Genomic DNA, 57,516 nt, shown 5'->3' with positions numbered 1-57,516 from the left:
GTAAACAAATTTTGGAAGAAGGAAAACCAGCTGTTGAACGCTATATTGAATTCCTTAAAGCAGGAAGCTCTGATTACCCAATTGAGGTACTAAAGAAAGCAGGCGTAGACATGACAAGCTCAAAGCCAATTGTGGATGCATGTAAAGTGTTTGAGGAAAAATTAAATGAAATGGAAAATCTTCTTGGTTAATTGGAGTTTAGGAGAACGGATATGCTCCCGTTCTCCTATTTTTTTCTCTTGCTGCGGGTTCCTAGACTTTCTTGGCTTATGCTTGTGTCGCCTCCGCTTGTAGATTTCTAAAAACCTTTGAATTTTTTTCGATCATTAATAAAAGTAATAAATATAAATACAGATAAAAAAAGAATGGGTGAGCTAATATAAATTGGAAATAATTTCATGAGGCCAAGAATATTTAGTACAAAGGAGAAAAGGATAAAAAGAATCATCATGGCAATCGTGAGTTTTTTTATTTTCACTTGCATTCTTCCTCCCAATGCTTAAGTGTCCTGTTTAATGACATTGTATGCGCTTGTCCTTGGTTTATGCGCTGGATATGACAATCTTGTGAAGAAACACACAAACTTATTGTCGATGAAATAGTAAGATGATATAGTAATGACATGAAGTTGATCACAAACAAACATTAACCCCTTTGTTTGGGCCGTGAAAAATTTCTCCCATCCCCTTTGTTCGATAAAAACAAGAAAAAGACCATGCTGACGAAGGCATGGTCTTTTTTCTGAAATGAATAATATATGTTAGATTTATAAGTCAGGATTGATTTAATTCATTATACTTCCAAAACATTCCGTATTTTACTGGAATTTGTTCAACTACTTGCTTTAATTGCAGCTTCTTCATTTCTTTTTCCACTTCATTCACTGTTAGATTATAGACAACAGCAATTTCTTGTGATGCGACAAACTTAAAATACTGTAAAAACATCTCTAATGGCGGAAGAACAGATCGTTCGGGCTTCTTCATTAACATTTCCTCTAGAATTTGTTCATACACTTCATATGGGTAATTTCCAGTAATCTTTATTCCTTCTTCCTCTATATGTTCATTAAAGAAGACAAGCGTAGGAATTTCTTGAACCTCCATTTCTGAGGTGATTTTTAAATCACATTGGAGGGCTCTTGCTGCACTTTCAGAATGAATATCAGAAATAAACTCATCGACATCAAGACCAACTGTTTTTGCACACTTTGTTAAAATGTCTAGGTTAGAAACATTTTGCTTTTCTAAAAACAAAACCTCTTGCAGCTTTCGTAAAAAACGAATGCCAGCTCTTCTTCCTTGAAGCTCCGCAGCCTTTATTGCAATGGATGCAAGATGTGGAGAGGATATTGGATTCTCAAGCCAAAGATTGCCATCACAAGACATTCCTGAACGGCTCGCAGTTTTTTCCCAAAGCTCAGCCATGCTTTCAAAATTTTGCTTCCTTGCGATATTTAACGTTGCTAACCTGCCGCTTAATACATGTTTAATGGAAAAGTAACGACCATATTCAATCATTAGTTTTTTAATAATTGGTTCAAGTGCCCAGCACTCTGGACAAAGAGGATCGATGAACATGTACAATTCAAGCGGTTTCTTCTCACTGCCATGGCAATGAGGAGATGACGACTTTGATTTGAATGATTCTTGATTGTTCACAAGTTCTCACCTTTCATCTTATCGTTTTCAGATGTATTAACCATATGCTGTGCAGTTAAAAAGAGTCGTGCGTAAAAGTCTTCTCTAATAGGTCCAAAGAGTTCAACTTCGTCCATCGCTTCGTTCATGCATGAAAGCCAAGCCTTCGCTCGCGTTTCTGTTATTTCAAAAGGCATATGCCTGGCACGAAGCATGGGATGTCCATGTTCCGATGTATATAATGGGGGACCGCCCAAATATTGAGTTAAAAATTGCTTTTGTTTTCTAGCTGTTTCTGTAAGATCATTTGGGAAAATGGGAATAAGATCTGGATGTTGCCCAACGCGTTTATAAAAAGCCTCAACAAGCTGGTGAAGCTTATCCGCACCGATTAAATCGAAAGGTGTATTCATTTTCTCGACCATACTAATACTCCTTTTTATGGAATGGAAGCCATCCCATACATCTGTTGAATTACCTTTATTCTATCAATGAGTGCTTTATATCTCAAATAAATAGCTTACAATGGCTATTTAAACATTTTTAATAAGCGTTTATGTTGTTGACGACATTTTTTACATACAAAAACCGTCCATTCTTTAGACGGTTTTTGGAATTTGACTATGCGAGAAAGCTAGATTTGATTTTTTGCACATAATTTAGGGTTTCTTTAAATGGAGGGATGCCTCCATATTTGTCCACATTACCTGGACCGGCATTGTAGGCGGCTAAGGCTAATTCAATATTCTCATCATACTTGTTTAACATCTGGCGCAAGTACTTGGCACCGCCAAATATATTTTGCTGTGGATCAAATACGTTTTTGACGCCAAGCCCTCTCGCCGTTTCTGGCATTAATTGCATTAGACCAGATGCACCTGCATAACTAACAGCATTCGGATTGAAGTTTGATTCTTGCTTAATGACTGAATGGAGCAGTTTTTCTGGGATATTATAATGCGCTGCTGCCTTTTCAATAATTTCATTAAAGTTCTTATTAGATCCGGAAATCTTAGTTAGACTGACAGGAGGTAATGCTGTACCTGCTACTGGAGATACAGGCGTATTCAAATATGATTGCAAAGAAGCAACTGATCCTTGCTGTCTGTTAGCTGAATCAGATGAAGATAGGTTAGCATCCGATAATAATTCAGTAAGAAAATCTTGAAACATTGTATTAGTGTCAGCAGTTCCTGATTGGGAACTATTAAAACCTTTTAAAGCTTGTAATTCAAGCATGACTTTCAATTGCTGGACGTTCATAAAATACTTTCTCCTTTTTCAATCGTTGTTCTGCATATACTTTACGTTATAAAAACGTTTAATTTTGTTTTCTGTTTTTCGCATAGGGATTTTTAATTGTTCAAGCAAGGCAGAGAACTTCTTCTGACCGTCTATTCTGTTGCTTACTTCATATTCTAACTCAAAATCTTCTTTATTTAAATAGAAACTATTGTCTATTACAACTAGACCCCCTTCATATTCCACTTCAGCTCTTTTTGTAGTTAATGAACCAAAATATTGAATCCTGTCTGAATCAATATTCATCTCTTCAATTAGCCTTTTAATGGTCTCATTCTCAATTTTTCCAGTTTTGACCATAAGCTCAGCAGTTATTGGCTCAAGTATTTCATTTGTTTCTAAGAGAGCATCCTGGTATGGCTGTTTTAATGTAAGTTCATAATTCCCCTCTTTTTTTCGGATACGGAGGGCTGATGCTCGTTCTTTTAAAGCAAAATCAGGTGTATCAAAATAATGATTTTCCTGTGTGAAAAAGTCAGTTTCATTCAATCTAAAATGGGAGACAAGTTTTTCAAATTCTTGTCTCGTAAGTAAGTTTTTAAATTCTATTTCAATATTTTGAAACAAAAAACATTCATCCTTTCAATCAGTCATCATCTTATTATCGCTTTCTTCTCTTTTATCAGCAATTTTTTTTAGATTATTTCTCGCTGTGTGATAGAATAATAAAAGAGTTTGGAGGTAGAAAAAATGAAAAAGAAAATTAAGATTGTGAATGCTGAATGGAATAAAAATGAGGAATTGGTATTGCAAGTTGAAGAAGGGGTTTCGATTTTGGAAATGAAGCCGGTGGGGCAAATGCTTGTTGATTCTGATCATTTCTCTTTTATTTATGTTGTTGATATGCACGATGACTATACATACATCTCCATCCCTGAGTCAACATGGCCTGAGCTTAAGAAGGCGCACGATCAGCGTATAACTGTATACATAAGTGACCAAAAAGAACATTTGCTATTAAAAGATTTTCACGAGGAATTAAGCTACTTAATCGAGAATATAAAAGGGAACAGCAATTACGGTGAAGAAATGGTTGAAAAGGTAGAAGCGCTTCTTTTATAAAATTTTTAGATCATCCACCCAAGTCTGATTATTCAGGCTATCTTACATAAATATAAAAGGATAAGGTGGTGTGTTTTACATATGAAGAATTGGGATCAATTTTTAAGTCCATACAAGCAAGCAGTTGAAGAATTGAAGGTAAAGCTTAAAGGAATGAGAAAACAGTATGAACAAGCATCTTCTCATTCGCCGATTGAATTCGTTACTGGCAGGGTGAAACCAATCGCTAGTATTTTAGATAAGGCAAATCAAAAAGGAATTCCTTTGGATAAGCTGGAAACAGAAATGCAGGATATTGCAGGCTTGCGAATGATGTGTCAGTTTGTTGATGATATTAAGCGGGTCGTTGAACTGCTGAGAAATAGAAATGATTTTGAGATTGTCGAAGAAAGAGATTATATATCCCATAAAAAGGTGAGCGGCTATCGGTCTTATCATGTGGTAATACGTTATCCAGTTCAGACGATTCATGGGGAAAAGAAGATTCTAGCTGAAATTCAAATTCGGACACTAGCAATGAATTTCTGGGCAACCATCGAGCATTCCTTAAATTACAAATATAAAGGGCAGTTCCCAGAGGATATTAAAATGAGACTGCAGCGTGCAGCGGAGGCGGCTTTCAGGCTTGATGAGGAAATGTCTCTAATTCGAGGCGAAATTCAAGATGCTCAGGCTTTTTTTACAAAGAAAAAAGAGCAGCAGGAAAATACATAATTTTAGAAAGGTCACCCGCATATCTAATTAAGAGGAGCATGATACGAATGAAATTTGCTATTACGTCAAAAGGTGATACAAAATCGAATACGCTCATGCATAAAATGAAAACGTATTTATTAGATTTTGATCTGATATATGATGAAGAGCAGCCAGATATCGTAATCTCAGTAGGCGGGGATGGCACACTGCTTTATGCATTCCACCGCTATACCGGACGTCTTGACAAAACCGCATTTGTAGGAGTACATACAGGACATTTAGGATTTTATGCGGATTGGGTTCCAGAGGAAATTGAAAAACTTGTGATTGCTATCGCCAAGACGCCTTTTCAGGTGATTGAATATCCATTGGTTGAGGTAATTATCCGCTATCAGAATGGAGGCAGGGAAACACGTTTCCTTGGATTGAATGAAGCCACGGTAAAAGCTGTTGATGCGACGCTCGTAATGGATGTTGACATTCGAGGTCAGCACTTTGAACGGTTTAGAGGGGATGGATTGTGTATTTCAACACCTTCAGGGAGTACTGCCTATAATAAGGCATTGGGCGGTGCAATTCTTCATCCTTCCATATCGGCAATTCAGCTGGCTGAAATGGCCTCAATTAATAATAAGGTTTTCCGGACTGTCGGATCCCCGCTCGTCCTTCCGGCGCATCATACATGTACGTTGAAACCAGTGAATGCACCAGACTTTTTAATTGCTGTCGACCATTTAACGATGCTTCATAAAGATGTGAAGTCCATCCAATTTCGAGTGGCAGATGAGCAAATACGCTTCGCCCGCTTCCGTCCATTCCCGTTCTGGAAAAGAGTCCATGACTCCTTTGTAGCGGACTAAAAGAAAAGCGGAGCGGCTTGCTCAGGGGCGACAAGCATAAGACGAGCAGTTAAGAGGTATGTTATGACTAGATTTCAATTACAGTGGCAAGTAACTGAACCCGATGCCAATAAAAACATTAAGGATTTTTTAAAAGAAAAGAAAATTTCAAAAGCTGCTTTAACTGATATAAAGTTTAAAGGCGGTTATATAACAGTAAATGGATCGGAACAAACAGTCAGATATTCGCTCAAGCAGGATGATTGTCTCACTATCGGCTTTCCGGAAGAATTCCCCAGTGAAGGAATGAAAGGTGAGAGGATTCCGTTACAAATCTTATATGAGGATGATTTTTTACTCGTTGTGAATAAACCATCAGGTATGAGTACGATTCCCTCAAGAGAACATCCTGCTGGAAGCTTAGCCAACGCTTTAATTGGGCATTACGAACAAAAAGATTTAAAGGCAACAGCCCATATCGTTACCAGACTTGATCGTGATACATCTGGAATTGTGCTCATTGCAAAACACCGGCATGTCCATCATTTATTAAGTGAGCAGCAAAAGGCTAAAGGTGTAAAAAGGGTATATGAAGCATTTGCAGAAGGGGCTTTAAGGAATCATAGTGGAGTAATTGAACAGCCAATTGCACGTAAGAAGGACAGTATTATTGAAAGAGAAGTCAATCTGAATGGACAATATGCTCGTACACGTTATGAAGTAATTAACTTTTACCAGTCATATACCCATCTAAAATTGCAATTAGATACAGGGCGAACACATCAAATACGTGTACATCTATCATATTTAGGTCATCCTTTATTAGGGGATGATTTATATGGTGGAACCGCGGGCTTAATGAATAGACAAGCACTTCATTGCTGTGAGCTAAGCTTTTATCACCCGTTTTTGGAAGAACATTTATCCTTTCAGCAGGAGCTGCCTGAGGATATGAAGCAATTAATTTGAAAAAGCCGGAGGTTCCGGCTTTTTTTGTGTTGCATGTAACAACAGTTTTAGGAAGAGTCCTAATGATTAAAAAGCAGATTGAGCGACCAGGTAAAATATCTTAGATCCTAAAAAAAGAAAAACCAGACATGTAATTATTATTAGACCCAAAATCGAAAAACCATTACGAAAGCTCGCTTACAATATTACAAAAAAGCAGTTAAATTTTTCGAAATTTCTCTTCTATAAACGGCATCATTGATGGCACTGAAACGATTTCCATTTCGGGGTATTTTAGAGCCGTTAATTTGTTGCCAAAGACCGCACCTGTATCAATATTGTATGTATTGTTAATGGTGCGAACTTCTTTAACTGGCGTATGTCCATAAACGATGACTGCATCGCCTTTATATTCCTTTGCCCAGTCACGCCTTACAGGAGAGCCGTCAGGATGCTTTTCACCAGTTATATCCCCATACAAAACAAAGGTTTTGACTTTATTTGAATGCTTCCCAATTAAATCTTCGCGGATGCCTGCGTGGGCAATGACAAGCTTCCCGTAATCAAGGATCAAATGTAATGGAGCATTTTCATAAAGTTGAATAAATTTTTCGCGAATCAACTTTTTTTCTATTTGATCGAGCGCTTCATATTCAGCAACGGTCGTTTCAAGACCATGTGTGTGCTGCACTTTGTTGCCTAAAAAAAATCGATAAAGCTTATTGCAATGATTTCCTGGAACATAGTATCCTAACCCTTTATTGACAAGAACCGAGACCGTTTCTGCAACCTGCAGCGAATTTGGTCCACGATCGGTTAAATCACCGACAAAGGCTAATTTCCTTCCATTTACATGGATTGGAATCCCTTCAGTATCCCAAACATATCCAAGCTTCTTTGTGAGCTCCTGAAATTCTTGAAAGCACCCATGTATATCTCCGATAATATCTAATTCCATCGCATCTGCCTACCTCCCTTGATCATTCTTATGTAGTCCATTTTATCATTTCATAACTGGATTTGTTCTATCCAAACGTCACACAAGACCCGAATTCGCCGATGATTTAAATGCCTATTTCAGGGGAAAGTAAATAAAAAATAAGGAATTTAATTAATAGTAAGCGACAAAAAAGTGAAGATTTGCTAGTATTATGAGGTATTGAAGACGAAAGAAAGGAGGGAATGCAGATGGAAGAAGTAAAGGAAGAGCATGCGGTCCATCATATGAATAAGGAGTTATTAGTCGATTCTTTAAAAAATGAAGATATTGAAGGATTTCGTGCAGAGTTTTTGGAATTGCATCCTTATGACCAGGCTTCATTTTTTAAGGAATTGGAAGAGGAGCATCGTGAGAAAATATATCATTACCTCTCTCCAGAGGAAATGGCGACATTATTTGAAAACTTAGAAATAGATGATGATGAATATAAAGATGTCCTCGCAGAAATGAATCCAAATTACGCTGCAGACATGATTTCAAAGATGTATGTCGATGATGCAGTTGATGTTTTAAATGAGCTTGAAAAGGACCAGGTAGTCAGTTACTTAACCATTATGGATGAGGAAGCAGCACAGGAAATTAAAGATCTTCTTCATTACGAAGAGTATACAGCTGGAAGTATCATGACAACTGATTTTGTTTCGATATCAGCCAATCAAACGGTTCGGTCAGCTATGTATATTTTAAAAAATGAGGCTCCAAAAGCGGAAACGATATACTATATCTATGTATTAGATGAGCAAAAACGATTATTAGGGGTTATTTCTTTAAGAGATTTAATTGTTAATGATGATGACACAATGATTGCTGATATAACAAATGACCGGATTGTTTCAGTTTCGGTTGGAGATGATCAGGAAGAAGTTGCCCGAAAAATAAAAGATTATAATTTTTTAGCCTTGCCTGTTGTTGATTTCCAAAACCATTTATTGGGGATCATTACGGTTGATGATGTAATGGATGTCATGGAAGAAGAAGCATCTGATGACTACTCCAAGCTTGCTGCTGTATCTGATATGGATACGATCGACCGGAATCCTCTATCAGCGGCTCGAAAACGGCTGCCTTGGCTAATTATCTTGTTGTTTCTCGGAATGATGACAGCAAGCTTAATTGGGCGATTTGAGGAAACCTTAAATAAAGTGGCTATATTAGCTGTTTTTATCCCGTTGATTGCTGGTATGGCAGGTAATACTGGAACACAGGCCCTTGCAGTCGCTGTCCGGGGGATTGCGACCGGAGATTTAGAAAAAGAAAATAAATGGAAGCTGATAGTAAGGGAAGCAGGTACCGGGCTGATAACTGGTGCGATTTGCGGTATCCTTGTATCGATTATCATTTTTATATGGAAAGGGAATATTTTTCTTGGCATACTGGTTGGTATTTCTATTTTATGTACATTAATTGTAGCTACCTTAGCTGGCGCTCTAATTCCATTGATCATGCATAAGTTTAAGATTGATCCTGCTGTTGCCTCAGGTCCATTCATAACAACCATAAATGATTTAATCAGCATATTAATTTATTTTGGCATGGCTACATTATTCATGAGTTATCTAATTTAGGTTTTAAATATAGGGTGCCTGGAACCCTTCAGAGGGAAAACTTTTTATTGGAAAGGGGAAATTCGATGGAAGAACATGGCGCATCGGTTGCATCCTTAGTAATTGTAATAGTAGTTGCTTTTTTAACTCCCATACTTCTGCACCGGCTGAAGATGAATTTTCTGCCTGTTGTTGTAGCAGAAATTTTAATGGGCTTAGTTATTGGGAAAAGCGGATTTAATCTTGTTCATCCTGATATGTGGCTTGAAACATTATCTACGCTTGGATTTATATTTCTCATGTTTCTCAGTGGGTTAGAAATAGATTTTACTGCATTTACGGGGAAAAAAAAGAGAGAAAAGCTGCCGAGCGGAAAATTAGAACCGAATGCTTTTCTAGTATCAACCATTATATTTACAGGTATTTTTGCTGTTTCATTAGGATTATCCTATCTATTCGTCCTGATGGGCTTTATCGATAATGTATTCTTAATGACCTTAATTATTTCAACGATTTCATTAGGTGTTGTCGTTCCGACATTAAAGGAAGCACATCTGATGAAAACAACAATTGGTCAGATTATCTTATTAATAGCAGTCATTGCTGATCTGGCAACGATGATCTTACTGGCGGTATTTGTTTCTTTATATGATGGCGGTAGTGGGAATACATGGTTATTACTAATTCTCTTTGCAGCAGGAGTATTATTGTATTTTATAGGAAGAAAATTCAAAAATCGCAAATTTGTTGAGGCGATGGCAACTGGCACTGTGCAAATTGGAACAAGGGCTGTATTTGCACTCATTATTTTTCTCGTTGCCCTCTCAGAAACTGTAGGGGCAGAAAATATCCTTGGAGCGTTTCTTGCGGGTGTTCTTGTATCCTTATTGGCACCCAACCAAGAGCTCGTTCATAAGCTGGATTCATTTGGTTATGGATTTTTAATTCCGATATTCTTCGTGATGGTTGGAGTGGATTTAAATATATGGTCCTTATTAAGTGATAAGAAAATGCTGATGCTAATTCCATTATTGCTTATTGGACTGCTAGTATCAAAAATTCTTCCAGTCTATTTATTAAAACGGTGGTATGACAAAAATACAGTCGTTGCTTCTGCATTTTTATTAACGTCTACCTTATCGTTAGTTATTGCAGCTGCAACGATTGGTGAAAGGATTGGAGTTATTACCTCTGAAATGAGCGGAACATTAATCCTTGTAGCCGTCATTACGAGTATTTTCACACCAATTGTTTTTAAGAAGCTATTCCCTAAGGAGAATAGTATTGAGAAGAAATTGAAAGTGGCATTTATTGGGGCAAATCAGTTAACCCTGCCAGTCTATAGTGAACTGAAATCTGGTCTATATGAACCAATTTTGTATCATAAAAAATTAGAAAAAGCAGATAAGGGTATCTCGGATTCCTTATTTGATATCATCGAATTGGAGGATTATTCCCTTCAAACACTCGAGCAAACAGAGGCGATTCATTCTGATATTGTAGTTATTTCTACTGGGGAAGAAGAGGCAAATGCGACTCTTGCTATTGCTTTTAAAGAATATGGGGTTGAACGTGTTATTTGCCGTCTCGAAAGTCCTGACCTTCAGGAAAGCTTATGGGAACATGATATTGAAGTATTTTCAGTATTAATGTCGCAAAAAACATTGTTAAGAGCCTTAATTGAATCACCAAGTGTGATGAACATTTTAACAAATCAGGAAACCGCACTTTATGAAATTAAACTGTTAAATAACCAGTTTGAAGGGATGTCTCTAAGAGCATTTCCGTTCACTGGGGATGTTATTTTCGTACGGATATTCCGGGGGCATGACTCCATTGTTCCGCATGGGGATACTGAACTTCAATTAAATGACCGATTAATTGTTACAGGAACGAAGGAATATGTTGATGAGCTCAAACGTGAGCTGGAGTTTTGTGAGCGGTGTTAATGTTAATAGGAGCTAGTCTGTCAGATAAACAGCAGACTAGCTTTTTTACAGCCTTTTTTCAGTAAGATTCCTTTTCTTTTTATTAAATGTATAGTAAAATTAGCACTAGGTACTAATAACTTGTAATAATTCAGGAGGTTTAACATGACATTTTCATTAAATGGAAAAACATTTGTTGTTATGGGTGTTGCTAATAAACGCAGTATTGCTTGGGGAATTGCTAGATCTCTTCATACAGCTGGAGCTCGCTTGATTTTCACATATGCAGGTGAAAGAATGGAAAAAGGCGTTCGTGAGTTAGCGGAATCACTAGGGGATGGGCAATCTTTAGTCCTTCCTTGTGATGTAACAGTCGATGAAGAAATTGCAAAATGTTTTGGGGAAATTAAAGAGAAGGCTGGTACAATCCATGGAGTGGCACATTGTATCGCATTTGCAAATAAAGAAGAACTTCAAGGCGATTACATGAATACAACAAGAGATGGCTTTTTGCTTGCACATAATATTAGCTCTTATTCATTAACTGCTGTTGCGAAAGAAGCGAAAAAGCTGATGACTGAAGGCGGTAGTATCGTGACGTTAACGTATCTTGGCGGTGAGCGTGCGATCAAAAACTATAATGTCATGGGTGTTGCGAAAGCGTCTCTTGATGCAAGTGTGAAATATTTAGCAGCAGACTTAGGAAAAGATGGAATCAGAGTGAATTCAATTTCTGCTGGACCTATCCGTACATTATCTGCAAAAGGCGTAAGTGATTTCAATTCAATCTTGAAAGAAATTGAAGAGCGTTCACCACTTCGCAGAACAACTACCCCTGAAGAAGTTGGCGATACAGCTGTATTCTTGTTTAGTGAATTATCGCGAGGAATTACAGGAGAAAATATTCACGTTGATTCTGGTTTCCATATCGTCTAAATATAATAAGGCAATAATACGACCTGCTCACATCATAGTGAAGCAGGTTTTTTTCATTCCATAAGCAACGTCATCAGCCATTTTGCATACATATAGGGTGAACACATATGTCGTGGAGGTGGATAATAATGACAAAAAGGAAAGAGAAGGAACCATTGTTTTACATTCAACAGCCTACCTTTCAATTTCCTTCCATAAAAATGCAGGAAACATACTCCAGCAAAAGAGCTGAATTACTAAAAAGGGCTCAAATGAACGAAACGATAGAGACGAACACAAAACAAGAAACAGAGGAAGAAAAGTTATCTGGAACGTCTCAAAAAGAAGCTCATGAAGAATTAAACAAAACTGACTTATTCCAACAGGAAAAGCTCCAGGATACTCTGGAAGAATTTGAAACAGATCGGAGAAAACAAGAGGAGAATACAGCTTTTCCATTTCGTACAGAACGAAAGCATTCATTTCAAAGAGTAAAAAGCTTTAAAGAAATGAGTATTATGGAGAGGCTGCAATATTTAATGGAGTTTCCAAAACAGCTGCCTCCAGTTCCATGTTTATTTATTGCAAATGGAAATACGATTAAGGGATTTCTAAACAATCAATTAAATGAGTTTGTTGAAATAAAACTGCTCAATGGGGAGACTATGAAGATTTCGTTAAAAGAGTTAGAGGACATTAAAATGATCGGTTTACGAAGATGATGCAGTAAAAAAAAGCCAGTCGAGTATTTACGACTGGCTGCATTTTGATTGGAATTTAATCTTCGCAAATGCCAAGAAAAACGTCATCGATACATTGAACTGCGCAGAAGCAGCTTAGATCCACTGTTACACAGCTGTCTGTCGCTCTAAAATAGTCGACTTGACAGACCTTTTCAAGATCAATGCAGCAATTTTTTGTTAGGTCAACAGTCTTATCTGGTCCATTTATTCTGTTGACTGGTTCAAGCACACGAAGTACTGCACAGCAATTATCAAAGATATCTTCTACTCTGAAGAAGATGGAAACACATGCACATTCATTTCCAGTGAAGAATGCATGAAACGGTGATCCGTCAGCAGTTTTTAAAACAAAAACCCGAGTGTCTGGATGTCTATGTTTCTTATTTCCAGGTGAGATATGCCCTAACGGCTCTAAAAAACAGTTGGAAGGACATTCACATACATCTTCTGCATTATCTTGAATATCTTTTATTGCACGAACTACTTCGCACACACAGCTGTTGCCTTTAAAGTCGCCTTTTTTTCCACAACCCATTTTAGTTCCTCCTTGTTTGATTCTTGTGATACTACACTAATAACATATTGCCGAACTACCCAATGGGTAACGGACAAACGCCTTGTTTTATGAAAAAATAGGCGTTTTTTCGAAATAAAAAAGTGCTGGAGGAATGGATTATGTCTATTTCATTTATGGAATTACTTATATTAGCATTGGCTAGCTTTCGCCTTACAAGGCTGCTCGTCTATGATAAAATAACCGAATTTATTAGAAGGCCATTTTTTGAAGAATTAGAAGAGACAAATAAGGACGGAGAAATTGAAATATATTTGGTTCCTAAAAAAGGGAGGATCCGCGGATTCTTTGGTAATCTGCTCAGCTGTTACTGGTGTACAGGTGTGTGGGTATCCATCTTTTTATGTTTATTGTATATATTCAATACGCCTCTTGCTTTGCCAATTCTTCTTGTTTTAGCTGTTGCTGGCTTAGCAGCATTGATTGAAACAGCCGTACAGAAATGGATGGAAAATTAGGTCTGCTACCTAATAATACTAGTTTCCATAGGCATCTGTGTTATACAAGAAAAATCAATCTTCATACATTAATATAAATTCATAATTAATCTAGATAGACCGCAGCAAATAAATTGATAAATAATAATAAGGGGAGGCAAAAGTTTTGTTAAATAAATATGTTCAACCAGACAAAATTAAGCCAAAGCCAGTAAAAAAGACGAAAAAAGAGTGTGGATGCGGAAAAAAGAAAATGGGCTAAAAAACAGCGTGCATGAAACTGCACCTCAATTGTTAGGAAACACTAACAATTGGGGTGCAGTTTTTTTATGAATTGGAAATAAGAGCCTATGGGAATTCATTCATAATTTCACATTTTTTTGTGGACAATAATCATAAATGAATTCTGAATAGGAAGGGTTAATTATGAGAATAACATCTGTGTATATCGTGCTTTTTATCGTGCTTGGATTAGCTGGCTGCAGTCAAAATGAATCAAAAGACAGCGAACTGGCCCTAATCAAAAAGACGGATCCTAATCCCGTTTTAATTGATGAAAATACAAAAGGCAAATTAGATTTAGTTGCAGACATTAAAGAGGAAATCGCATCGTATAAGGATATTTATGATGTCGCTGTTGTCAAAGGAAAAGAGGATACACTTGTCGTCTACAAAGTAAAGCATCTAAAGCGTTTCCATATGAAGAAAATTGAAAAGGAAATAAAGGAGATACTTGATAAGAAATTTCCTGATGAAAATTTTACTGTATCAAGTGATTATAAAATTTTTCTAGAAGCGGTTAAGTTAAATGAAAACATGCAAAAACGAAATTTTTCCGAGAAGAAAGCAAAAAAAAGATTAGAGGAAATTATTAAATTGAAAAAGGAAATGGCATAGAAGGGAGAATTGGCAATGGCAGATAAAAAAAAGAAAAATATGACTCCTGCTCAGCAAAAATATCAAGGTCTTCAGCAAAAGCATGAATTAAAAAGACCAATCTTAAAAAATTGCCTGCGGGCGTTTTGGGTCGGCGGATTAATTTGTACAATTGGCCAAGCAGTTACATACTTCTATATCTATTTCTTTAACTTTACAGAACAAACAGCTGGGAACCCAACAGTGGCGACAATGGTGTTTTTCTCTATGCTCCTGACTGGGTTTGGCGTGTATGATCATCTCGGACAATATGCAGGAGCAGGAAGTGCTGTACCGGTTACAGGCTTTGGAAATGCCGTCATTTCAGCTGCCATTGAGCATCGGACAGAAGGGTTTGTGCTTGGTGTGGGAGGGAATATGTTTAAACTTGCTGGTTCCGTTATTCTATTTGGTGTTTTTTCAGCATTTGTCGTTGCACTTGTTAAAACAATTTTAATCCAATGGGGGGTTTTATAATGCTGAAAGGGAAACAATCCTGGATCTTTAAAAATCGCCCAATGATCACAGCAACGGGAGTTTCTGGCGGTCCATTTGAAGCGAATGGGAAGCTTGCCAGTGATTTTGATATTCTCCATGATGATTTATGGATGGGGCAGGATTCTTATGAAAAAGCTCACCGTGTTTTAATTGAGGAAGCTAGTCAAATAGCGCTTCAAAGAGCAAACTTGCAAGAAGAAGATATCCATTTCTTTATTGCAGGAGACTTAATTAATCAAATTACGCCGTCAAGTATGAGTGCACGAACAAATCAAATCCCATATTTCGGTATATTCGGTGCCTGTTCAACATCAATGGAAGGACTTGCTTTAGGTTCGTTTATGATTAATTATCAAGGTGCTAAACATATTTTAACTGGTGCTTCAAGCCATAATGCGGCTGTTGAAAAACAATTCAGATATCCAACTGAATATGGCGGGCAAAAGCCGCCGACAGCACAATGGACCATAACTGGTGCAGGTATGGCAATATTATCAGAAAATGATGGGGCAAAAAAATTGCCTGTTACAACAACAGCGACAATTGGAAAAGTTGTAGATATGGGTTTGACTGATCCGTTTAATATGGGGGGCGCCATGGCTCCAGCGGCTGCTGATACGATAACGGCTCATTTTAAGGATTTGCAGATCGATCCTTCTTATTATGATCTTATTGTTACTGGGGATTTAGGAGAAATTGGGCAAAATACTACCTATGAATTATTAACAAATGCCGGTTTGAAAATTGAAAGGGATAGATTTCAGGATTGTGGACTGCTGATTTATCAAGAAGATCAGCCTGTCAATGCGGGAGGAAGCGGTGCAGGATGTTCAGCAACTGTTCTTTATGGTCATTTACTAAATCAAATGAGGCAGGGGATATATAAAAAAATACTTGTTGTTGCAACAGGTGCACTTCTATCCCCATTAACTTTTCAGCAAAACGAAACCATCCCTTGCATCGCACATGCGGTTTCAATTGAGATGGAATAAGAAGGAGAGAGATTCATGATTGCAATGTTCTTTTGGGCATTCGTTGTCGGCGGGCTTTTTTGTGTTATTGGTCAATTATTATTTGATGTGGCAAAGCTAACTCCAGGGCATACTTTAAGTTTACTTGTTGTGATTGGTGCAGTTTTAGATGGAGTTGGATTATATGAGCCGCTGATTGATTTTGCAGGTGCTGGGGCAACGATTCCAATAACAAGTTTTGGTAACTCTCTTGTTCATGGAGCGATGTCTGAAGCAGAAAAGCATGGGCTAGTTGGCGTCTTATCTGGAATGTTTGAAGTGACAAGCTCAGGTATATCGGCTGCGATTGTTTTCGGATTTATTGGGGCACTCATCTTTAAGCCAAAGGGATAAAGTATATGATATTTAGGGGCTTGCCTATACACCTTTTCGTTATTTTACATATGTTGTAAAGAATTGAAAAAGTGAGGTGATAGGTAATATGGGCTTTGGCTTTGGAGGATGCGGAGGCTACGGCGGTTACGGCTACGGCGGCGGTGGTTACGCAGGATCTACATTTGTGCTTGTTGTTGTATTGTTTATTCTACTAATTATAGTTGGTGCGAGCTTCTATAATTAATAGGACGTAAAAGAACTGGCATCTGAATGCATTAATCGAAAGTTGCCTCTCACATTTTTCACGCTCCTTCATACTATATAAAGTAGCTTACGAAAAGGGGCGTGATCTTTACATGGATAATAACTTCTTTAAAAACCTGGAAAAGAAAACAGGCGTCAATATGAATGATGTATTTGAATTAGCCAATTCACTGCAAAGTGCTAATTTTAAGGATGAAAAAACGGTAAGAGGCGTAATTAGAAGAGTTTCACAAATTGCCAATAAACCAGTTTCTAAAGAAACAGAAGATAAAATTGTAAAATCAATTGTAACTGAGGGTAAGCAGCTTGATTTCAGTACAATTTCAAAAATGATTAATAAAAAGTAACTGTAAGGACCTGGAGAAAATACCAGGTCCATTTTTATTATATACCTTTTGTTGTTTTTTCACGTATTAAAGGTGCCAGGAATCTAGATGGATAGGCTTTCCTTCCACGGCTTTTTTCTGGAACTGAAATGTACAGGTGAGCCATTGCTCGTGTGATGGCAACATACATCAGACGGCGTTCTTCCTCAATCGGGGCAAAATCTCCATTTCTATAAGCTTCTAAGGCATGGTCATGCGGCAGGCTGCCATCAACAGCACCGACAATATAAATGACTTTATATTCCAGCCCTTTTGCACGATGTATCGTACTTAATGTAATTGCGTTTTGATTTTTCTTGCTTAACTGTTTAATTTCCTTGTTCATGGCTCTCATATGCTCTGTATGTTCTAAAAAATCTCGAAGGCCTGTAAAGCTTTTCGCTGCTACCTTCAAATCTTTAACGTCATCAGAGCCCTTTTCTATTTTATTTCCTTCATTGCCGCGTTTTTTGACGAAATCTTGAAAGCCAAGTTCTTTCTCGATTTTCTCAATCGCTTGAACAGGGGCAAGATGTGCAATTGAACGAATAACAGGGATCACTTTTTTTAATTTACTTTCTTGAAAAGCAAAGCCTGTTTTTACATGTTTTAAACATTCAAGAAGAGTGCAATCATTTAAAATGCTTTCAGCCATCAAATCTTTAATAACTGTTTGCTTCATAAATAGAGCCGGAAGAATATTTTTCATTGCTCCTTTATCATCTTCATTTAATGCCAATTGCAAAAAGGAAAGCATGCTTCTCACAATAAAACGGTCATAGAAGGATTCTGCATCCTGATCAATTCGGAAAGGGAGGCTGGAGTTGGCAAGCCGTTCAAATACCGCACGGCTGCCAGTGTTTGTCCGAAACAAGACAGCAAAATCTTTTGGTTCAAAGCCTTCCTCAATTTTCTCCTGAATATCAGTTACTATGGATGTTGCTTCTTCTTCCTCATCAAAGGGATAGAACAAATAAGGTGCATTCTCTCCAGTATATTGAGCTTTCATTTTTTTTGACCGTCTTTTCTTATTTTGTACAATCACTTGATTAGCTGTGGAAACAATTTCGTGAGTGGACCGATAATTTTGTTTTAAAGCAACAACTTCTGCCCCAGGAAAATCTTTTTCAAAATCTAGCAGGTATTCGGGGTCACTGCCTCGAAATGCATAGATAGATTGATCATCATCTCCTACAGCACAAACATTTTTTGACTTAGCCGATAACATCTTTATCAGCTCATACTGAACCTTGTTAATATCTTGAAACTCATCAATTAAGAAGTACTGAAAACGATTTTGATAGTTTTCGAGAATAGCAGGGTTGTGTGAAAAAAGGTCATAACACCCGATCAGCATATCATCGAAATCGAATAAACCTTCTTCTTCCTTTGCTTGTTCATACTTCTTATACAGATTAGCAACACTTTCGTCCCAGGATGATACTGGTCTAACCTTTTCAGGAGATACAAGCGTATTCTTCCAAAAGCCAATTTGCTGAAGAGCAAGGTCATAAGCAAATTCCTTTTCATCTAAATTTAATTCTCTTCCAGCTTGCTTAATCATTTGCTCACGCTGCCAGCCTTTGCTTAATAATTTATTAAAGGACCACTTCTCTGGAGCGTGAAAGGATAGGATCCGATAAAAAAGACTATGAAAAGTCCCGGAAACGATTTGCCGGATTTGCATGTTCTCCATATTTGGATAACTGGAAAGCCTATCTTTCATTTCTGCAGCAGCCTTTGCTGTAAAAGTAACGAGCATAATGGATTTTGGATCAATATTTTTTTCTTGAATCATGAAAGCTGTCCGCGTTGTTAAAACCCTTGTTTTTCCACTTCCAGCACCAGCTAGAACGAGAAGAGGGCCTTCTGTACGGGACACAGCATCAGCTTGCTCGCTATCAAGAATGACCCCGGATCTAGCTAATGTATCTAAATATTGGAAGGAGTAATTGTACTTACTCATACTTTCTGGGATAAAGGGAGGAATCTTTTTCACAGGCTGAGCTTTTTTAATGATATTTTCTGGCTCTAGAGTGGATACAATGGTGCGGGATACAGGAATTCTAAATCCATTCCGCTCCTCGTACTCTACTCTTTCTTGGGGCATAGCAGGAGAATCATCTACATCTTCGCACGAATAATTAAGGTGATGAATATGATAGAAATGAGGCTCCTGATTAATGCCTATATAAAATCGAACTTTTTCTTTGCAAACCGGGCATTGCAAGTGTCCCTTTTTTCCCTCATCATACAGGGACTGAAACATGCCTCTGCTTACTCTATTAATATTTATTAAATTATTATTTAACATGGCTGTTTTCATTTTATTTCCTCTTTTTCAACCGTTTTAGCTCAATAAAGACAATCCTTATCATAACAAAATTAAAGTCATTCGTAAAAGGGAACATAAAATCAACGATTGATTCGTATGTCTATATAATGGGAGGGATATTTAATGGGTTACATCGCACCTGTTACAAACTATCAATATAGTCAGTATGCTGAGAGAGTAATTAGTAAAGGATATGATCCTTATCGTTTTGTACCTATCAATAGAATAAAACCCTCAACAAATCCTCGAGAAAATGATCACCCGACATTAAATGAAGAGATTTTTCCTATAAAAAGGTCAAAAATGGTTCCTGATCAGATTCCTTCAAAAAGTTTGCTCATGAAAGAACGAATAGAAAAACTGCAAAGTCAGCTTACTGGAAAGGGTATTTTTTATAATGAGTCTGTTTAAAATACTTTCTTAAATGAAAAAACTTCTGTCCATTGGACAGAAGTTTTTTAAATTTGTTTACTCATTGTACGATGTGGAATTCCGGCATCTAAAAATTCTTCAGAGATAATTTCATAGCCAAGTTTGCTATAAAAGGGAATGGCATGAGTTTGTGCATTTAGCTTCAATTTATTAAAGCCCTCCCTTTTCCCGTATTCCTCTATTTTATCCATGATAGCTTTTCCTGATCCTGTTTTACGATGATTTTCCAAAACGCAAATTCTTTCTACCTTTCCAATTCCATCCACTGACCGAAATCTGCCAGCACCGATTGGAAGGTCTTGATCATATAGAAGAAAATGTACTGCCTCATCTTCATATTGATCGATTTCTTCTTCTACCGGTACATGCTGTTCTTCAACAAAGACCTTTTTCCGAATAGAAAATGCCTCTTGCAATTGATTGTCATTTGATACTATTTTTACTTCCACAATTCATTATTCCTTTCCAAGCCGAAATGTTTCATAAACTGTCCATGAGCCATTTTCAAGCTGATACAACAGGTGGAAACGATCGACAGTTTCTTCATAATTAAATTGGTTCATTCGTAATGAGCCGTAAACATCTGAATGCTCATCATTGGATAATTGCTGCCCAATTGTAATATGAGGGACAAAGGCATACTCAGGCATATCCGCAGTTATTTTCTCATTGATTACTTTTTGCAGTTCTTCTAGCTCCTCTGATGCCTCAATTTTAAAATAAATAACATTATTCACAGGTTTGAAGGAACTAAACTTAGTGGTTTTAATTTGAAAAGGCTCAAAACGATTAGAAATCTCATCTAAAATGACGGTTAACTGCTCAATTTGATCCTCGGAAGCGTGAAAACTTGGTTTGAGAGTTAAATGAGGAGGAATTAAAGAATAATTTGGGTCATACCGCTTACGGAATGAATTGGCTTGGTCTTGCAATTTTTTTGAGGGGAATATAACAATACCTACTTTCATAACATAACCTCCTGAATAGATTAATAAACTTCATATGATTGGGCACCAAAAACCAATAAGAAAAGATTGTATATGCCTATTATAACAAATTTTCCAAATATAAAGTATGCAGAATGCATAATTTTCAAGAAAGTGTGACCGGATCATCTTAAAAAGTATAGAAAAAAAGCGAAGCACGCCTATATGCGAGGCTCCGCTCTATCTTAAAAATCTCATACTATACTGGCTTAACTACTATTTTAAGAAAACATTTTCATTAATGCACGTTTTAAATCAGGCTGCCAGTATGTCCATGTATGGTCACCGTCAAATTCATCGTAGAAGTATGGAAAGCCTTTTTCAGTAAACAGTTTAGAAAGCTCTCTATTTGGTGTAAGGAAATCTTTTTCTTCTTTTTTTGTCGTTTGAACAGCTGTTTCTTTCTTCCCAATGACATGATAAATACTAGTTAAATGCGGCTGAGTTACTTCTTTAACCGCATTCACGACGTTCTCATCAACCATTGGTGATTGAAGCATCACTTTTCCAAATGTATGCGGGTATTCTAATGCAGCCATTAATGACACAGTTGCTGCAAGGGAATCACCAATTAATGCACGGCCCATTCCCATTTGATACGTAGGGAATTCCTGATCTAAATATGGCACAAGCTCATGAGCTAAGAAGCGTATAAATGCTTTGTTCTGTTCCCCGTTAGGGTGATATTTTTTCCAGCGGTCCTCCACATCTTTGTAAGGGATGCCCACAATAATGATATTTTCAATTTCTCTATTTTTTAATAATTCATCAGCTGTACGGGCAATTCTTCCCAGTTGAAAATAATCCTTGCCATCTGGAGCAATTAAAATTGAGTACTTATATAAAGGAGTGAAAGTAGCTGGCAAGTAAACAAGCAGCTCAACATCTTCCCCTAACTCTTTACTTGAAATTGTTAGATCTCTGATTGATCCTTTAGAATTTTCCATTGATGATTCCTCCATTTGATGATATGTAAAGCTTTTGCATGATATTTTAACATAATATAAGTGGAAATGCTTTTTTTAGATTCTAAAAATGAGTGATTTTTGTATTTAACGACCAGAAAGAAACAAGTCTGTTATAATATGGATATATTTTAAGAAAACATGCTTGGAAAATTAATAATTTTTAACTGAGGTACGAGAAAAATAAAAAAATTATTACTGCAAGTTTTTTGCATATTCATTGCATAGCAAGAGCGGAAAAAGGTGAGAAAAACCAGATAATACACAATATTCTGTTATACAGATTAATTGGTGAATTGAGTATTTATTGACAATTAAGATAATTTTTATGTTAATATATAGACTGAGAATCTGTAAAACTATCAAAGGGGGCAAAAGTATGAAAAAGAAAAGTTTTCTTCTCACAGCAGTTTTACTGTTAGCACTATCCATGTTTCTAGCCGCATGTGGGGGTTCTGAGGAAACATCTGGTGAAAAGGGCACAGGAGATGGTGAAAAAAAAGGTTCAGATAAGCCAAAGTTTATGAGTATTGTTACAGGTGGTACAGGTGGTACATATTATCCACTCGGAGGAGCATTTGCAGAAATTATTTCTGATGCAACTGGCATTCAGACAAATGCTGAAGTATCTGGTGCTTCTGCAGAGAACATGAACACTTTAAAAGACGGAAATGCAGAAATTGCTTTCTCTCAAACAGATATTGCTTCTTATGCTAAAGAAGGAAAACTAATGTTTGAAGGAGCAGCAGTAGACAATGTAAGTGCAATTGGGACATTGTATCCTGAAACAATCCAAATTGTTACAACAGCAAAATCTGGCATTAAAACTGTGGAGGATTTAAAAGGCAAAAAGGTTTCGGTCGGAGCTCCTGGTTCTGGAACAAACCCAAATGCTGAACAAATTCTTGAAGTTCATGGGATGACTTTTGATGATATTAATAAGCAGGATCTTTCTTTCGATGAATCAACAGCTGGAATTCAAGATGGTACGATTGATGCTGCTTTCGTAACAGCTGGAACACCAACAGGTGCTGTTGAAGGATTATCAGCAACAGAAGATATCGTTATTATTCCTATTGCACAGGATAAAATCGATGCGTTAATCGAAAAATATCCTTACTACATTAAAGATGAAGTTCCTGCAGGCACTTATAAATTAAAAGATGCTGTGTCAACTGTTGCTGTCCAAGCGATGCTAGTTGTATCAAACGACCTTTCTGAAGATGTAGTTTATGATGTGACGAAGGCTATCTTTGAAAACCTAGATAAAGTTACTCATGCAAAAGGGAAACTGATCAAAGCAGAAAATGCTGTGAAAGGTGTTGGAATTGAGATTCACCCTGGAGCTCAGAAATATTATGATGAAAAAGGCATTAAAGCTGAGTAGTCTAGCAAAATCTAACGAATAAAGACTTGACCGGCTGTAAAACCTCAGGAGGTTCTTACACCGGTCAAGTTCTCTTTCATAGATTTATTTTGTGTCATACGTAATTTATTAGGTGGGGTTTACATGATAGACAGAAAGCCGGGCAGACATATAAAAATCCTGCTCTCCCTCATCTTTATATCCATCGCACTATGGTTTTTCATTCCTATTAAGCAAGCATTGGTGTTTGAATATCAAAATACTGGGAAAGTGCTTGCCTACATCCCAATTTCTAAGGAAAAGAATTTTAAAATTAAATACACACATTCTATTCATCTTTCGGATGTGGTTGAGAGCTATACTGTAACGAAAGAAAAAAAGATAAAACAGTATGAGCTTATGTATGAGGATTTTGCGATTGGAATGCCAGAAAACGCTTCCGATGGAGAAATATTTGAACAGAAGGACGGAAAATATTATATCAAAAATATGAATCGCACTTTTCCCTTATTTGACCTTAGAATTGGCAAAGTAAGGGCCAATCATCGGGTTATATATAAAAAGATGGAATACCCGCTTGCGAATTATATTGAGGTAGGAACTTGGGTGCGAATAAAAATTGATAATATAAGTCTTTTTCAGCAATTGAAAGGAGTGAACATCCTTGAGCAATAATGTGGAATCGTTATCATTAGAAGAACAGCAGAAGCTTCTGGAAAAATACGACCCGGAAGCAGGAACAAGGAAATTAAAAGGAATTATCGGATGGATTGTCTTTATTGGCTTATTGTCCTTCTCATTGTTCCATCTTTACACAGGTGTTTTTGGAATGCTGACTGCTCAGCTGCAGCGCTCAATCCATTTAGGATTTGCATTAGCCCTTATATTCTTATTATTCCCAGCACGGAAAAAAGACAGGGGGCGAAAACATAAAGTTGCCTGGTATGATATGATCCTTGCCATACTTGGTGTTGCTGTCGGTGCATATTGGCCATTATTCATTGATGAGATCGTTATGAGAGCTGGCCGTTTGACAGAAATTGACTTTTATGTTGGCTTGCTGGCAGTTCTATTAGTACTTGAAGCAACACGACGGGCGGTTGGTCTTCCGATTACAATTATTGCCATTATATTTTTGCTTTATGGAATTTTTGGTCCATATATGCCGAGCTTCTTAGCACATCGAGGGCTGGATTTAGATAGACTGATTCAAACGATGTTTTTCACAACAGAAGGAATTCTAGGTACGCCATTAGGGGTGTCGGCAACCTATATCTTCCTGTTTTTATTGTTTGGTTCATTCCTGGTGAAAACGGGTGTTGGACAATATTTTAATGATTTAGCTGTTTCAATTGCAGGGAAGAGGATAGGCGGACCAGCAAAGGTTGCTATATTCTCTAGTGCGTTGCAGGGGACGATTAGCGGAAGCTCTGTTGCGAATGTAGTTACATCAGGGTCATTTACAATCCCGATGATGAAGAAACTTGGATATAAGAAGGAATTTGCTGGTGCAGTTGAAGCTACTGCTTCCACAGGAGGACAAATCATGCCGCCTGTAATGGGTGCAGCAGCATTCTTAATGGTTGAGTTCATTGGCGGAGGCATCACGTATTGGGAAATCGCAAAAGCTGCAGCAATCCCGGCACTTCTTTATTTTACTGGTGTATGGATAATGACTCATTTTGAAGCGAAGCGTCTAGGACTTAGGGGATTAAAAGACGAAGAAATGCCAAATCGTAAAGAAGTATTGAAGAAAATATATCTTCTCCTACCAATTTTGGCTGTAATTGTCTTGTTGATGAGCGGGATGAGTGTTATCCGTGCAGCTTTATGGTCTATTGTTATAACCGTACTAGTCAGTGCTATACGCAAAGAAACACGTATTAGTATAAAAGATTTCATCGATGCACTAGTTGATGGTGCACGTACAGCATTAGGTGTTGCAGCTGCAACAGCAGCTGCAGGGATTATCGTTGGTGTAGTTGTAAAGACAGGTCTTGGGTTGAAGATGGCAAATGGTCTTCTCGAACTTGCTGGCGGACTTCTTATTCCAACCTTAATGCTAACAATGGTAGCGGCAATCATTCTCGGAATGGGTTCGCCTACAACGGCTAATTATGTTATTACTTCAACAATTGCAGCACCTGCAATTATTTTACTCGGTGTACCTGATTTATCAGCTCACTTATTCGTATTCTACTTTGGTATTATTGCGGACATTACGCCACCAGTTGCACTTGCTGCCTTTGCTGCCGCAGGGGTATCTGGCGGGGATCCAATCAAAACGGGAGTAACTGCCACAAAGCTGGCAATTGGCGCATTTATTATCCCGTATATGTTTGTTCTCTCGCCTGAACTATTAATGATTGATACAACTTGGTATTACTTAATATGGGTAGTTTTCACTGCGCTAACGGGTATGATGGCAATTGGTGCAGGTGTTATCGGCTACTGGCTGCGCAAACTAAATTGGATGGAGAGAATCTTAGGTATAATTGGGGGATTATTGTTAATCTATCCAGAAGGTATTTCGGATATCATTGGATTAGTTATATTTGTTCTCTTGATCGTTCTGCAATACGTCTTTAAACGAGATGATACTGTGAAACCACAAGCAGCTTAATGTAAAAATAGGAAGTTCCATAAATGGAGCTTCCTATTTTTATAGCTTTCGTTTAATTGGGGATAAGTGTAAATGAAGTGAAAATAAATCTAATATAATATTGACTTTTTCTTATATTTCCATATAATTAAGTATGTATTTAATTTAGATCTGATAGTTCAGCGGGAGAACACTACCTTGACAGGGTAGGGGTCGGGGGTTCAAATCCCTCTCAGATCATTTTTAATTAAAAAAGGCTGAAATTCTTTTTATTTCAAGAATTTCAGCTTTTTTTTGTATTAATATAGGGAATTTGTAGAAAATCCCTAGATTCCTATAAACAATACTACAGTATAAAAATTTGGTTAATATGCACTCCAGCCAAAATCAGCTGCAATGGTAACACCGTTGATATATGCTGATTCCTCAGAGGCTAAGAATAGAGCAATATTAGCGATATCCTGTGTTGTACCTGCTTTTGTCATTAAACCGACCCCACGGGTAGCAACACCCATCCCAAATTCATCAATATGTGACATATTCGTTGTTAATGGTGTAGGAACATGGGCAGGTCCAATCGCATTACATCGTATGTTTTGTGGACCGTACTGAGAAGCAATATTTTTTGTCATGCCAACAACGGCATGCTTGGATGCAGTATAGGCCAGCCCGCCACGTCCACCTGTTAGTCCTGAAATGGAAGCCATATTAATAATATTTCCATTTCCTTTTTCTTGGAAGATTGGCAGAACCTTACGTACCCCGCGCATAACACTTGTCACATTAATATTCATGACTCGTTCCCAAACGTCATCTGTTACATTTCCAGCTGATTGCATATGGTCAGAGATGCCAGCATTATTTACCAAGATGTCTATAGTACCAAAGGCTTTTATCGCTTTATCGACCATATTGTTTATATCTTCTTCATTCGTCACATTTACTTTTACTCCAATGGCTTCTATACCTAAATCCTTTAACTCTGAAACGGTTTGATTTAATCCCTCTTCATTAAAATCGGCAATGACTAGCTTTGCCCCTTCTTTCCCATAAGTTAATGCAATTTGTTTCCCGATTCCTGAACCACTGCCTGTAATAATCGCAACTTTATTTAGTAGACGACTCAATGAAATCTCCCCTTTGATACTTTTTTGATAGTATTACTATCAAAAAAGTATCAAAGGGGACGATGTTTTGTCAAATTTCATAGCTTATAATTGGGATAAGAGGATATTTTTGATAAATAAAAAGCCACTACTTATTAATGAAACTTTTTTAATAAGTAGTGGCTGCTTTTAATGATATTAAATTAATTGTTCTTTCTCTTGTTTCTTACTTCCTGGATTAAATAAGCCAAGAACAATACCCAAAATTACCCCTATAAATGCTGGTAATAGCCAGCCTAATCCAACTTCATATAAAGGCAGGATAGAGGAGAATAATTGATCAACTGATTTTATAACAAATCCAGCTGCTTTTAATCCGTCAAATACACTTACGATAAATGTGAATAGCATACTTATTTGATAAACTAACTTATTGCCGTTAAATGAATTGTGGAAAAAAGTTAATAACAATAATACGATTGCTAAAGGATAAATCGCTGTTAATACTGGTGATGAAATCGAAATCAGGTGACTTAATCCGAAATTTGCTACAGCCGTACTAAAGATAGCAAAAATGATAACAAAATTACGATAAGAAATTTTAGGCAAAATTTTATTAAAATAGGAAGCACAAGAGCTGATCAGACCGACACTAGTAGTCATACAAGCTGCAGTAATGAGAACGCCAAGTATAACGCCGCCAAACGAACCAAAGTAGAGATTGGCTACACCAGCTAAAACCGAGCCGCCATTATCTAAAATTCCTAATTCCGAAACACTGCTTGCTCCCATAAATGCTAAAGAACCATAAAAGAAAACTAAAAGAACGGCAGCAATAATACCAGCCTTCATGGTAGATGCTAGAATCACTTTACCTGATTTTACACCTTTAGAGTGAAGGGAATTGATTATTATGATCCCAAATACGAAAGCTGCTAAAACATCCATTGTTAAATATCCTTCTGAAAAACCGCTGAAGAATGAACTTTCTGTATATTCACCAATAGGATTTTGAAGATCACCAAGTGGTTTAAAAATAGCTACAATAACTAAAATAGACAAAAAGGTTATTTTAATAGGTGTTAAATATTTCCCTAAGATATCAACAATTTTTGAAGAATTAAGTGAAAGTAATGTTGCAATTGCAAAGAAAATGATTGAGAAAATAAGTAGGCCGATTGTATCCCAAGATTCTGGGATTAATGGACGAATACCAATTTCAAACGATACCGTTCCTGCTCTTGGAATGGCAAATAATGGTCCGATTGCTAAGTATAAAATAATAGAGAATATTAACCCGAACATTGGATGAACTCTAGTTGCTAGCGATTGAACATCACTTTCCCCAGAGTAACCTAGAGCAATAACAGTTAATATTGGTAAACCTACACCAGTAATAATAAATCCACCCATGGCTACCCAGATATTTACTCCAGCTTCCTGGCCCATCATAATTGGAAATATTAAATTACCCGCTCCAAAAAATAATGCAAATAGCATTAACCCTAAAACAATAATATAAGAAGTTGAGATCTTCTGATTCAAAACTACTACCCCTTTCTAGTAACTCCCCTTAACGAAACCGATTATTCTGAAAATTATTATTTGAGAATACTTTCTTTGAATTAAGACACCTCTCGGACCCTATTGATATATCACTTAAATAAAATAACATATCAAGATAATGAACACAATATACTATTTCAATATAATATATTTTAACTATTCTAAACGATTATTTGCGGGAAATACTTCTTTAAGTTCGTGTGATTTATTAATTTAGGAAAGTATAAAAGGGTGCGAGAATATCTTTGTTATGAGAAAATACTATAATAATAAGTGATTGTTAGGATGGAGATGTGGATACAATGGAAATTCGAAGATTGTATAATCATGAAAAGCTGCCTATGAGTTTACTATTATTAGCAGATCCCTCTCAAAAACTAATAGAGGAGTATGTCAATCGTGGGGAATGCTTTATATTAGAAAAAAACAAAGAGATCATTGGTGTATATGTATTACTCCAAACTAGACCTGAAACTGTTGAATTAATAAACCTTGCTGTATCTGAGAGTGAACAAGGAAAAGGCATAGGCAAAAAGTTAATACTTGATGCCATACATCGGTCAAAGGAAAAAGGGTACAAGACGATGGAAATTGGAACCGGAAATTCAAGTGTAGGTCAATTGGCTCTATATCAAAAATGCGGATTTAGAATTACCGGTGTTGATATGGATTTTTTTACAAGACATTATGTGGAGCATATTTTTGAAAACGGAATTTGGTGCAGGGATATGATCCGTTTGTCTCAAGACTTGCGTTGATACCTGTAGATAAAAAGAAAGCAGGGGGAATATGGAAAAGAAGATTTATGTCATTAGACATTGCCAAGCTGAGGGGCAACCACCCGAATCACAATTGACAGCAGAGGGCAAAAAGCAAGCAGAAGAGCTTGCAGATTTTCTTTGCTCTATTAAAGTGAACAGAATCATTTCTAGCCCTTTTTTGCGTGCTGTCGAAACAATTATGCCTTTAGCTCAAAAGGAAAATATTGAAATTGAGATAGATGAGCGATTAGCAGAACGTGTCCTTAGTGCCAATTCCATGCCGGATTGGCTGGAGAAACTTAAGGTGACATTCAGTGATATGGATTTAAGGTATGAAGGCGGAGAATCAAGTAAAGATGCGACGAATCGTATCGTAGAAGCAGCAAGTGAAATTTTCGCAAGTCAAATACAAAGAACAGTAATTGTTACTCATGGGAATATCATGTCATTACTTTTAAATCACTACAATAAATCTTTTGGTTTTAACGAATGGCAGCAGTTAAGTAATCCAGATGTGTTTCTATTGCGTTTTAAAAATAAGGAAGTACATACTGAAAGAGTATGGCGGGATTAAAAAAAACGAAGAGTTTTAAATATATAAAGGGGTCTTCTATTTCTCTTTATTTAACCCGATTTTATCCGCATTCGTCTCGTGTACGGACACGAAAGGATAAGAAAGAATCGATTAAGTCCGAAGTGGACACAAGTTTGGACACGAAAGCTCAAGAAAGCATCCATCAAGTCCGAAGTAGACTCAGATTCGGACAGGAAAGCAAGAAAAGGCATCCATCAAGTCCGAAGTGGCCTCAGGTTCGGACAGGAAAGCAAGAAAAGGCATCCATCAAGTCCGAAGTAGACTCAAGTTCGGACAGGAAAGCAAGAAAAAGCATCCCCCAAGTCCGAAGTAGACTAAAGTTCGGACAGGAAAGCAAGAAAAGGCATCCCCCAAGTCCGAAGTGGCCTCAAGTTCGGACACGAAAGCTCAAGAAAGCATCCCCCAAGTCCGAAGTAGACTCAAGTTCGGACAGGAAAGCAAGAATAAGCATCCCCCAAGTCCGAAGTAGACTCAAGTTCGGACAGGAAAGCAAGAAAAGGCATCCATCAAGTCCGAAGTGGCCTCAAGTTTGGACACGAAAGCAAGAAAAGGCATCCATCAAGTCCGAAGTGGACTCAGGTTCGGACACGAAAGCTCAAGAAAGCATCCCCCAAGTCCGAAGTAGACTCAAGTTCATAAATGAACGTTACAGAAACCGATCGATAAAACAGTCTAAAATGAACACAAGTTCGGAAGCTTTAGAAACCTCCGAACTTGTCCCACCCTATTTTTTCGTTATTAATTACTTGCAAACTGTCACTAAGTTACTATTTTCCACCTTGTAGTAAATTCAATATGGCTCTGCCTCATGCCCTTTTTCAATTGCCATCTTAGGTGCTTGATCCCCACCTCTGTTCCCTAGTGGCTTTTGGTTAGAGCCATCCTTGGATGCCTGAGCTAACCCTTCTCTTAGTTTTCTGCCATATTCTTCGTCTGCTTCCTCAGCCAGTGCAATCATCTTCTCTTGTATTCGCTGATCGCAAGTTGAAAGGTCTGTAATAAGGTTTGTTAGCAGCTCATCCTTTTCCCATTGTTCAAATCTGCGATATGTTTCACCCGCTTGCTTTGTATTGCTTTGCTTGTCGATGGATTGGCGGACAAGCTTGCCTTCAATATGCGGAGTGTATTCTTTTCCCACTTGTTCAGCTTCTTTTAATCCGCCTAAGATCGATGGTTCATAATTAATATGCGGGTTTTGTCCAGGGGCGCGATCCACTTTATATTGCATTTGACCGCCGCTTTGATTGGTTGCTACCCGCTTTTTTGGTGCATTAATTGGCAGCTGCAAATAATTGGCTCCGACACGGTGGCGCTGTGTGTCTGAATAAGAGAAGGTACGGCCCTGTAGCATTTTGTCATCTGAAAAATCAAGTCCGTCTACAAGGACGCCTGTGCCAAATGCAGCTTGCTCTACTTCTGTAAAGTAGTCCTCAGGATTTCGATTTAAGATCATTTTTCCAACTGGAAGCCATGGGAACTGATCCTCTGGCCAAAGCTTTGTATCATCGAGTGGATCAAAATCCAATTCAGGATGCTCGTCATCGCTCATAACTTGAACAAGAAGCTCCCATTCAGGGTATTCTCCACGTTCAATTGCATCATATAAATCCTGGGTCGCATGATTAAAATTCGTTGCTTGAATTTCACTTGCTTCCTTCATAGTTAGGTTTTTAATCCCTTGCTTCGGTTCCCAATGATATTTGACAAGGACAGCTATTCCATCATTGTTTACCCATTTATAGGTGTTCACACCAGACCCCTGCATCATCCGGTAGTTGGCTGGAATCCCCCATGGAGAATAAACAAATGTCACCATATGGAATGTTTCAGGAGAGCTCGCACAAAAGTCAAAAAAACGCTGACTGTCTTGAATATTGGTTATTGGATCAGGCTTAAATGCATGAATCATATCAGGAAATTTAATTGCATCTCTAATAAAGAAAATTTTTAAATTATTCCCTACGAGATCCCAGTTTCCGTCTTCTGTATAAAATTTGACCGCAAATCCACGTGGGTCACGAAGGGTTTCAGGTGAATGCCCGCCATGGATAACGGATGAAAATCGCACGAACACAGGGGTTTGTTTTCCTTTTTCTTGAAATAATTTTGCACGCGTATATTTAGATACTGGTTCATTTCCGGCTGTTCCATATGCTTCGAAATAACCGTGAGCTCCAGCACCTCGGGCGTGAACGACACGTTCTGGTACACGTTCTCGGTCAAAATGGCTGATTTTCTCAATGAAATCGTAATTTTCTAATGTAGCTGGCCCTCGATTTCCGACTGTCCTTATATTTTGGTTATTTGTAACTGGATGACCTTGCCGGTTCGTTAACGTATTATCATTTTCTACGTTTGTTTCATGGTTATTTTGTTCATTTGTCATCATCCTATCTCCTTCGGTGTAAATAGACATACCATTACTAGTATTTTTAAACTACATAGGCTATTTTCCCCAGTTAAGATAAAAAAATTCATTTTTAGTTTAAAATGTTTAGTTGACAATATACCTATAAGGGTATATTATAACGATATAAAATCCATACTAATTCTGCACTGCTAGGTAATAAGGTACGAAAAAGTTATAGAAAGGGGTTATACCATGGAATATAATGACCAAATCAAAAATAGAGTAAAGCGAATGGAAGGGCAGTTAAGAGGGATTTTAAAAATGATGGAAGACAATAAAGATTGTAAAGAAGTGATTACCCAATTGTCAGCCGTTCGTTCAGCAGTCGATAGAACAGTAGGTGTTATTGTTAGTTCAAATCTAGTGGAATGTGTTCTCGAGGCGGAAAGAAATGGAGAAAAAACAGATGAATTGATAAAAGAAGCAGTCAACCTGCTTGTGAAAAGCAGGTAATAAAGAAGAAGGAAACTTCTTTTTTTAAATATCTATATACCTGTAGGGGTAATTGGAGGACGAACAATGGAATATTTAAAGTATATTATTTTTGTGCTTGTCATTCTATTAATTTTATCACGGATGTTACCGACAAAAGGTGTGAGACAAATCAGTACATCAGAATTGAAAAAAGAATTAGCTAATAAAAATAAACAATTTATTGACGTAAGAACACCTGGAGAATTTAAAGCAAACAATATCCGTGGTTTTAAAAATATTCCCCTTCACCAATTAGCTCAAAAAGCAAATGAGCTGTCAAAGGAGAAAGAGGTAATAGTGATCTGTCAAAGCGGTATGAGAAGTGACAAGGCTAGTAAATTATTAAAAAAATTGGGTTTTAAAGATATAACAAATGTTAAAGGCGGCATGAGCGCCTGGTCGTAATGAAGAAGAGGAGGAAATGAAGGATGAAAACATTAACTGCGAAAGAAGTAGAAACTTTTTTAAATGAAGGAAAAGAACTTCATATTATCGATGTTCGAGAAACAGAAGAGGTTGCTGAGGGAAAAATACCCGGAGCAGTGAATATCCCCCTAGGGTTAATTGAATTTCGTATGCATGAGTTAGAGAAGTCAAAGGAGTATATTATGGTTTGCCGATCTGGTGGAAGAAGTGGGAGAGCAGCACAATTGCTTGATAGCCATGGTTTTCAAGTTATTAATATGACTGGTGGAATGCTTTCTTGGGAAGGAAAAGTTGAATAATAACTGATAGGAAACAATACCTAAGCAGGTATATATTTGGAGGGGAATTTATGAAACAGAAAATTATTATCGTTGGCGGAGTTGCTGGGGGAGCAACGGCTGCTGCAAAGCTAAGAAGAATAAGCGAAGATGTAGAAATTATTCTTATTGAACGCGGTGAGTATATATCATTTGCTAATTGTGGCTTGCCATACTATATTGGTGAAACGATTAAAGAAAGAGGAAAGCTATTAGTACAAACGGTTAAAGGCATGTCTGAACGTTTTAATATGGATATCCGTAATTTAAGTGAAGTTATTGAGATAGATTCAAAAAATAAAAAAGTTACTATTAAAAACCTGCAAACAGGTGAAATGTATACTGAAACATATGACAAGCTTCTACTATCGCCTGGAGCAAAACCAATTGTTCCGCCAATCCCTGGTATAGAAGAAAATGAAACATTATTTACGCTTAGAAATATTCCGGATACAGATAAAATCAAAAGCTATGTTGATAAGCAAAATCCTAAGAATGCTGTAGTGATCGGAGGAGGATTCATAGGAATAGAAATGGCTGAAAACCTCGCGGAAAGAGGGATAGAAGTAACCATTATCGAGATGGCTAATCAAATTATGGCACCGATTGACTTCGAAATGGCCAGTATTTTGCACAATCATTTAATCGATAAAGGTGTGAAGCTAATCTTAGAAAATGGAGTCCAGTCATTTGCTGACAATGGCAAGAAGGTTATCTTGTCAGATGGATCGGAAATAGAAACAGATATGACGATTTTGTCTATTGGCGTAAAGCCGGAAAATGAATTGGCAAAGGTTGCTGGTCTTAAGTTAGGAGAACGTGGTGGAATCATAGTCAATGAATTTCTTCAAACCTCGAATGAGGATATTTATGCAGTTGGTGATGCGGTAGAGGTAGTCGATTACATTAGTGGCATGAAGACGATGATTCCGCTTGCTGGCCCAGCTAATCGCCAAGGCCGGATTGCCGCAAATAATATGATGGGCAAAAAAGAGTCGTATCAAGGAACGCTAGGGACTTCCATTGCGAAGGTGTTTGATTTAACTGTCGCTTCAACTGGAAATAATGAAAAAACATTAAAACGTCTAGGCATCCCCTATGAGGTTGTTCACATTCATCCAAGCTCTCATGCAGGGTATTATCCTGGTGCTGCACCGATCTCATTAAAACTAATTTTTGATCAAGAAACGGGGAAGATTTTTGGGGCTCAAGCGGTTGGAGCAGATGGTGCGGATAAAAGAATAGATGTAATTGCTACAGCAATAAAAGGCGGATTAACCGTCGAAGATTTAACTCATTTAGAACTGTCTTACGCCCCGCCCTATTCCTCTGCAAAAGATCCAGTGAACATGGCGGGATATGTGGCAACGAACGTCATGGAGGGGGAATTAGAACAGGTTCAATGGCATGAGATCGATGAAATGATTGCTAAAGGTGGATTACTAATTGACGTTAGGGAAGCAAAAGAACGTGAAAATGGATTTATTGCCGGTTCAATAAATATTTCATTAAATGAACTTCGTGAGAATTTAGACAAGCTACCGATGGATCAAACGATTTTTGTTAGTTGTCAGGTTGGTCTAAGAGGGTATTTAGCAAGCAGGATTCTTAAAAATAATGGGTACCATGTTAAAAATGTAGATGGCGGATGGAAAACATATTCTTCTGTTTTCGGACGCAATTAAGAGGCATTTTTCTATGAAAACGGTAAAAATGTTTTAGCCTAAAAAGCAGGGGGATTTCCATACAAATGAAATTTACCTGCTTTTTTTAGTCAATTTTAAATGATCAATTTTAAATTGGTACCCATAAATAATAAGGGCATAACTAATAAATGAGAAAAATATATACTTCGGTTTAAAGTTGATTAACTTATAGAGATTGAACTTTTCAAATAAATAATTTAATGGAAATGAAAATAGGATATCCATTATGACATTCACTAAAAGGTATTTTTTAAAGTTTCCATAGGTGAAATGAAAGATCCATATCGTGCCGGCTAGAAAAGGACCAAAAATGAAACTGGAGTCATTCCATATTTTCTGTTTAATTCCGCCCTCAACAATCCACCATTTGAATGGAAGGGACAAGGCACACATTCCTTGAACAAGTATGGAAGCAAATAAGGAAACAGGAAGAAATTTATTTAATGATTTTTTTGGTATATACAAAATTGATAACCAGGGAATAATAATTTGAAGCAGTCTTATTATATGAGCTAATTTCATTTTATCTCCACCATCTCTTTAAGTTAAAAAGGAAACCCTTTGTTGTTATTTTCTAATGATAGTGATTTTTTATTCAATAAAATAGTATGAAACAAACAAATTGACTAACAAATAAATTACCGTTAATATACCCTTATGGGTAATGGTTATAAAGTTTATACAAAAATGATTTAACAAGGAGGATAGAAAATGAATCCATGGAATAAACGTTTTCAAGATGATAGCTATGTATATGGGACGGAACCGAATGTGTTTCTAGCAGAAACACAGAAACGGCTTCAATTAACAGGTAATGCCCTAGCTATTGCTGAAGGGGAAGGCAGAAATGCGGTATTTTTAGCTGAACAAGGCATGAATGTAACTGCGTGGGATTATGCAGAATCTGGGCTGACAAAAACGAAACGGCTTGCTGAAGCCCGGGGTGTAAGCGTTCATACTGAGCTTGTCGATTTAAATGAAGCCCATTGGAAGAAAGATGTATGGGATGAGCTAGTATGTATTTTTGGTCACTTCCCAAAAGAATTACGAATGAAAACACTTATGGGAATTAAAGAAGCAGTTAAGCCAGGAGGATATTTTATATCTGAGGTATACTCTAACTGCCAAATTCCTTACCAAAGCGGGGGACCTAAAGAGATAGGCTTTTTATATACCCCTGAAGAATTTTTGCAAACTTTTTCAGACTGGCGTATTGTTCACTTCTTTATGGGAGAAGTTGTACGAAATGAAGGTGAACTGCACAAAGGCTTGTCCCATGTGATTCAGTTTGTAGGGCAAAAACCTCTTAAAAATAAATAAAACTTTTGATTGACTTTCTTTTTTTCTTTTAGTAATATACCCATAGGGGTAATGGTAAAAATGAAATTTGGAGGAATTAAAATGACAGTAGATAAAGTATTAGATGCAAAAGGTTTAGCATGTCCAATGCCAATCGTTAAAACAAAGAAGGCAATAAATGAACTAGTATCTGGTCAAGTCTTAGAGGTTCATTCAACTGATAAAGGTGCAAAAAATGACCTAACTGCATGGGCAAAATCTAGTGGACATGAACTTTTGAAGCATGAAGAAGAAGATAATGTGCTGAAGTTTTGGATAAAAAAGGGATAATTTTTTTGATTCATAGATACCTATACGGGTAGTCGTAAATTTATTTTATAGGAGGAAATTATGAGCGAAAAGAAAAAAACAACGATTGTATTATTCAGTGGGGATTACGATAAGGCAATGGCGGCATATATCATTGCCAATGGTGCAGCAGCCTATGATCATGAAGTAACGATTTTCCATACATTTTGGGGATTAAATGCCTTGCGTAAAGAAGAGCAGATTGACGTTAAAAAAGGCTTCATGGAAAAAATGTTTGGCAAGATGATGCCTAGAGGTGCAGATAAAATGGGGCTTTCCAGAATGAACTTTGCTGGTTTTGGTCCTAAAATGATTAAAGATGTCATGAAAAAGCATAATGCGATGTCTTTGCCTCAGCTAATTGAAATGGCGCAAGAACAAGAGGTTAAGTTAGTCGCATGTACGATGACAATGGATTTATTAGGGCTGCAGCAAGAAGAACTATTAGAGAATATTGAATACGCCGGAGTGGCCGCCTATTTAGCAGATGCAGAGGATGGGAATGTAAACTTATTTATCTAATAAAAATATACAAGATTAATATTTTTTAAGAACAATAATACCTGTATAGGTATATAGAGACTAGGGGGCTTAATAATGGAGACTATTAAAGCAAATGTACGATTAGATGCAAAAGGATTAGCATGTCCAATGCCGATTGTGAAAACAAAAAAGGCGATGAATGAATTGGAAGCTGGACTTGTTCTAGAAGTTCTGGCCACTGATAAAGGCTCTAAAGCAGACTTAAAAGCTTGGGCTGAGAGCAGCGGTCATCAGTATTTGGGAACACTTGAAGAGGGTGATGTATTAAAGCATTATTTAAGAAAGTCATCTAGTGATGAAATGATTGAGAAAAAGCATCGAAATGTAATAAATAATGAAGAGCTTGAGAAAAAAATAAATACGAATGAAAATATTGTTGTACTAGATGTAAGGGAAGCGGCAGAATTTGCATTTAACCATATTCCAAATGCATTGTCTATTCCGTTGGGAGAATTAGAAGATCGATTATACGAATTAAACAAAGAGGATCACATTTTCGTTATATGCCGTACAGGAAGCCGAAGCGATCTTGCTGCCCAAAAGTTAACAGAAAAGGGTTTTATTCATGTAGTTAATGTTCTGCCTGGTATGAGTCAATGGTCTGGGGAAACGGGGAGTGTTTAAAAAAAGTAAAAAAATTTTAATTAATAATATACCATAGGGGGTAACTTGGATGTCTGTTAAACCAATGACAGCAAATGAAGTGACAAGAAAAGTTATTAATAAAGAAGAATTATTTATTTTAGATGTGCGAAATGAAGCAGATTTTGCAGACTGGAAAATTGAAGGAGAAAACTTTGACTATTTAAATGTTCCTTATTTCGAATTACTTGATGGGGTTGAAGAAATGCTAGATAAGCTGCCTTCTGGTAAAGATATACTCGTTGTATGTGCAAAGGAAGGTTCCTCTATTATGGTAGCAGATATGCTATCTGCAGCAGGCTTAACAGTATCCTATCTAGAGGGAGGGATGAAGGCTTGGAGCGAACACTTAGAGCCTGTGAAAGTTGGGGATCTAGACAACGGTGGAGAAATCTATCAATTCGTTCGTATCGGTAAAGGCTGCTTATCCTATATGGTTGTTTCTAATGGAGAAGCCGCTATTATCGATGCTACACGTATGATTAATCATTATCTTGAATTTGCAAATAACTTGGATGTAACGATAACACACGTATTTGATACACATTTGCATGCTGATCATATTTCTGGCGGCAGAATGATTGCGGAAAAAACAAATGCTGCCTACTGGCTGCCTCCTAAGGACGCAGAGGAGGTAACCTTTGATTACAGTCCGCTTGAAGATGGAAATATCGTGACAATTGGAAATACAGCTATTAATATTCACGCATTATATTCTCCTGGACATACAATTGGTTCCACATCCTTTGTCGTTGATGAAAAGTTCTTGCTTTCAGGGGATATTCTATTCATTGATTCGATTGGAAGACCTGATCTTGCTGGAATGGCGGAGGACTGGGTTGGTGATCTCAGAGAAAGTTTATATTCAAGCTATAGAGAGCTTTCCGAGGAACTCATCGTTCTGCCGGCTCACTTTATGATCATTGATGAATTAAATGAAAATGGAAGTGTTGCGGAAAAATTAGGCACTTTGTTTGAGAAAAATCATGGGTTAAACATTGAAGATGAAAACGAGTTTAGAAAACTCGTAACAGAAAACTTGCCGCCGCAGCCAAATGCCTATCAGGAAATTCGTCAAACAAATATGGGAAAGATGAGTCCTGATGAAGACCAGCAGCGTGAGATGGAAATTGGTCCTAATCGCTGTGCTGTTAGATAAATCTTAATGAAGGCTTAACAAATGACCTCTAATATAAGTGGAGAAAACACATTAGTAAAAGTCTAGAGCAAAATAATCTAATATAAAAAGGGAACCTGAACTGGTTCCCTTTTCTTAGGAGGAAAAAGGATGGATGTTGAATTTATTATTACAATTTTTTTAATTGGATTTATTGGTTCTTATATTTCTGGGCTGCTAGGGGTAGGCGGATCGATTATTAACTTCCCGATGCTGCTGTTTATTCCCGCAGCACTTGGAGTGGCAAATTTTAGTTCACATGAAGTTTCTGGAATAACAGCCATTCAAGTGTTTTTTGCAACGATTGGCGGTGTTTGGGCATATCGTAAAGGTGGATTTTTAAATAAAACTTTAATTGCTTACATGGGTATTAGCATTCTGATTGGCAGTTTTATTGGCGGATTGGGATCAACTCATATGACTGAAGGAGGAATCAATGTCGTTTATGGAATTCTTGCTTTAATTGCAGTAGTCATGATGTTCATTCCCAAAAAAGGCATTGATGATATTCCCATAGAACAGGTGACATTTAATAAATGGCTTGCCGCAACACTTGCATTAATCGTTGGTATAGGGGCAGGAATCGTAGGTGCAGGAGGCGCATTTTTGTTAGTGCCCATCATGCTTGTTGTGTTAAAGATACCTACACGTATGACTATTGCATCCTCACTAGCCATAACATTTATATCATCCATTGGTTCAGCGGTTGGGAAAATTACGACAGGGCAAGTTGAATATGTTCCTGCACTTATCATGGTGGCTGCAAGTCTCATTGCATCCCCTCTTGGTGCTTATTCAGGCAAAAAGATAAATACAAAAGTGTTACAGATGATTTTAGCGGTATTAATTTTAGCAACTTCAGTGAAGATTTGGATCGATATATTATAATTTAATTGTTCAAAAGAAAAAGACGTCATTGATGCGTCTTTTTCTTTTGAACAATTAAGTAACAATAAAAACTACTCTTTTCAAATTTGAAACGGCTTGTGTATAATTAAGGGTAGTAGGTATATATGCCTGTTTTTTTATTGAGGAAGCAGGATGAAAGTAATGTTAATGAAGAAGTAAAGAATAATTGAATAATAAAGTTAAAGGCAAATTTATCGAAAGATAAAGACGCAAAGCTAAAGGGGCTTCGATTTACTAATCATGCCAGCCAGTTACCGATAAATTTATTAGAGACTAATCGGTATTTGTTTAGTCTTTTTTTTATGAATAATTATTAAAATTGGAGGAACATGATGAAAATTCCTTTAAGCCTGAGCTTACTCTTATTGAGTGTATTACTGATCAGCTATTTAAAATATCGTTATACAATTGAAATAAAAGCTCGGAGAAAAGCGGAAGAAATAATTGAATATATGACAACCCATGATACGCTAACTGGATTATCCAATCGTTATCATTTTCATAACTGTCTTGAATCCGAATTAAGTAACAAATCAATAAATAGTTTGGCTGTTATCTTTATAGATTTAGATCGGTTTAAAACAATTAATGATACAATGGGACACGGAATAGGCGATCGGTTATTGCAAGAGGTCTCTAAAAGATTAATGAAATGTATATCCGCAGAAGGGAAGTTGGCGAGGATTGGAGGAGATGAATTTCTTATATATATACCTAACTTGGATCGCATGAAATTTCCTAATTATGCTGAGTCTATTTTAGGTTATTTTTCTAAACCATTTGAAATAAATGAACATGAAATTTATACAACACTTAATATAGGCATTAGCTTTTATCCGAGTGATGGCAAGGATGGAGAAACTTTAATTAAAAAAGCAGACTCTGCCATGTATCAAGCAAAACGTGAAGGTAATAAGTATCAATTATATCATTCCATGCAAGTAGAACAAATGGCTGAAAAACTAGATGTAGAAATGAACCTTAGGAAAGCATTGGAACATGAAGAACTCTTTCTATGTTATCAGCCAAAAGTGAATCTCTCTTCAGGAAAAATTACTGGTGCAGAAGCATTAATCCGGTGGAATCATCCAGAAAAAGGATTAATTTCACCAGCCGAATTTATACCACTTGCTGAAGAAACAGGGCTTATTATACCGATTGGGGAATGGGTAATACGAACCGCTTGCATGCAAAGCATGTCGTGGCAGGATGCTGGGATGCCCCCTTTAGTCATGTCGGTCAATCTGTCTGTTCGTCAATTATATGAGCCGAATATTGTTGAAGTAATTAAAGGAATATTAGAAGAAACGAAATTACAGCCTGAGTATCTTGAAATTGAAATTACTGAAAGTATGCTTATGGATACAGAACAAGGTCTAAAATTCTTGAAGGAATTAAAGGGTTTAGGTGTGCAAATTAGTTTGGATGACTTTGGCACAGGGTATAGCTCTCTTCATTATTTAAAAGAGTTTCCTATTAATAAACTTAAAATTGATCAATCATTTGTTCGTAATTGTACGTTCGACTCTAACGACGAAACCATTGTAAAAGCAATTATTGCGATGGCTCATCAGTTAAAACTTGAAGTTATTGCTGAAGGGGTAGAATTAATTGAACACCTTATTTTTTTGCAAAGAATTTTATGTAATGAGGCACAAGGATACTTATTTAGCAAACCATTATCAGCTGAAGAATTTGTACATAAATACGAGAATATTGAACAGATTGTCATTAATTATGGGATTCCACAAGAATTATCTAATCAAAAGTGGATGGAGGAAGCTGTAGAAGTTGATAGGCGAGAATTAATTGATATGGTCAGACATCAGCAAGGGATGATTTTTAAGTTTATTAAAGAAGACGAAAAGTTTATCCATACATTATGTGCCGGTGAGCTAACATATCAGATGGGATTGCTTCCTGAGAAAATTATCGGAAGGGAACCGATTGACTTTCTTCCAATTAGCAATGCCTTGGAAAAAACGAAATTTTACCAAAGAGCATGGGACGGGGAGGAAAATGTCTTATATCAAGGAAAGCTAAATGGGGTTCATTATATTGCCTCATTACGTCCGATTCGCAAGGGCGGAAAGGTTATTGAAGTAATAGGTACTTGTATTGAAATAACAAAAATAAACAGAAATGATAAAATACTGAATTAAATTAGCCTATGATAATTTTCAACTTTGCAGAAAAAGACCTTACATGGTCTTTTTTTATTGGAAAGTTTAATAATGAAAAAATATGATCCTTTTTAGTTATTGCTAAGGATATTGAAAATGTGTAGTATTATTCTGAAAGAAAAAGGTTAAATATTATTATCCTCATTATAAAAGGGATAAATAAAATATTTTAGTAGAAGAAGATTAAGAAGGGTGATGATTAATGTTTGAAATCAAAGGGGATTTATTAAATAGTGTCTTAATGGAAGGGATTAAAGAAAGTGTCTTCATCGTGAAGGTTATTAATGACTTGGAATTTGTCTATGTTTATATGAACCGTGCGGCTATGGAGAAAACAGGACTTACTAGAAATGTAATCGGACAATCAATACAAGATGTATATACTGCTGAAAGAGCGGATTTTTTAATTGAACAATATAAAAAAGTTGTTATTAGCCTTGAAAGTGTAACATATGAAGACTCAAACACTTCTCTTTTAGGTGAAATGTATTACTCAGAAATAACACTATCTCCTCTTTTCGATGAATCAAACAAATGTACACATATCGTTGCACTTGTTCATGACGTAACAGAGAAAAAATGGGGTGAATTTGAATTAAAAAGCTATTGGGACAGTCTTCTTGAAAGCAAACAGCGCTATCGTTCCTTGTATGAATTTAATGAAGATGCTATTTTTTCAATTAATAGGAATGGTGAGATCATAAAAGGCAATGCTGCTGTACAAGATGTGACTGGCTATGATGCAAATAGCCTAATCGATTCTAATTTTATTTCTCTGGTTGCTGTTGAACATATAAATACAACAATGGATAGTTTTAATCGTGCAGTCGAAGGGAAAAATCAGCATATCAATATTGCTATTACAAATAAATCTGGCAACCGTGTAGAAGTAATTGCAAAATTCACACCGACAATCGTTAATGGTGATGTGGTTGGCATCTATTGGATTTTAAAAGATGTTACCGAACAATTAATGATTTTAAAAATGTATCAGGAAAGTGAACAGCGTTTTAGAATTATTGCAGAAAACTCGCAAGATTTAATAACAATGCTTGATGAAAAGGGAAAGATTATTTACGTATCACCCTCATATAAGACTGTGCTAGGTTTTAATAAAGAAGAATACTTAGGAAAATATTTTTTTCATAATATTCATTTAGAACATAAGGATCAATTGTGGGAATCGGTGTTACTATCTATAAAAAGTGAAAAATCATGGAAGCTGCAAGTGCTGAACAAACACAAAACAAAAGGCTGGATTTGGTGTGAACTAAGTGGAACCCCTGTATTTGACAGTAAAAGCCAATTCATACATATGGTGTGTGTGACAAGAGACATTCACCTGCAAAAAGAATACGAAATGAAGCTGAAACATATTGCCTTTCATGATTCATTAACCAATTTGCCGAATCGCCGCCTATTCAAAGAAAAACTAACACATACATTAAGTGAGTTACGGAAAAATAAAAAAGGATTTTCTGTCATCATAATGGATATTGATCATTTTAAAAGTATAAATGACGAAATGGGTCATGATATTGGTGATGAAGTTCTAGTAGAATTTAGCAAGAGGGTTAGTAAATGTCTTCAAGATGATGAAATGGTTTCACGACTTGGCGGGGATGAATTCACTGTCCTTTTACCCAATAGACAGTCAGAAAATGATGTAGCGGCAATGGCAGAGGAAATTCGAAGAACCATGGATAAGCCTTGGAACATTCATGATCATGAGTTTAAAATTACAACTAGTATGGGCATTGCCATTGTATCTGATAAATATACAACGGAATCAAGTATACTAAAGACGGCTGATATTGCACTATATGAAGCAAAAAGAGCTGGAAGGAATACGTATCGGATTAAATAAAAATGAACTGTAGCTATTTCATGTAGAGCATCCTGATGGATAAACCCTGCATGATTTTTTTTTGTATAAGAAAATAGCTTGTGCGAATACTAAATTGGAAAAAATATAGGCAAAGGAGAATAAGCAATTGAAAAAGTTATACATTTCACTCATTTTTATTGTTACACTTGCAACTTTGAGCCCATCGATTTATGCCATTGCAAAAAAAGGAAATCCACCGGAAGAAACATGCCTAAACGAGGCTGTCATTCAAATAAAATAGAAACGATACTCTGAAAAGGGTGTCGTTTTTTATTGATAATATTTTTCAGAAAAGTAATTGACGGAAAATTTAGAGAATGTTAATATCTTATTTATATTATTCCGATTAAACAACTGTGTTTTATGGGTATTTATTATGAAAGGGTGAAAATAATGAAAATAGTTTTAAAAACTTTTGTAACAGGATTTGCATTTGCAATGATATTGGCAGGATGTGGATCAGCTTCAAATTCTAGTACAGAGTCTGGAGGATCATCTGATAATCAGTCTGACGTCAGAAAAGTGAAAGTTGCCTATGACCAAGCATCAAAACCGATGTCATGGATAGATGAAAATGGGAATCCAACTGGATATGATGTGGAAGTAATGAAAATGGTGGATGAACTACTCCCGGAGTATGCATTCGAGTATGTTGGAACGTCAAGTGATGACCTATTGATAGGTGTGGAACAAGGTAAATATCAGGTTGGAGTAAAGAATGCATTCTGGACGCAAGAAAGAACGGAGAAATTTATATATCCAAAAGAATTCATAGGGTTAAGCAGTGCCGGTCTCGTACTAAAAAAAGAAAATGAGAATATTAAAAGTTTGGCAGACTTTGCCTCAGCTGGATTCACACTAGCTCCAATCGCTGCAAATAACGCTCAATATACGATTATTGATGAATATAACATAGCTAATCCAAATAATAAGGTAAAGCTAAAAGCAGGTGATGAATTTTCAGTTGATGTTGTTCAATGGGTCAATGAAGGCCGTGTAGACGGAGGAGTAATGATTGAAGGACCTTTTGAAAAACAAGTAACTGCTGATGATGGTCCATACCATCATTTGAAAAATGATGTTGTATATAATGAGTTCGCTGTGATTAAAACTTGGCCGCTATTCAATAAAAAGGAGCAGGAATTTTCAGATGCCTACGATGAAGCTGTAAAGCAGCTGAAGGAGGAAAAGAAGACAAATGAATTTAGCGTTGAATTTTATGGAAGAGATTTATTTGAGGTATTGGATAAAGTAAATAGATAGTAATGGAGCTAAGAAAAAAGCGGATAGGGAGGAATTATGGAAAAGTATTTTGATGCAGCTTATATTCTTCAATCTATACCAATGTTGCTTCCCTTTTTAAAGGTGACATTCATGGTTGCGTGTTTATCTGTTTTATTTGGTACAATCATAGGATTTGTCTTAGCAGCTGCCAAATTAGGAAAAAGTAAGATTGCTAGAAACTTTGCCAATGGTTATATAACTATATTAAGATGTACACCTTCCATTGTTCTCCTGTTCTTAGTTTATTATGGGATCCCAGCCATTGGCAATAATTTTGGCATGAACCTAAATAACATTGACAAAGCTATTTTTGTCATTGTTACTTTTTCACTTCAATTTGGTGCGCTAATGTCCGAGGTCATTCGCTCAGCATATGAATCAATTGATAAAGGGCAATTTGAAGCGGCTGTCAGTGCAGGTTTAAGCAATATCCAAGCTTACAGGAGAATTATTTTTCCTCAGGCATTCGTTGTTGCACTTCCTAACTTTGGAAATAGCTTGCTGGCACTTCTTCAGGAAGGCGCTTTAGCTTATACAATCGGGTTAATTGATATAGTAGGGAAGGCTAATCTTATTATTGCAAGTAACTACAATGCTCATGCGTTAGAAATTTTTCTAGCACTATCTATCATTTACTGGGTCCTTTCCATTGCGATTGAGCAATTCTTTTTAAAATTAGAAAGGGTATTTAGTAAAGGAAAACAATCATTGAAAGTGTTGTAAGGTGGTGTAAACGTGTCTGAAGGTCTTGATTATAAATTTTTGGTTGATACATTTTTTGTTGCATTATCAGGGGTGCCAATCGCATTAATCATCACAATAGTAGCTTTACTGGTTGCTCTCCCGTTAGGCTTTATACTTGCTTTAACAAGAATCAATCGAATTCCGGTATTGCATCGATTTGCACAAATATACGTTTCTTTTGTAAGAGGAACGCCAATTATTGTTCAAATTTTTATTGTATATAGCAGTATCCCTTTATTGCTAGATTCGATATTTACTAAATATAACTTCGAAATGAATGTTTACGATGTACATCCGATTTGGTACGCATTCATCGTTTTTTCCTTTAATACGACGGCGATCTTAATTGAAGTGTTTCGTTCGGCAATAAATACTGTGAGTAAAGGACAGCTGGAAGCTGCACAGTCAGTTGGCTTAACAAATGTGCAAGCCTTTAGAAGGATTATTATCCCTCAGACATTAGTTGTCGCATTGCCAAACATTTGCACTGCAACCGTTAATTTGATAAAAGCAACCTCTTTAGGCTATGCCATGTCCCTGCAAGAAATTACTTTAAAAGCAAAAGTGGCTGCCAATGTGGGCTACAATTATGTTGAAGCCTATATCGATATTTTTTTAGTCTATTTAATTTTGTGCAGCTTAGTAGAATATGCATTCAAGCGTTATGAAAAACGGTTAATAAAGTATAAGGCAGTAAATGTCTGAAATTGAATCAGGAGGTGGTCAGGATGCTGGAAATTAAAAATATCCATAAATCATTTGGTGAAAATAAAATTTTAAAAGATGTAGACCTAAGAATAGATAAAGGTGATGTTGTCGTCATACTTGGACCAAGCGGTTCAGGGAAAACAACGTTGCTTAGATGCATCAACTTTCTTGAAAAAGCAGACCAGGGGCAAGCAGTTTTTGACGGGATAGAACTAAACTTGAAATCAGCATCCAAGAGGCAAATCCAATTAGTAAGAAAGAAGACAGCCTTCGTCTTTCAAAATTACAATCTATTTAATAATAAAACAGCGTTAGAAAATGTAACTGAGGGACTGATTATTGGGAGAAAAATGCCAAAAGCGGAAGCGGATACGCTTGGTAAAAATGCTTTAGATAAAGTAGGTTTGTCGGATAAATACAATGCCTATCCTATTGAGCTATCAGGAGGACAGCAGCAGAGAGTTGGCATTGCAAGGGCGGTGGCGATTAATCCCGATATCATTCTTTTTGATGAACCAACTTCTGCACTTGATCCCGAGTTAGTTGGCGAGGTATTAACAGTAATGAAGAATATAGCAAATGAGGGAACAACGATGTTAGTTGTTACACATGAAATGACTTTTGCAAAAGATGTAGCTAACCGAGTGATCTTTATGGATGAAGGAGTTGTTGTAGAAGAGGGCTCTCCAAAGGATATTTTCGTCCATCCAAAGGAAGAACGAACGAGAAGGTTTTTAAAGAGGGTATTGCCAGAGGACTTTACTTATTATATTTAGCTGTTTGTGAATGGGAGGAAGTTATAGATGGGTCATTGGAATTGTAAAAATCGTTTTGAGGCAATTTTATCTGGGGAGAAGGCTGATCGTCCGATTGTAAGCGGTTGGATGCATTTTATTGAAAGGGAGCAAGAAGCGGAGGATTTTGCAAAAGCTACGATCTCTTTTACAAAGAAGTATGACTGGGATTGGGTTAAGATTAATCCGCGAGCGACATATTATAGCGAGGTTTGGGGAAATGAATATAATTTCCAAGATTATCGAAATGTATTCCCTAAACAAACACATGCTTCGATTAAAAAGCCAGAAGACCTTTGGAAAATTACATCAATAAAAGCTGTTTCCTCATTTCCATTAATCGAGCAATTATATGCATGCAAACAAATACGGGAAGGGCTGCCTGATACTCCACTTGTCCAAACAGTATTTTCTCCCTTAACAATACTATTATTCTTAGCAGGCAGGTCGCCTTATATTAATGAAACTGTGTATGGCAGTGATAAACCATTGTCTCTCAACGATCTGTTTATTGAAAATCGAGCAGGAGTTCATCATGCATTACATGCGATTTCTTTGACACTTGCGGACTACATAGAGGGACTTTACAATGCTGGAATCGATGGGGTTTTCTATGCTGTTACAGGAACAGCACATCCAGAGTTGTTCGATGAATCATCGTTTAATGAATTTTCGAGACCATATGATTCTATTGTCTTAGATGCTGCTAGTCGAAGGAAAGTTATTCTTCACACATGTGGAAAACATGCACATCCAGAAAGATTTAATGATTATCGGATAGATGGAATTAGTTGGGATACAGAGGCTGAAGGGAACCTTTCCTTAGAAGGAGGATTGAATGTAACAAAAGTCGGCGGGATTGATCACACCTTATTTGCATCAAATGACATTAAAAAGATACAAGAGCAAGCATCAAGTGCCTTAAAAATAATGAATGATCATCCATTTATACTTGCACCTAATTGCTCCATTCCAATAAACGCATCTGATGAGGCACTTTGGATCTTAAAAAAATCGATAAACTAATAAATAGATTTATTTCTGGCCGAGACCCAATTTCTCATGGTTATTATTGAGAAATTGGGTCTTTCGTTTAAGCATTTAAAGGTATATATTCTTCCTGCGTTCACAAATTCTCTACTGAGTCTGAAAATGACAAATGCTTGTTTGTATTCAATAGCTTATAATTCCGATGAGACACAACGGTATAGAGTGTATCAATTTTGATTTGTTCTGCATCTGAAGGGCTAATTTGTACAATTACACTCGATTCTTTCACCTTAATCACTTCTCCATTAATCGAATGATTGTTCCGTTTAAAACGAACTTGATCCCCTTCGTTAGCTATTTTACTTGTGGACATTTTCAACATTCCCCTATCTAATTTGAGATCGGAAATCTATGATAATTGAAAAAACATGAACTTTGGTTCAATTATTACATGTGACTAATTGTCTGTCAATTTTAAAGTGAACCTTAGTTCATGTTTCATATATGATATGATAGGAAAGAGGTGATTTTGATGGCTGAAAGAGATGAAAGGCATCTAGTCGGGGCATTTCCTTCTATACCAAAACAAATACGTGCACAGCAAAAAAGATTGGCTCTTCTTGAAAGCGGGAGAAGTCTATTTATAGAAAAAGGGTATGAGCAAACAACTGCAAAAGATATTGCATCCTATGCTGGGGTAGCAACTGGGACTTTTTATCGCTATTTTTCAGATAAAAGGCAGCTGTTATTAGCATTATTGGAAGATAAAATGGAAAAGCTAATGCCGCCCGTACCTAATTGGATGCACCGGAATCCAGAACAATTGCTTGCATCCCTTTTGGAAAACTACAATAATTCCTTAGAAGCAATTGGCATTCATCGAGTTCTTCCAGAGTTATTGCCAAAAGATCCAGAGCTATCAGAGGTCATGCTAGAAGCAAGAAAGAGTTTGCATAGGAGAATATATAATGGATTAAAAAGTGCCAAAGATGAGGGTCTTACATGGGGAGATCTGGATTTAGATACTGTTGCATGGACAATCATATTGATGGTTGAAAATAGTCCTGAAAAAGCGAAACAAAGTGGAAGTACATTAGAATATGATGAAATGGCTAAGGTTATTTGCCGCCTTGTTTTTCCACCACAAATTATGGAGAAATTGTATATAAGTAAAAGTGAAGATAAAAGATGAATTTGAGTTCATATTTTATCTTGACTTCAATAACCTTGCATGAAATACTTGAACTATGATTCATATTTTAAACTAATTCATCCAACAATGGGGTGTGAAGCATGAAGGTTAGAGAATTCATGATAACAAATGTAATTAAAGCTCATCCAAAGGATAGTATTAAAGAAGTGATGACGTTGTTTGTTGAAAAGAAAGTTGGCGGTTTGCCGATTTGCGAAACGGATGGAACACTGGCAGGAATGGTATCTGATGGGGATATCTTGAGATCAATAAAGCCAATCGAACAGCGTGTCTATGATTTCATCTTTTATATGGAATACTTGGGCGAGGAAAATCTACAAAGCCGTTTAAAAGATCTAACAGAGAAGGAAATTATCAAAATTGCAAAAACAAAAGGGCTAATTACCGTCTCTCCTGATGATGAAATTGAGCATGCGGTTACATTATTATCTAAGCATCATTTTAAGAAGCTCCCAGTAGTTAACCAAAATAATAGGGTGGTAGGTGTAATCAGCAGGGGAGATGTGATCCGTAAAATTCAAAAATCGATCCTTAATGAAATATAGGGGAGAAAAAGCTGGAGCTCCATACAAGTGGAATTTCAGCTTTTTTGTATCTTAAAGCTTAATCATCGCATCTATTAATTACATTTCTCGCTAGCTGCAGGATCGTCATGTCATCCATCGGAGGATTATGGAGTCCGGCACGCACATCTCTGTAATAGCGCTGCAGCGGATTTTTCTCCGATAAACTGCGCGCACCGACTATTCTCATCGCTAAGTCGACGATGGTAATCGCGCTGTTTGTAACGGACAGTTTAACAGCACCTAACTCAGGATTCATTTGAGCCCGCTCATCCTTTGCTGAATGATCCCATTGTTTAGCTACCGAATAGAGAAAATGTCTTGCTCTCATTAATTCTAATTCCATTTCTCCAATTTTTTGCTGAACATTGGGAAGATCACTAATTGTTCCCTGGATACTATTTGGGGAATAGCTCTTGGCAAATTCAATCGCATAGCTTGCTGCAGCTTGAGCAATTCCAAGATAACATGCTGGAATATGAAGCAGCCATCCGGAAGCTCCTTTTTTCCCCAGTTCCATATATTCAACTAAGTACTCTTCTTTAACCCTGACATTATTTAATACTAAATCATGACTTCCTGTTCCCTTCATTGCGATGCTGTCCCATGTTTCTTCAATCTCTACGCCATGTGATGATCTTGGAATTAAGAAATAGGCAACCTCGTCGCTTTCTGGGATAGAAGCTGTTACATTAAAATAATCGAGGACAGGGGACAAGGTTGTAAATGTTTTTCGTCCGTTAATCAGCCAGTAACTGTCTTGTTTAACGGCAGTTGTGGTTGGTTTTCCTCCTCTTGTGGGACTCCCGGTTTGAGGTTCTGAAGCACAATTATTAATGAGCGCGCCATTTTTCACATCTTCACACAGCATTTGAAATATATATTCATTCCAGCTGTTTTTTTCTCCTAAGTCCTGAATAATTCCCATATGCCAGCCGATGGATAAGGCCGTTGCTCCATCTCCTCTAGCCATATATTCTTGAAAACGAACAAGATCGAATAGAGAAATCTCTTCGCCCCCATATCGTTTTGGGAGAGTTAACGATGTGTAGCCAGTTGTTTTTAGCTCAGAAATATTTTGAAATGGGAACGCTCCTTCTTCGTCAATCTTTGCTGCTCTCGATAAGAACACTTTAGAAAGCTCACTCATCAACTCAAGACGCTCTTCCATGCTTTGTGTATCTTGAAATTTCATTTAATCATCCCCTAAATGTCATTCGAATTATATTTCTTACTAATCCTATCGGTTTTAATGTAATCTTTATTATACATCTTATTACAAAAAGATTCCAATATATAAGCAGGAGGATTTATTTTAATACTACATTTTTTAATGGTAAAATAAAGAAAAAAGTAGAGGCAAGTGAATGATTATCTTTGAAGCCAATTGTGCAGGAAAAGTGATTGATGGTGTAAGTATCTTACATGATATTTCTCTCTGTATTTCAAAAGGGGAAAGGGTCGCTATCACCGGTCATAATGGATCGGGAAAAAGCAGTTTATTAAAATTAATTGGTGGCATCTATGAAAATACATCTGGTCAAGTAAAAAGGGTAATGAGTAAGACTGGGTATGTGCCTGAGCATTTTCCGGAGAATATTCGTTTTAAAATGCAGGAATATTTACTATTAATGGGTAAAATGAACGGCAAATTGGAGTCTGGGCTTATTAAGAGAATACATAGCTATGCGGAAATATTCGCTATAACAGATTTTTTGAATACCCCTCTAAAAAATTGTTCAAAGGGAACAAAGCAAAAGGCGGGAATTATTCAAGCATTGCTTATGGATCCAGATATACTTTTGTTAGATGAGCCTCTAACAGGCTTGGATGAAGCGGCACAAGCAGGACTTTTGAACGTGTTAGCTTCTTTTAATTCAGGATTAACAATCGTCTTTACAGCACATGAGTCACTATTGATCGATGCTTTGGCAGATCGGGTGATTACAGTTGCTAATGGCAGGATCATTGCAGACGCTAAAAAGGAAATAAAAGAAAAATATAAATATATAAAAGCTATTGTTCCAAATCAAACAATAGCTTCAGAGATTCCTAGTATTCATACTCATTATATTGAAGAACGTACAGTTGAGATGACGGTATTAAGTGAACATTCGGATGAAGTTCTGACCAAGCTCTTAGAGAGAGGCTGCTCAATTGTCGAGTTAATAGAGAAGAGGTAGGAAATTGTCAGCTTTTGTCCGTTATGAGCTATTAAATTTTATCCGTTCATTTAAGTTTATACCCCCATGTGTGTTATATATGGCTTGGATATTTATATTATATGCTTACAAAAACGTGCCAATACTAAGCAGCTATGGAGTCTCATCCATCGCTTTATATTTAACGATGACATGGATAGCAATGGCAATGTTCTCGATGGTGGAAGAAAGTGAAAAGCATATTTTAATTGCACATTTAGGAAGTAAGCGGAAATACTTGCGTGGGAAGTGGCATACTTTGCTTCTTTTGATGATCCCGCTCATGCTATTTGCAGTTTTCTTTCCAGTCATCACTGGAAGTTTTAATGAAGGAATGACGATGGCATATTATGTGTTAACCTTTTTTTGCCACACTATTTTTGCCGTGTTTGGAGTTTTGGTCGGAACACTTTTTTCTGCAACCAGTTTTGCGACAAAGAAGTATGCATGGCTATCAGCTGTATTTGTATTAGTTTGCTCGCTTGCCTCGAAGTCATTGATTGAGGCGGCAGAATTTTTGAAATGGATTCTTTGGGTATTCCCGCCAGTTTTTCATGTTATAGAACATATGGGGAATGAATTTATTGTAAACAATGGCTTCTGGCTTGATATTATTTTTGTGATTATATATATCGTTTTAGTCACACCTTTAATTATTTTGCTATTTTTGAAAAAGGAACGGTAGATAAAATAAGGAAAGTGAATCAATCTTAATGAGTGATTCACTTTTTTTTATAAATAAAAACAAAGTCATTTCAGTTGACGATTTAGAATCATTATTGTAGTATATCTATATATCTTGAATTAAACATATTTTATTTCGAGGTAAATGAATTTTCAATATAGTTAGGAGATTTGTATATAATGAACGTATTAGTAGTAAAAGCTAATAATCGTCCAGCATCAGAGGGCATTTCAAGTAGAATGTACGAAGTATTTATGGAGGAAGCTAGAAAAGCATCTGGTATTGAACTAAATACATTTGATGTTTTCGCTGAGGATATGCCATATTTCGGTCAGGACTTCTTCAATGCAATGGGAAAAACTGCACAAGGTGCAGAATTAAATGATATCGAGCAGCGCATACTTGCAGCTTCAGCAAAAGCATTGGATGCATTTATGGCAGCAGATACAGTTGTATTTGCATTCCCATTATGGAATCAAACAATCCCAGCAGCACTGCAAACATTCATCGATTATATTTACCGTGCAGGTGTGACTTTCAAATATACAGAAAATGGTCCAGTTGGACTAGTGCCAGAGAAAAAAGTAATCATTTTAAATGCTCGTGGGGGAGATTACTCTACACCACAAATGGCACCACTTGAAATGAGTGTAAACTATATTAGACAAATCATGAATCTTTTCGGCATTCAAGAAATTGAAGAAGTAATTATTGAGGGTCATAATCAATACCCAAATCGTGCGGAAGAAATTGTATCAGAAGGCATGGAGCGTGTAAAAGCTTCTGCAGCTAAATTAGCTCCAGTTCATGCATAAATCGTTTTTATAAGAAATGAGAGCAGCTCTAATTCCTAGTTAAGGAATTAGGGCTATTTTTTTTGAGGAAACAAGTGTCTTTACATGTGTGTATTCTAATGTATAATAAATTTGTTGATTTGCTATCGTTAATATAGCTGGGGGTGATGAAGTGAAATCTGCTGAGTTGAAATGGGCATTATTAATTCTTGCGATTGTTTTGCTAGGTTATATCCTTCCATATACTTTGTTAACAAATGTAACCGCATGGTATGGAAGCTTTTTATTGTGGACGGGATTGGCTATAGCCATTATTGGCATTAATTATTTGATATCGAGGAAATGGGGTGAGTAATCTTGAGTACAAATATGGTTTGGTGGACAATTGCTATTTATATCATTATTTCATTATTTGTTGCTTATTTATCAAGAAGCGGAAAACAAACGAATATGGTCAGTTATTTTCTTGGAGACCGCAAGCTAGGGGGCTTTGTATCTGCCTTAAGCTATAGCGCAACTACTTACAGTGCCTTTATGCTAGTTGGTTTAGCGGGATTAACTTATAAAGGCGGAGTTGGAGCATTTGGTTTCGAAATAATTTATTTTATGGGTGTATCATTAGTCGCGTTTTTTGGTCCTAGATTTTGGTTAGTAGGGAAGAAATATGGGTATGTGACACCATCTGAAATGTTAGGTGATCGGTATAATAATAAAAAGGTTGCAATGGTCGTTTCCATATTCAGCTGTCTGTTCCTTATTCCTTATAGTGCAGTTCAGCTTGCTGGGGTGGGCTATCTTTTGCAAGGGATGACAAATAATGCAATTCCGTTTACTACTGGTGTGATTATTGCAACAGTCCTTGCTATTGTTTTTTCTTATATTGCCGGCATTCGATCAGTTGCCTGGACGGATTCCTTACAAGCACTATTCATGATTGTTTCAGCAACTTTAGTTGTTATTCTCATTATTAATGGACTAGGTGGTTTTGGTTCATTCTTCGAAACGCTTGAGACCAACCAGCCACAATCCTTAGCAGTACCAGGAAACGGATTTTTTAGCTTTCTAACCTTTTTAGGATTAACGATTCCTTGGTTTTTCTTTAGTTTATCTAATCCGCAAGTAAGCCAAAGGTTATTTATGCCAGCATCGATGAAAAGCTTACGCACTATGCTAATGGGGTTCTTAATATTTGGTTTTGTTTATACGATCGTTTCAGTTGTATGGGGATTCTCTGCTTCAGTTATGTTTCCAGATTTGGCTAATCCTGACCTTGCCACACCAAAAATATTATCGTCAGATTTAGTTCCGCCGATTTTAGCGGTAATTGTGATGGTTGGAATTATGGCAGCGGCAATCTCGACGATTGATTCTATTTTACTTACATTATCCTCTTTATTTGCCAGGGATGTATACGGATATATTAAGAAGGATTCAAGTGATAAAAGCCAGCTTCTTGTTGGGAAAATTGTAATACCGATAATTGCCATTTTAGCCTATCTATTTGCTCAAATGAATGTAAATTTAATTGCGGTACTATCAGTCGCATCTTCAGCAGGTTTACTAGTTGCAGTTCCAGCCATAATTGGCGCCTTTTTTTGGAAAAGAGGGACGGCTGCTGGTGTAATGACTAGTGTAATTGTTAGTGGTGTTATGGTGATTATTTTAGAATTTGCCAAATTAAAGCCGTTTGGACTTGCTTCAGGTATTTGGGGAATAGGAATCTCTACGATACTCTTTATTGCAGTTAGTTTGTTAACGAATGCTCCCGAGAAAAAAGCGGATGAATTTTTAAGTTATTTAAAGACAGAGCTAAAAAGAAGGAAAATTGTATAAATAGAACAAAATAAATAAGCTCCCCTCGATTGAAGAGGGGAGCTTATTTACTTATAAATTGGCACCTTGTAAATTTACAAAAAACTCATAATAAATAAAATATATTTACATATAACTCATTCCTATATAATGGTAAAATAAATAGTAAGAGTTATCAAATGGAGGCTATTCATATTGACTGCATTAACTAAAAATATGATTGTTATTTCTTTTGATTGTTTATCTGCATTAGATTTCCCGCTTATACATACACTGCCAAATTTCAACCGGGTATTTCAAAAAGGATCGTTTTCAAAGAATGTGGAAACGATTTATCCTTCTGTTACATATCCATGTCATGCAACGATTGTCACCGGGAATTACCCGAATCGTCATGGAGTGATTAATAATACAGTATTACAGCCAGGTGTTGCTTCTCCTGATTGGAATTGGTTTAGAAGTGCAATTAAGGGTACGACTTTATACGATGAAGCGTTCAAAGCCAACCTAACAACAGCGGCACTTTTATGGCCAGTTACAGGGAAAGCAAAGAGTATTCAATACAATTTGCCAGAAATATTTCCGAATCGGCCGTGGCAAAACCAAATTTTTGTTTCGCTTATGAGTGGAACACCCTCCTATCAATGGGAGCTTAATAAACGTTTTGGATCCATACGGAATGGATTAAACCAGCCAGAATTGGATGATTTTGTTTTAGAATCAACCGTTCATACAATTTTGACGAAAGAACCAAATTTACTTCTCGCACATTTTACAGATCTAGATACGATGCGACATAATTATGGCTTGTTTTCTGATGAGGCAACAAAAGCCATTCACCGGCATGATCAAAGACTTGGACGTATATTGGATGCCCTCGAGGAAAGCGGCAAATACGAGGAAACAGCAATTGTTATCCTTGGCGATCATAGTGCATTGGATGAAAATAAAGCTGTTCATCTAAATGTGATTTTCCGGGAAAAGAACCTAATTTCTGTTGATTCTAAAGGGAAAATATCCGATTGGATGGCCTATTGCAATGGCTGTGATGGCTCAGCATATATTTATTTAAAAAATAGAAATGACACCAAAACAAAAGAAGCGGTGAAAATGATTTTAGATGAATTGATAATCGATCCTAGCAACGGTATCGAACGAATTTTAACTGGAGAGGAGGCTGGTAGGAAAGGGGCAGATTCTAAGTGTGCTTATATGGTCGAGGCCCGGCATGGATTTTACTTTCTTGAGGCTCATGAGGGCGAGTATATAAAGCATGTGACGCAGGAAGATGTCTGGAAAAATAATAAATATATGCTTGCATGTCATGGTTATTCGCCAGAAAAGGAGAATTATTCAACTTTTTTTCTTGCCTCTGGGAAAGGGATTCGTCCCAATGTGGAGGTCCCATATATGAGACTCATTGATATCGGTCCTACATTAGCTAGATTGCTAGGCGTGGACTTAGGGCAAACAGATGGGCTAGTGATGGAGCAGTTCTTACTTTTAGATGATACATCCAGCTCCAGCGCCTAGCCCCTCGAGGTCACAAGCCAATCCTCCCAAAAAGGTAAAGAGCACCTTTTAAGGAGGCTAGTCTTGTGCTTGTCGGGGCTGATCAAGGCGCTTCCGCATTTAGAGATATCCAGCTCCAGCGCCTAGCCCCTCGAGGTCACAAG

At 36.8% G+C, this 57,516-nt stretch carries 64 protein-coding genes, 1 tRNA gene and 1 riboswitch (1 of these 66 cut by a window edge); of the genes, 49 read left to right on the top strand and 16 right to left on the bottom strand.

Annotated features, from left to right (window positions below):
- Positions 1-191, top strand: the 3' end of a protein-coding gene (pepF, locus tag C1726_RS03020) for an oligoendopeptidase F (protein WP_102271809.1). Its footprint begins 1,627 nt before the window's first position; only the last 191 of its 1,818 coding nucleotides appear in the window; its start codon lies off the left edge, out of view; its stop codon occupies positions 189-191.
- A gap of 582 nt (positions 192-773) precedes the next feature.
- On the opposite strand, the gene C1726_RS03010 is transcribed toward pepF, so the two are convergent.
- From C1726_RS03010 to C1726_RS02995, 4 genes are all read right to left on the bottom strand, one after another.
- Entirely contained in the window at positions 774-1,661 is an 888-nt protein-coding gene (locus C1726_RS03010; RefSeq protein ID WP_235822687.1) for a ClpXP adapter SpxH family protein, read from the bottom strand.
- The gene (locus tag C1726_RS03005) at positions 1,658-2,065 is read right to left on the bottom strand and encodes a globin domain-containing protein (RefSeq protein ID WP_102271807.1); all 408 of its coding nucleotides are present in this window, start codon (positions 2,063-2,065) and stop codon (positions 1,658-1,660) included. The genes C1726_RS03010 and C1726_RS03005 overlap by 4 nt, the downstream gene beginning before the upstream one ends.
- Before the next feature lie 196 nt (positions 2,066-2,261).
- Positions 2,262-2,903, bottom strand: coding sequence for a lytic transglycosylase domain-containing protein (locus C1726_RS03000; protein WP_102271806.1), 642 nt, complete (start codon positions 2,901-2,903; stop codon positions 2,262-2,264).
- Positions 2,904-2,921: 18 nt separating this feature from the next.
- Positions 2,922-3,509: a CYTH domain-containing protein gene (locus C1726_RS02995; protein ID WP_102271805.1), complete on the bottom strand. Its 588-nt coding sequence runs from the start codon at positions 3,507-3,509 to the stop codon at positions 2,922-2,924.
- A gap of 123 nt (positions 3,510-3,632) precedes the next feature.
- Between C1726_RS02995 and C1726_RS02990 the strand changes: the two genes are divergently transcribed.
- The 4 genes from C1726_RS02990 to C1726_RS02975 all read left to right on the top strand — a co-directional run bounded on the left by C1726_RS02990 (position 3,633) and on the right by C1726_RS02975 (position 6,508).
- On the top strand, positions 3,633-4,004 hold the full coding sequence (locus tag C1726_RS02990; RefSeq protein WP_102271804.1) for a UPF0738 family protein: 372 nt from the start codon (positions 3,633-3,635) through the stop codon (positions 4,002-4,004).
- A gap of 81 nt (positions 4,005-4,085) precedes the next feature.
- The gene (locus C1726_RS02985) at positions 4,086-4,718 is read left to right on the top strand and encodes a GTP pyrophosphokinase (protein ID WP_053475269.1); all 633 of its coding nucleotides are present in this window, start codon (positions 4,086-4,088) and stop codon (positions 4,716-4,718) included.
- Between the two features lie 47 nt (positions 4,719-4,765).
- Positions 4,766-5,560 carry an NAD kinase gene (locus C1726_RS02980; RefSeq protein ID WP_102271803.1) on the top strand — a complete coding sequence of 265 codons (795 nt, stop codon included), beginning with the start codon at positions 4,766-4,768 and terminating at the stop codon, positions 5,558-5,560.
- A 63-nt stretch (positions 5,561-5,623) separates the two neighbouring features.
- Positions 5,624-6,508: an RluA family pseudouridine synthase gene (locus C1726_RS02975; protein ID WP_102271802.1), complete on the top strand. Its 885-nt coding sequence runs from the start codon at positions 5,624-5,626 to the stop codon at positions 6,506-6,508.
- 199 nt (positions 6,509-6,707) lie between these two features.
- On the opposite strand, the gene prpE is transcribed toward C1726_RS02975, so the two are convergent.
- Complete coding sequence (gene prpE, locus C1726_RS02970) at positions 6,708-7,445, bottom strand: bis(5'-nucleosyl)-tetraphosphatase PrpE (RefSeq protein ID WP_102271801.1); 738 nt, start codon at positions 7,443-7,445, stop codon at positions 6,708-6,710.
- A gap of 266 nt (positions 7,446-7,711) precedes the next feature.
- Here prpE and mgtE point away from each other — a divergent pair, with 266 nt between their 5' ends.
- From mgtE to C1726_RS02950, 4 genes are all read left to right on the top strand, one after another.
- Entirely contained in the window at positions 7,712-9,052 is a 1,341-nt protein-coding gene (gene mgtE / locus C1726_RS02965; protein WP_407642010.1) for a magnesium transporter, read from the top strand.
- A gap of 65 nt (positions 9,053-9,117) precedes the next feature.
- Positions 9,118-10,980: a monovalent cation:proton antiporter family protein gene (locus C1726_RS02960; RefSeq protein WP_102271799.1), complete on the top strand. Its 1,863-nt coding sequence runs from the start codon at positions 9,118-9,120 to the stop codon at positions 10,978-10,980.
- Between the two features lie 144 nt (positions 10,981-11,124).
- Complete coding sequence (fabI, locus tag C1726_RS02955) at positions 11,125-11,895, top strand: enoyl-ACP reductase FabI (protein WP_102271798.1); 771 nt, start codon at positions 11,125-11,127, stop codon at positions 11,893-11,895.
- Positions 11,896-12,023: 128 nt separating this feature from the next.
- Positions 12,024-12,596: a CotO family spore coat protein gene (locus tag C1726_RS02950; protein ID WP_180968082.1), complete on the top strand. Its 573-nt coding sequence runs from the start codon at positions 12,024-12,026 to the stop codon at positions 12,594-12,596.
- 55 nt (positions 12,597-12,651) lie between these two features.
- On the opposite strand, the gene C1726_RS02945 is transcribed toward C1726_RS02950, so the two are convergent.
- Positions 12,652-13,152: a CotY/CotZ family spore coat protein gene (locus tag C1726_RS02945; RefSeq protein WP_102271796.1), complete on the bottom strand. Its 501-nt coding sequence runs from the start codon at positions 13,150-13,152 to the stop codon at positions 12,652-12,654.
- A 140-nt stretch (positions 13,153-13,292) separates the two neighbouring features.
- On the opposite strand from C1726_RS02945, the gene C1726_RS02940 reads away from it, so the two are divergent.
- The 7 genes from C1726_RS02940 to C1726_RS02910 all read left to right on the top strand — a co-directional run bounded on the left by C1726_RS02940 (position 13,293) and on the right by C1726_RS02910 (position 16,998).
- Positions 13,293-13,649: a DUF1360 domain-containing protein gene (locus C1726_RS02940; RefSeq protein WP_102271795.1), complete on the top strand. Its 357-nt coding sequence runs from the start codon at positions 13,293-13,295 to the stop codon at positions 13,647-13,649.
- Between the two features lie 405 nt (positions 13,650-14,054).
- Positions 14,055-14,525, top strand: coding sequence for a YhcN/YlaJ family sporulation lipoprotein (locus C1726_RS02935; protein ID WP_102271794.1), 471 nt, complete (start codon positions 14,055-14,057; stop codon positions 14,523-14,525).
- Positions 14,526-14,540: 15 nt separating this feature from the next.
- Complete coding sequence (spoVAC, locus tag C1726_RS02930; protein WP_102271793.1) at positions 14,541-15,020, top strand: stage V sporulation protein AC; 480 nt, start codon at positions 14,541-14,543, stop codon at positions 15,018-15,020.
- Complete coding sequence (gene spoVAD, locus C1726_RS02925) at positions 15,020-16,033, top strand: stage V sporulation protein AD (protein ID WP_102271792.1); 1,014 nt, start codon at positions 15,020-15,022, stop codon at positions 16,031-16,033. Before spoVAC ends, spoVAD begins: the two co-directional genes overlap by 1 nt.
- 15 nt (positions 16,034-16,048) lie before the next feature.
- On the top strand, positions 16,049-16,405 hold the full coding sequence (gene spoVAE / locus C1726_RS02920; RefSeq protein ID WP_102271791.1) for a stage V sporulation protein AE: 357 nt from the start codon (positions 16,049-16,051) through the stop codon (positions 16,403-16,405).
- Between the two features lie 88 nt (positions 16,406-16,493).
- A complete protein-coding gene (locus C1726_RS02915) occupies positions 16,494-16,631 on the top strand; it encodes a YjcZ family sporulation protein (protein ID WP_102271790.1) in 138 nt (45 codons plus the stop codon).
- Between the two features lie 112 nt (positions 16,632-16,743).
- The gene (locus C1726_RS02910; RefSeq protein ID WP_102271789.1) at positions 16,744-16,998 is read left to right on the top strand and encodes a stage VI sporulation protein F; all 255 of its coding nucleotides are present in this window, start codon (positions 16,744-16,746) and stop codon (positions 16,996-16,998) included.
- A gap of 37 nt (positions 16,999-17,035) precedes the next feature.
- Here the strand turns inward: C1726_RS02910 and C1726_RS02905 are convergent, their stop codons facing one another.
- Positions 17,036-19,342, bottom strand: coding sequence for a UvrD-helicase domain-containing protein (locus C1726_RS02905; RefSeq protein ID WP_102271788.1), 2,307 nt, complete (start codon positions 19,340-19,342; stop codon positions 17,036-17,038).
- A gap of 132 nt (positions 19,343-19,474) precedes the next feature.
- Here C1726_RS02905 and C1726_RS02900 point away from each other — a divergent pair, with 132 nt between their 5' ends.
- Entirely contained in the window at positions 19,475-19,762 is a 288-nt protein-coding gene (locus C1726_RS02900) for a hypothetical protein (RefSeq protein ID WP_102271787.1), read from the top strand.
- A gap of 47 nt (positions 19,763-19,809) precedes the next feature.
- Here the strand turns inward: C1726_RS02900 and C1726_RS02895 are convergent, their stop codons facing one another.
- The 3 genes from C1726_RS02895 to C1726_RS02885 all read right to left on the bottom strand — a co-directional run bounded on the left by C1726_RS02895 (position 19,810) and on the right by C1726_RS02885 (position 21,716).
- On the bottom strand, positions 19,810-20,232 hold the full coding sequence (locus tag C1726_RS02895) for a GNAT family N-acetyltransferase (RefSeq protein WP_102271786.1): 423 nt from the start codon (positions 20,230-20,232) through the stop codon (positions 19,810-19,812).
- A 6-nt stretch (positions 20,233-20,238) separates the two neighbouring features.
- On the bottom strand, positions 20,239-20,751 hold the full coding sequence (locus C1726_RS02890; RefSeq protein ID WP_102271785.1) for a YjcG family protein: 513 nt from the start codon (positions 20,749-20,751) through the stop codon (positions 20,239-20,241).
- A 239-nt stretch (positions 20,752-20,990) separates the two neighbouring features.
- The gene (locus C1726_RS02885; protein WP_102271784.1) at positions 20,991-21,716 is read right to left on the bottom strand and encodes an alpha/beta hydrolase; all 726 of its coding nucleotides are present in this window, start codon (positions 21,714-21,716) and stop codon (positions 20,991-20,993) included.
- 397 nt (positions 21,717-22,113) lie between these two features.
- Between C1726_RS02885 and C1726_RS02880 the strand changes: the two genes are divergently transcribed.
- The 4 genes from C1726_RS02880 (at position 22,114) to C1726_RS02865 (ending at position 25,942) form a co-directional block, all read left to right on the top strand.
- On the top strand, positions 22,114-23,121 hold the full coding sequence (locus C1726_RS02880) for a TAXI family TRAP transporter solute-binding subunit (protein ID WP_102271783.1): 1,008 nt from the start codon (positions 22,114-22,116) through the stop codon (positions 23,119-23,121).
- Positions 23,122-23,244: 123 nt separating this feature from the next.
- Entirely contained in the window at positions 23,245-23,775 is a 531-nt protein-coding gene (locus C1726_RS02875; protein WP_102271782.1) for a DUF1850 domain-containing protein, read from the top strand.
- A complete protein-coding gene (locus C1726_RS02870; protein ID WP_102271781.1) occupies positions 23,765-25,723 on the top strand; it encodes a TRAP transporter permease in 1,959 nt (652 codons plus the stop codon). The genes C1726_RS02875 and C1726_RS02870 overlap by 11 nt, the downstream gene beginning before the upstream one ends.
- A gap of 147 nt (positions 25,724-25,870) precedes the next feature.
- Positions 25,871-25,942 (top strand) — tRNA-Val (locus tag C1726_RS02865).
- A 125-nt stretch (positions 25,943-26,067) separates the two neighbouring features.
- Here C1726_RS02865 and C1726_RS02860 read toward each other — a convergent pair.
- A complete protein-coding gene (locus tag C1726_RS02860) occupies positions 26,068-26,829 on the bottom strand; it encodes a glucose 1-dehydrogenase (RefSeq protein ID WP_102271780.1) in 762 nt (253 codons plus the stop codon).
- Positions 26,830-27,006: 177 nt separating this feature from the next.
- Positions 27,007-28,353, bottom strand: a complete 1,347-nt coding sequence (gene brnQ / locus C1726_RS02855; protein ID WP_102271779.1) for a branched-chain amino acid transport system II carrier protein — start codon at positions 28,351-28,353, stop codon at positions 27,007-27,009.
- A 323-nt stretch (positions 28,354-28,676) separates the two neighbouring features.
- Here brnQ and C1726_RS02850 point away from each other — a divergent pair, with 323 nt between their 5' ends.
- Both C1726_RS02850 and C1726_RS02845 read left to right on the top strand, forming a co-directional pair.
- A complete protein-coding gene (locus C1726_RS02850) occupies positions 28,677-29,132 on the top strand; it encodes a GNAT family N-acetyltransferase (RefSeq protein WP_102271778.1) in 456 nt (151 codons plus the stop codon).
- A 31-nt stretch (positions 29,133-29,163) separates the two neighbouring features.
- Positions 29,164-29,709: a histidine phosphatase family protein gene (locus C1726_RS02845; protein WP_102271777.1), complete on the top strand. Its 546-nt coding sequence runs from the start codon at positions 29,164-29,166 to the stop codon at positions 29,707-29,709.
- 811 nt (positions 29,710-30,520) lie between these two features.
- On the opposite strand, the gene C1726_RS02835 is transcribed toward C1726_RS02845, so the two are convergent.
- Positions 30,521-32,116: a catalase gene (locus C1726_RS02835; protein ID WP_102271775.1), complete on the bottom strand. Its 1,596-nt coding sequence runs from the start codon at positions 32,114-32,116 to the stop codon at positions 30,521-30,523.
- 216 nt (positions 32,117-32,332) lie between these two features.
- Here C1726_RS02835 and C1726_RS02830 point away from each other — a divergent pair, with 216 nt between their 5' ends.
- The 4 genes from C1726_RS02830 to C1726_RS02815 all read left to right on the top strand — a co-directional run bounded on the left by C1726_RS02830 (position 32,333) and on the right by C1726_RS02815 (position 35,042).
- A complete protein-coding gene (locus C1726_RS02830) occupies positions 32,333-32,593 on the top strand; it encodes a metal-sensitive transcriptional regulator (protein WP_053475300.1) in 261 nt (86 codons plus the stop codon).
- Between the two features lie 66 nt (positions 32,594-32,659).
- Entirely contained in the window at positions 32,660-33,019 is a 360-nt protein-coding gene (locus C1726_RS02825) for a rhodanese-like domain-containing protein (RefSeq protein ID WP_102271774.1), read from the top strand.
- A 23-nt stretch (positions 33,020-33,042) separates the two neighbouring features.
- On the top strand, positions 33,043-33,339 hold the full coding sequence (locus C1726_RS02820) for a rhodanese-like domain-containing protein (protein ID WP_102271773.1): 297 nt from the start codon (positions 33,043-33,045) through the stop codon (positions 33,337-33,339).
- 50 nt (positions 33,340-33,389) lie between these two features.
- Positions 33,390-35,042, top strand: coding sequence for a CoA-disulfide reductase (locus C1726_RS02815; protein ID WP_102271772.1), 1,653 nt, complete (start codon positions 33,390-33,392; stop codon positions 35,040-35,042).
- 72 nt (positions 35,043-35,114) lie between these two features.
- On the opposite strand, the gene C1726_RS02810 is transcribed toward C1726_RS02815, so the two are convergent.
- Positions 35,115-35,585: a hypothetical protein gene (locus C1726_RS02810; protein WP_102271771.1), complete on the bottom strand. Its 471-nt coding sequence runs from the start codon at positions 35,583-35,585 to the stop codon at positions 35,115-35,117.
- A gap of 189 nt (positions 35,586-35,774) precedes the next feature.
- On the opposite strand from C1726_RS02810, the gene C1726_RS02805 reads away from it, so the two are divergent.
- The 14 genes from C1726_RS02805 to C1726_RS02745 all read left to right on the top strand — a co-directional run bounded on the left by C1726_RS02805 (position 35,775) and on the right by C1726_RS02745 (position 48,608).
- Complete coding sequence (locus C1726_RS02805) at positions 35,775-36,383, top strand: SAM-dependent methyltransferase (protein ID WP_102271770.1); 609 nt, start codon at positions 35,775-35,777, stop codon at positions 36,381-36,383.
- An 81-nt stretch (positions 36,384-36,464) separates the two neighbouring features.
- Positions 36,465-36,692, top strand: coding sequence for a sulfurtransferase TusA family protein (locus C1726_RS02800; RefSeq protein ID WP_102272341.1), 228 nt, complete (start codon positions 36,465-36,467; stop codon positions 36,690-36,692).
- A gap of 60 nt (positions 36,693-36,752) precedes the next feature.
- A complete protein-coding gene (locus C1726_RS02795) occupies positions 36,753-37,232 on the top strand; it encodes a DsrE/DsrF/DrsH-like family protein (protein ID WP_102271769.1) in 480 nt (159 codons plus the stop codon).
- Between the two features lie 75 nt (positions 37,233-37,307).
- Positions 37,308-37,877, top strand: a complete 570-nt coding sequence (locus tag C1726_RS02790; protein WP_102271768.1) for a sulfurtransferase TusA family protein — start codon at positions 37,308-37,310, stop codon at positions 37,875-37,877.
- Between the two features lie 49 nt (positions 37,878-37,926).
- Positions 37,927-39,054, top strand: coding sequence for an MBL fold metallo-hydrolase (locus tag C1726_RS02785; protein WP_102271767.1), 1,128 nt, complete (start codon positions 37,927-37,929; stop codon positions 39,052-39,054).
- 129 nt (positions 39,055-39,183) lie between these two features.
- Positions 39,184-39,960 carry a sulfite exporter TauE/SafE family protein gene (locus tag C1726_RS02780; RefSeq protein ID WP_102271766.1) on the top strand — a complete coding sequence of 259 codons (777 nt, stop codon included), beginning with the start codon at positions 39,184-39,186 and terminating at the stop codon, positions 39,958-39,960.
- A 195-nt stretch (positions 39,961-40,155) separates the two neighbouring features.
- Positions 40,156-40,240, top strand: a riboswitch (cyclic di-GMP riboswitch).
- Positions 40,241-40,313: 73 nt separating this feature from the next.
- Entirely contained in the window at positions 40,314-42,143 is a 1,830-nt protein-coding gene (locus tag C1726_RS02775; protein ID WP_180968080.1) for an EAL domain-containing protein, read from the top strand.
- A 223-nt stretch (positions 42,144-42,366) separates the two neighbouring features.
- Positions 42,367-44,031 (top strand): sensor domain-containing protein, encoded by a 1,665-nt coding sequence (locus tag C1726_RS02770; protein ID WP_102271764.1) that lies wholly within the window; start codon positions 42,367-42,369, stop codon positions 44,029-44,031.
- 127 nt (positions 44,032-44,158) lie between these two features.
- Entirely contained in the window at positions 44,159-44,293 is a 135-nt protein-coding gene (locus C1726_RS26725; protein WP_268876994.1) for a hypothetical protein, read from the top strand.
- A 152-nt stretch (positions 44,294-44,445) separates the two neighbouring features.
- The gene (locus tag C1726_RS02765; RefSeq protein ID WP_102271763.1) at positions 44,446-45,315 is read left to right on the top strand and encodes a transporter substrate-binding domain-containing protein; all 870 of its coding nucleotides are present in this window, start codon (positions 44,446-44,448) and stop codon (positions 45,313-45,315) included.
- Between the two features lie 36 nt (positions 45,316-45,351).
- Complete coding sequence (locus tag C1726_RS02760) at positions 45,352-46,059, top strand: amino acid ABC transporter permease (RefSeq protein WP_102271762.1); 708 nt, start codon at positions 45,352-45,354, stop codon at positions 46,057-46,059.
- Positions 46,060-46,071: 12 nt separating this feature from the next.
- A complete protein-coding gene (locus C1726_RS02755) occupies positions 46,072-46,785 on the top strand; it encodes an amino acid ABC transporter permease (RefSeq protein ID WP_102271761.1) in 714 nt (237 codons plus the stop codon).
- 23 nt (positions 46,786-46,808) lie between these two features.
- Positions 46,809-47,564: an amino acid ABC transporter ATP-binding protein gene (locus C1726_RS02750; protein ID WP_102271760.1), complete on the top strand. Its 756-nt coding sequence runs from the start codon at positions 46,809-46,811 to the stop codon at positions 47,562-47,564.
- 27 nt (positions 47,565-47,591) lie between these two features.
- On the top strand, positions 47,592-48,608 hold the full coding sequence (locus C1726_RS02745) for a uroporphyrinogen decarboxylase family protein (protein ID WP_102271759.1): 1,017 nt from the start codon (positions 47,592-47,594) through the stop codon (positions 48,606-48,608).
- 100 nt (positions 48,609-48,708) lie between these two features.
- On the opposite strand, the gene C1726_RS02740 is transcribed toward C1726_RS02745, so the two are convergent.
- Positions 48,709-48,945, bottom strand: a complete 237-nt coding sequence (locus C1726_RS02740) for a DUF2187 family protein (protein WP_180968079.1) — start codon at positions 48,943-48,945, stop codon at positions 48,709-48,711.
- Positions 48,946-49,104: 159 nt separating this feature from the next.
- Between C1726_RS02740 and C1726_RS02735 the strand changes: the two genes are divergently transcribed.
- Both C1726_RS02735 and C1726_RS02730 read left to right on the top strand, forming a co-directional pair.
- Complete coding sequence (locus tag C1726_RS02735) at positions 49,105-49,764, top strand: TetR/AcrR family transcriptional regulator (RefSeq protein ID WP_102271757.1); 660 nt, start codon at positions 49,105-49,107, stop codon at positions 49,762-49,764.
- Positions 49,765-49,865: 101 nt separating this feature from the next.
- Positions 49,866-50,330 carry a CBS domain-containing protein gene (locus C1726_RS02730; RefSeq protein WP_102271756.1) on the top strand — a complete coding sequence of 155 codons (465 nt, stop codon included), beginning with the start codon at positions 49,866-49,868 and terminating at the stop codon, positions 50,328-50,330.
- 58 nt (positions 50,331-50,388) lie between these two features.
- On the opposite strand, the gene C1726_RS02725 is transcribed toward C1726_RS02730, so the two are convergent.
- Positions 50,389-51,543 (bottom strand): acyl-CoA dehydrogenase family protein, encoded by a 1,155-nt coding sequence (locus tag C1726_RS02725; RefSeq protein ID WP_102271755.1) that lies wholly within the window; start codon positions 51,541-51,543, stop codon positions 50,389-50,391.
- A gap of 172 nt (positions 51,544-51,715) precedes the next feature.
- On the opposite strand from C1726_RS02725, the gene C1726_RS02720 reads away from it, so the two are divergent.
- From C1726_RS02720 to C1726_RS02695, 6 genes are all read left to right on the top strand, one after another.
- Positions 51,716-52,531: an ATP-binding cassette domain-containing protein gene (locus tag C1726_RS02720; protein WP_102271754.1), complete on the top strand. Its 816-nt coding sequence runs from the start codon at positions 51,716-51,718 to the stop codon at positions 52,529-52,531.
- Between the two features lie 4 nt (positions 52,532-52,535).
- Positions 52,536-53,234, top strand: coding sequence for a hypothetical protein (locus C1726_RS02715; protein WP_102271753.1), 699 nt, complete (start codon positions 52,536-52,538; stop codon positions 53,232-53,234).
- A 179-nt stretch (positions 53,235-53,413) separates the two neighbouring features.
- Positions 53,414-54,049, top strand: a complete 636-nt coding sequence (locus C1726_RS02710) for an FMN-dependent NADH-azoreductase (RefSeq protein ID WP_180968078.1) — start codon at positions 53,414-53,416, stop codon at positions 54,047-54,049.
- 151 nt (positions 54,050-54,200) lie between these two features.
- Complete coding sequence (locus C1726_RS02705; protein ID WP_102271752.1) at positions 54,201-54,383, top strand: hypothetical protein; 183 nt, start codon at positions 54,201-54,203, stop codon at positions 54,381-54,383.
- 2 nt (positions 54,384-54,385) lie between these two features.
- Positions 54,386-55,861 carry a sodium:solute symporter family protein gene (locus tag C1726_RS02700; protein WP_102271751.1) on the top strand — a complete coding sequence of 492 codons (1,476 nt, stop codon included), beginning with the start codon at positions 54,386-54,388 and terminating at the stop codon, positions 55,859-55,861.
- A 174-nt stretch (positions 55,862-56,035) separates the two neighbouring features.
- Positions 56,036-57,373 (top strand): alkaline phosphatase family protein, encoded by a 1,338-nt coding sequence (locus tag C1726_RS02695; RefSeq protein WP_407642006.1) that lies wholly within the window; start codon positions 56,036-56,038, stop codon positions 57,371-57,373.
- The last annotated feature ends 143 nt before the right edge of the window (positions 57,374-57,516 follow it).

The organism is Cytobacillus massiliigabonensis (assembly GCF_900199725.1).
Taxonomy (GTDB): domain Bacteria; phylum Bacillota; class Bacilli; order Bacillales; family Cytobacillaceae; genus Cytobacillus; species Cytobacillus massiliigabonensis.
This window is presented reverse-complemented; position numbering and strand designations above follow the sequence as displayed.

Bases quoted from the DNA above. Each gene is read 5' to 3' on its own strand.
- C1726_RS02935 (WP_102271794.1), top strand. From the start codon at position 14,055: ATGAGAATAACATCTGTGTATATCGTGCTTTTTATCGTGCTTGGATTA.
- C1726_RS02975 (WP_102271802.1), top strand. From the start codon at position 5,624: ATGACTAGATTTCAATTACAGTGGCAAGTAACTGAACCCGATGCCAAT.
- C1726_RS02805 (WP_102271770.1), top strand. From the start codon at position 35,775: ATGAATCCATGGAATAAACGTTTTCAAGATGATAGCTATGTATATGGG.
- C1726_RS02980 (WP_102271803.1), top strand. From the start codon at position 4,766: ATGAAATTTGCTATTACGTCAAAAGGTGATACAAAATCGAATACGCTC.
- C1726_RS02770 (WP_102271764.1), top strand. From the start codon at position 42,367: ATGTTTGAAATCAAAGGGGATTTATTAAATAGTGTCTTAATGGAAGGG.
- C1726_RS02905 (WP_102271788.1), bottom strand. From the start codon at position 19,342: ATGAAAACAGCCATGTTAAATAATAATTTAATAAATATTAATAGAGTA.
- C1726_RS02910 (WP_102271789.1), top strand. From the start codon at position 16,744: ATGGATAATAACTTCTTTAAAAACCTGGAAAAGAAAACAGGCGTCAAT.
- C1726_RS02800 (WP_102272341.1), top strand. From the start codon at position 36,465: ATGACAGTAGATAAAGTATTAGATGCAAAAGGTTTAGCATGTCCAATG.
- spoVAD (WP_102271792.1), top strand. From the start codon at position 15,020: ATGCTGAAAGGGAAACAATCCTGGATCTTTAAAAATCGCCCAATGATC.
- prpE (WP_102271801.1), bottom strand. From the start codon at position 7,445: ATGGAATTAGATATTATCGGAGATATACATGGGTGCTTTCAAGAATTT.
- mgtE (WP_407642010.1), top strand. From the start codon at position 7,712: ATGAATAAGGAGTTATTAGTCGATTCTTTAAAAAATGAAGATATTGAA.
- C1726_RS02950 (WP_180968082.1), top strand. From the start codon at position 12,024: ATGACAAAAAGGAAAGAGAAGGAACCATTGTTTTACATTCAACAGCCT.
- C1726_RS02740 (WP_180968079.1), bottom strand. From the start codon at position 48,945: ATGTCCACAAGTAAAATAGCTAACGAAGGGGATCAAGTTCGTTTTAAA.
- C1726_RS02990 (WP_102271804.1), top strand. From the start codon at position 3,633: ATGAAAAAGAAAATTAAGATTGTGAATGCTGAATGGAATAAAAATGAG.
- C1726_RS02780 (WP_102271766.1), top strand. From the start codon at position 39,184: ATGGATGTTGAATTTATTATTACAATTTTTTTAATTGGATTTATTGGT.
- spoVAE (WP_102271791.1), top strand. From the start codon at position 16,049: ATGATTGCAATGTTCTTTTGGGCATTCGTTGTCGGCGGGCTTTTTTGT.
- C1726_RS02845 (WP_102271777.1), top strand. From the start codon at position 29,164: ATGGAAAAGAAGATTTATGTCATTAGACATTGCCAAGCTGAGGGGCAA.
- C1726_RS02815 (WP_102271772.1), top strand. From the start codon at position 33,390: ATGAAACAGAAAATTATTATCGTTGGCGGAGTTGCTGGGGGAGCAACG.
- C1726_RS02775 (WP_180968080.1), top strand. From the start codon at position 40,314: ATGAAAATTCCTTTAAGCCTGAGCTTACTCTTATTGAGTGTATTACTG.
- C1726_RS02730 (WP_102271756.1), top strand. From the start codon at position 49,866: ATGAAGGTTAGAGAATTCATGATAACAAATGTAATTAAAGCTCATCCA.
- C1726_RS02760 (WP_102271762.1), top strand. From the start codon at position 45,352: ATGGAAAAGTATTTTGATGCAGCTTATATTCTTCAATCTATACCAATG.
- C1726_RS02915 (WP_102271790.1), top strand. From the start codon at position 16,494: ATGGGCTTTGGCTTTGGAGGATGCGGAGGCTACGGCGGTTACGGCTAC.
- C1726_RS02830 (WP_053475300.1), top strand. From the start codon at position 32,333: ATGGAATATAATGACCAAATCAAAAATAGAGTAAAGCGAATGGAAGGG.
- C1726_RS02820 (WP_102271773.1), top strand. From the start codon at position 33,043: ATGAAAACATTAACTGCGAAAGAAGTAGAAACTTTTTTAAATGAAGGA.
- C1726_RS02720 (WP_102271754.1), top strand. From the start codon at position 51,716: ATGATTATCTTTGAAGCCAATTGTGCAGGAAAAGTGATTGATGGTGTA.
- C1726_RS02885 (WP_102271784.1), bottom strand. From the start codon at position 21,716: ATGGAAAATTCTAAAGGATCAATCAGAGATCTAACAATTTCAAGTAAA.
- C1726_RS02835 (WP_102271775.1), bottom strand. From the start codon at position 32,116: ATGACAAATGAACAAAATAACCATGAAACAAACGTAGAAAATGATAAT.
- C1726_RS02745 (WP_102271759.1), top strand. From the start codon at position 47,592: ATGGGTCATTGGAATTGTAAAAATCGTTTTGAGGCAATTTTATCTGGG.
- C1726_RS02750 (WP_102271760.1), top strand. From the start codon at position 46,809: ATGCTGGAAATTAAAAATATCCATAAATCATTTGGTGAAAATAAAATT.
- C1726_RS02960 (WP_102271799.1), top strand. From the start codon at position 9,118: ATGGAAGAACATGGCGCATCGGTTGCATCCTTAGTAATTGTAATAGTA.
- C1726_RS02765 (WP_102271763.1), top strand. From the start codon at position 44,446: ATGAAAATAGTTTTAAAAACTTTTGTAACAGGATTTGCATTTGCAATG.
- C1726_RS03000 (WP_102271806.1), bottom strand. From the start codon at position 2,903: ATGAACGTCCAGCAATTGAAAGTCATGCTTGAATTACAAGCTTTAAAA.
- C1726_RS02945 (WP_102271796.1), bottom strand. From the start codon at position 13,152: ATGGGTTGTGGAAAAAAAGGCGACTTTAAAGGCAACAGCTGTGTGTGC.
- C1726_RS02810 (WP_102271771.1), bottom strand. From the start codon at position 35,585: ATGAAATTAGCTCATATAATAAGACTGCTTCAAATTATTATTCCCTGG.
- C1726_RS02710 (WP_180968078.1), top strand. From the start codon at position 53,414: ATGAACGTATTAGTAGTAAAAGCTAATAATCGTCCAGCATCAGAGGGC.
- C1726_RS03005 (WP_102271807.1), bottom strand. From the start codon at position 2,065: ATGGTCGAGAAAATGAATACACCTTTCGATTTAATCGGTGCGGATAAG.
- C1726_RS02795 (WP_102271769.1), top strand. From the start codon at position 36,753: ATGAGCGAAAAGAAAAAAACAACGATTGTATTATTCAGTGGGGATTAC.
- C1726_RS02900 (WP_102271787.1), top strand. From the start codon at position 19,475: ATGGGTTACATCGCACCTGTTACAAACTATCAATATAGTCAGTATGCT.
- C1726_RS02785 (WP_102271767.1), top strand. From the start codon at position 37,927: ATGTCTGTTAAACCAATGACAGCAAATGAAGTGACAAGAAAAGTTATT.
- C1726_RS02880 (WP_102271783.1), top strand. From the start codon at position 22,114: ATGAAAAAGAAAAGTTTTCTTCTCACAGCAGTTTTACTGTTAGCACTA.
- C1726_RS02850 (WP_102271778.1), top strand. From the start codon at position 28,677: ATGGAAATTCGAAGATTGTATAATCATGAAAAGCTGCCTATGAGTTTA.
- C1726_RS02875 (WP_102271782.1), top strand. From the start codon at position 23,245: ATGATAGACAGAAAGCCGGGCAGACATATAAAAATCCTGCTCTCCCTC.
- C1726_RS02735 (WP_102271757.1), top strand. From the start codon at position 49,105: ATGGCTGAAAGAGATGAAAGGCATCTAGTCGGGGCATTTCCTTCTATA.
- fabI (WP_102271798.1), top strand. From the start codon at position 11,125: ATGACATTTTCATTAAATGGAAAAACATTTGTTGTTATGGGTGTTGCT.
- spoVAC (WP_102271793.1), top strand. From the start codon at position 14,541: ATGGCAGATAAAAAAAAGAAAAATATGACTCCTGCTCAGCAAAAATAT.
- C1726_RS02825 (WP_102271774.1), top strand. From the start codon at position 32,660: ATGGAATATTTAAAGTATATTATTTTTGTGCTTGTCATTCTATTAATT.
- C1726_RS02985 (WP_053475269.1), top strand. From the start codon at position 4,086: ATGAAGAATTGGGATCAATTTTTAAGTCCATACAAGCAAGCAGTTGAA.
- C1726_RS02725 (WP_102271755.1), bottom strand. From the start codon at position 51,543: ATGAAATTTCAAGATACACAAAGCATGGAAGAGCGTCTTGAGTTGATG.
- C1726_RS02940 (WP_102271795.1), top strand. From the start codon at position 13,293: ATGTCTATTTCATTTATGGAATTACTTATATTAGCATTGGCTAGCTTT.
- C1726_RS02790 (WP_102271768.1), top strand. From the start codon at position 37,308: ATGGAGACTATTAAAGCAAATGTACGATTAGATGCAAAAGGATTAGCA.
- C1726_RS02890 (WP_102271785.1), bottom strand. From the start codon at position 20,751: ATGAAAGTAGGTATTGTTATATTCCCCTCAAAAAAATTGCAAGACCAA.